A 43,838-nucleotide genomic window follows, 5' to 3' on the forward strand; every position below is an offset into this window, starting at 1 on the left:
CCTCCACAAGGAAGTGAATCACAAACCTTACATCAGCGGAATCCTTCGCGATTCAATCTGATGGTCCGACGCTCTAGCGCGGTTATGCGACGGGAGTACGACAGTTTGCGGGGGCATGCGGGCCGCCGCTCAGCCATGCGAGCGAATCCGGTGCCTCTTGTGTGAAATGCTTCACATTCGGGACCCGAGAAACCTGCCTAGAGAGATTTCGCTACCTGATGGCTACGGTCGCCCTCGGTTCCGGTGAAAACCGGCCCCGCCGGCGGCTCGGGCCGAAGGCTTCTGTCACAGACTTCCAACGGCCCGCTGGACCACCGGCGGGCATTTTTTTGCCGGCGATCAAGCTCGTTCGATGCGGCACTGGTAGCAATTGTTCCGTGCCGAGCGGACGTGAATGTAGGCTATGTCGTCGCGCTCGAACAAAGTCTCGGCGCGGGCCGCGATATCGCCCGTCGGGACGACGGCGCCGCTGCCGTAGACGATGCGGTCGTCCTTGCCATAACCGCGCACTATGTAGTCGCTGCTTTGGAGCATCTCGGGCAGTGCATCCGCCTCCGCGGGACGTTGGCATTCGTCCGCATGCAGGAAGATCGGTCCGGTCTCCGCGTAAGGCTGGAGCTCCGGGAACGGCCGGTAGGCGAGGATGAGATAGCTATCGCCGGTTGCGACGTTCTTCATGCAATGCCGGCACGGCACGCCATCGCCGTCCGAAATCCTTCGCTCTGGCGTGTGGCCGTAAGCGTCGGGCCCTCCCCGCTGTAAGGCGCGCACGACTTCGGTCGGCAGGGCTTTGAACTGGATGCTCATGGCAAAATTCTCCGGTGTCCTTGGCCGAAAATTATGCCGAGCCGACAGCGTCTCCCACCCGATTCCTGCCAAGCGCTTCGTGCGTCGCTCGAAGCGCAGTATCGAATTACGAACCCGAAATCACGATGCTAGACTTATCGGACTCGCCATGGACTGCGCTCCGCGCCATGATGATCGCAGAAGAAGGGTGCGGCGCGCGGGCGGCTGAGGTCTGGCGATGATCCGAGCATGATACGGCCCGCAGCGACGATCCGGACGATCAAGGCGCCCCGATGGGCTTGCATCGACACGTCGCTGCCGACCTTCGCGGGCCAGCCGCCGCCGGTTGCGTAGGCGGCATCGAGGCAGCCGACTGCGCCGCGCTTCCCCTTAGCTACGGCCGCATGACGCTTGCGGAGCGCTCGGCGAAGGTCAGCGGATGCACGACCTCTTTCTTCTGCGCAACCGGCGTAAAACCTAGCTTCTGGTAAAGCGGCAGCGCCGCCGGGTGGTCAAGCGTGCAGGTCTGCACCGTGATGCGCTTCGGCCCATACGACCACGCGGCCGAGATGGCCGCTCCCAGGAACCAGCGACCGATACCCTGGCCGTGCGCATGTTCCATCATACCGAAATAGGCGAGTTCCACTTCCTCGGGCAGATGTGGCTTGAGGTCGAAGAAGCCGGCGGGAGAGCCGTCGAGGTAGAGCACGCTGATGTCACGGTCTTCACGATGCAGGCCGGCGGCCAGTTCCTCGTCGCTTAGTCTAAGCACATTGACCCAGTGCCATTTGCGCCCGACGCGATCCATCAGGTAGCGGTAGAAATGCAGCGGAATGTCCTTGGTCCTCAGCAAGGCGATCTGCCGGTTGTAGGGCAGCGGGGGAGATGAGGCCGGCGGTGCGTGCATTTCGAGGAATGTGACCGTGACATCGATATCCTTCGGTCCACCGTTTTCCATCGCCGTCATTCCTTGCCCGTCACCACGGGCGTGTCGCTCAGCCCACCCCATTCGGTCCATGAGCCGTCGTACAGCCTGTTGTCGGTATGGCCAAGCGTCTCCAGCGCCAACGTGATCGCCGCCGCAGTGATGCCAGATCCGCACGAGGTGACGACCGGCTTTGTAAGATCGATACCGGCTTCCTCAATGACCTTGCGCAAGCGGTCCTTGGGCAGCAGTTCGCCATTCTCGGCAAGCGCGGCAATCGGAACATTGCGAGCGCCCGGCATATGGCCGGAACGGATGCCGGGACGCGGTTCCGGATCGATACCGGCGAAACGCCCGGGTGAGCGCGCATCGGCGATCTGGCTTTCTCCGCTTCCAACGATCCGACGCATTTCGTCGAGGCTGACGACCCGGCTTGCATCGAAATCGGCATAAAAGACGCAAGGCGCGATCCGGGTCTGCTCCGCCGTCACCGGCCGCCCTTCCGCCTTCCAGCGGTCGAAGCCGCCATTCAGGATATAGACCTGGAAGACGCCCATGACGCGGAACATCCACCAGGCGCGCGGCGCCGAGAAATAGCCTGGACCGTCATAGATGACGATCGTGTCGTCGGCCGAAACACCCATCGAGCCGACATATTGCGCGAAATATTGGGGCGACGCCAATGTGTGCGGCAGCTTGGAATCCGGGTCCGAAACGGCGTCCTGATCGAGGAAGCGAGCACCGGGGATATGGGCGTCGTCATACTCGGCGCGGGCGTCGCGTTTCTGCGCCGGCAGGTACCAGGACGCGTCAATGATGGTCAGTCCTGGCGTTCCCAACCGCTTCTCGAGCCAATCCGCGTCGACGATGAATGGGCTGTCTCCGGCCATTTTTCCTCTCCTGCCCGCTCCTGGCGACTTTGGTAGGTGTTGCTTGTCAATTCGCCGGCATCGGCCCGAAGCGGATGCGGAAGCGCCGATTCTCGCGGCCCTTCTTTTCGATCTTGCCGATATGGATCTCGCCGATTTCGCCGGTGCTCTTCACATGGGTGCCGCCGCAAGGCTGACTGTCGATTGAGGCATTCTCGCCGATACAGACCAGGCGAATCCTGCCGGTGCCGACGGGCGGCCGCACGTTCTTCGATTTGACAAGCCCGGGATTGGCCGAAAGTTCCTCGTCGGTGATCAGCCGCGTGAAGACGGGATAGTCGGCCCGCACAAGCTCCATCAATCGCGCTGTCACGTCCTCCTTGCTGAAGCCGGCATCGGGAATGTCGAAATCGACTCGGCTGTCGTCCTCGGCGACCGCTGCCCCGGTGATCGGAAACGGGCAGACGACGGTGAGCAGATGACAGGCGGAGTGCATACGCATCAGAAGATGCCGCCGCCGCCAGTCGATGGCGAGCTTCAGCTTTTCACCGACGGCCGGCAGGGCCTGTTCAGGCGCCGGCACATGGATGATCTCGTCCTTGGTCTCGCCGGTGATGGTGGCGGCGATCGCGATGCGGCCGTCGGCGCGCTCCAACATGCCCGTATCGCCTGGCTGCCCGCCCGACGTGGCATAGAAGATCGTGCGGTCGAGAAGGATGCCGCCGCGGTCATTGATGGCGACGACTTGCGCCTCCGCCGTGCTCAGATAGGCGTCGTCGCGAAACAGCGCTTCGGTCCTCTGCGCCATCAGGCCACCTTTTCGAACGGCACCGGGATGCTGGTTTTTTCGTCCATCCAGCCTGGGACCGGCAGGTTCTTGCTTCGCAGGAACTCGGGATTGAACAGCTTCGACTGGTAGCGCGTGCCGTAGTCGGCGAGGATCGTCACGATGGTATGACCGGGGCCAAGCTCGCGCGCCAGCCGAATGGCGCCGGCGATGTTGATGCCCGTCGAGCCGCCGACGCACAGTCCCTCTTCCTGGACCAGATCGAAGATGATCGGCAATGCCTCCTCGTCCGGTATCTGGTAGGAGAAGTCCGGCGTGAAGCCGTCGAGATTGGCGGTGATGCGACCCTGGCCGATGCCTTCGGTAATCGAGCTGCCGTCGGCTTTCAGCTCACCGCTGGTATAGAAGCTGTAGAGCGCAGCACCCAACGGATCGGCAAGTGCGATCTTGACGTGCCTGCTCTTGGCCTTGAGCCCGAGCGCAACGCCGGCGAGCGTGCCGCCGGAGCCGACGGCGGACACGAAGCCGTCGACCTTGCCGCCGGTTTGGGTCCAGATCTCCTCGGCAGTCGTGCGGATGTGGCCGTCGCGGTTCGCGACATTGTCGAACTGGTTCGCCCAGATCGCGCCGTTCGGCTCCGACCGTGCCATCTGCTCGGCGAGCCGCCCCGAAAGCTTCACATAGTTGTTCGGGTTCTTGTACGGCACGGCCGGCACTTCGATCAGCTCGGCTCCCAGGATCTTGATCGTGTCCTTCTTCTCCTGGCTTTGCGTGTCGGGGATGACAATGACTGTCCGGTAGCCGAGCGCCTTGGCGACCAGGGTGAGGCCAATGCCGGTGTTGCCGGCGGTCCCTTCGACGATGACACCACCGGGCCTCAGCAATCCGCGCTGTTCGGCGTCCCTGATGATGAAGAGGCCTGCACGGTCCTTGACCGATTGCCCCGGGTTCATGAATTCGGCCTTGCCCAGGATCTCGCAGCCGGTTGCGTCCGAAGCCTTGTTGAGCCGGATCAGGGGGGTGTTGCCGATCGCTTCGATCACATTACGGGGCATGGGGATTCCTTTATGCGTGCGGCGAGACCCTAAAAACCGGAAGCCGCGGTTTCAAGGCAAGATTTTGCCTGGTCCAGTCGCATTCGGGACGCTGCAATGCTCCCGAGCATTTCAACGATGCATCCAAAAGCGCTCTTTTCATCCCATTTCTTGGCCGCTAGAGCATTAGCCCAGATAATTCGCAGGACTTTCAATGACACTCTACCGGGCCAACCCGAAAGACGGTGTCGCCTGGATCACGGGCGGCAGCAGCGGCCTCGGCCGGGCGCTGGCCAAGGATCTGGCGAGGCAGGGCTATGCCGTCGCGGTGACGGCGCTGGCCAGCGACCCAGCCGACACGCTGCTGGTCGAGACCGCGCAGATGGCGGGCCACGTGAAATCCTTTCCCTGCGATGTGACCGACGAAGAAGGGATGGCACGCACTGTCGCGGCGATCGAGAAAGACATGGGGCCGATCGTGCTCGCCGTCTTCAACGCCGGCAACTACATCGCCACCCCCGGTGAGCATCTCGTGGTGCGCGATTTTCATCGTTCCTTCGCCGTCAATTATTTCGGCATCGTCAACGGACTGGTGCCTGCGGTCGACTATATGCGCACGCGAGGACGCGGGCATGTCGTCCTGGTCGGGTCGGTCACGGCCTATTCCGGCTGGCCGACCACCGCCGCCTATGGCGGCACCAAAGCGGCAATCAACATCCTGGCGGAATCGCTGAAATACGACTTCGACAAGATGAACATCCGCATCCAGGTGATGAATCCGGGCTTCGTCGACACGCCGCTGACCGAGAAGAACATGCTGCCGATGCCAGGCCTGATGCCTGTTCACCGGGCATCGCGCCGCATGGCGCGCGGCATCCGGAGGGGAGGCTTCGAAGTCACCTTCCCCTATCACATAAGCTGGCCGCTGAAGCTGCTGGGCCTGTTGCCGCGACCCGTAGGCCGACTGGTGATCGGGCTGACCACCAGCTGGCGGGGACGGCCGTTGTATTTCGACCGCAAGACGCCGGGCGAAAAAAGTCCAACGGACAAAGCGGCGTAAAGCACCTCGCGCTGAAACGCATTCAGGCAACGCGCTTTATGCCTCTATGCAAGTCGTTTCGCAAAACCGTCGCAGGCTTTTGCACGACATCCGCTGATCCGGGAGAGATTGCCTCTCGGTGGGCACCGCCATAGGTTGAGAATTGTTGCTTGGAGTCGGTCATGGGGCGACGGATCTTGCTTGCGGTAATGGGTCTCGTCGTTATCCTCCTCTCAGGCTTTTACCTCGGCCCACGCGTGGCGGTCGATACGACGATCCGTTTCGATCCTTCGGCGATCGGCGACGACCCGCAGGCCTATCTGGCGCGCGAAGAAGCGGCCGTGCCCAATATCCGTGACGGATTGGACAAGGAGATCATCTGGGCGAACCCGTTGGTTCACGCCAAGACCAAGCTTGCGATCGTCTACATCCACGGGTTTTCGGCATCCAAGGGCGAGATCCGGCCGCTGCCGGACGATGTCGCCGGGGAGCTCGAGGCCAATCTCTTCTACACCCGCCTGACCGGCCACGGGCAGGACGGCGCGGCCATGGCCGAAGGCAGCGTGAATGCCTGGATCAACGACTATGAGGAGGCGCTGGCGATCGGCCGCGCGATCGGCGACAAGGTGATCGTTATCGCCACCTCGACCGGCGCCTCACTGGCGACATGGGCTGCAACCCAGCCTAGTGCTTCCGATGGCGTCGCGGCAATCGCATTCATCTCGCCTAATTTCGGCGTCAAGGCGTCCGGCGCCGAGGTACTTACCCTGCCTTGGGGCAGAGAGATTGCCGAGCTCGTCGGCGGCAGGGAGCGCAGTTTTCCGGCGCGGAACGCGCTGCACGAAAAATTCTGGACCACCAAATATCCGATGGCGGCGGCCTTGCCGATGGCTGCGCTCACCGAGCTCGCCTATCGCGCGCCGGTCGAGAAGGCGACCATCCCTGCCCTGTTCATCTTCTCGGATGCGGACAAGGTGGTGCGGCCGGACCGCACGCGCGAGGTCGCCGGCCGCTGGGGCGGTCCGCACGAACTGGTGCCGGTCGACGATACGGGCGATCCGGACAACCACGTCATTGCAGGCGATGCGCTATCGCCGCAGACCACGGGCTTTCTGACAGAGCGGATCGTGGTGTGGGTGAAGGCGCTGATGCAGCAGCAATCAAGTCCGTGAGACGACCAACGGCCGGAGCGTTGCTTCCGGCCGTTATGCGATTTCAATCAAACCTCGGTGGGACTTTAAGCGGCCCGGTTCGCCGGCCGCTTGCCGCCGAAGCGGCGCTTGTTGTTGCCCTTGAAGCGCTTGAAGCCGTCAGGCTTGTGCTCGCCATTCGGCTTGGCGCCCGCAGGACGTTCGCCTTGCGGCTTGGGCGCGAATTGGCGCTCGCCACCGGGCTTGCCGCCGAAGCGCTTCTTGCCGTTGTTGCCGCTGCCGGGACGGCGGCCATCACGACGGCCGCCATGGTGCTCGCGGTCATTGGCCGGCTCGAAATGACGCTCGGTCCTTTCCTTCGGATCGCGCTGCGGGTCGGGACTGCCGAGATGATCGGCAATGACCGGAAGCTTCATGCGGATGATGCGCTCGACCTGCCGCAGCTTGCCGTTCTCCGATGGATCGCAAAGCGTGATCGCGATGCCGTCCCTGCCGTTGCGGCCGGTACGGCCGATACGGTGGACATAGCTCTCCGCTTCGTCCGGCAGGTCGAAATTCACGACATGGCTGATGCCTGGGACGTCGATGCCGCGCGCGGCGATATCGGTCGCCACCAAAATACGCACCGAGCCGTCGCGGAAATCGTTGAGCGCCTTCTGACGCGCGTTCTGCGACTTGTTGCCGTGGATCACTGCGGCGTCGAAGCCGTCGCGGGCAAGGTCCTTGGTGACGCGGTCGGCGCCATGCTTGGTGCGCGAGAACACGATGACCGAGCGCATCGCCTCGTCGGCCAGCATCTTGGACAGCACTTGGCGCTTCTGCTTGGTGCGGGCAAGCACCACGCTTTGCACGATCTCAGCCGCCGTCGTGCTCTGCGGGGAGACTTCGATGCGGACGGCGTCCTTCAGCAAGCCCGTGGCGAGTTCCGCGATCTCGTTCGGCATGGTGGCCGAGAACAGCGCGGTCTGGCGGTTCGGCGCGGTCGCCTTGGCGATGCGCTTGACGTCGTTGATGAAGCCCATGTCGAGCATGCGGTCGCCCTCGTCGAGCACCAGCCATTTGGTATCGGCAAGGATGAGGTCGCCTTCCCGCACCAGGTCGGTCAGCCGGCCGGGCGTGGCGATCAGGATATCGACGCCGGGTGCGATCTTCTTCACCTGGCTGTAGCGGGAGACGCCGCCGAGCACGAGCGCGGTCGAGATGTGCGCGCCCTTGGCGAGCAGCTTGATGGTGTCCTCGATCTGTACCGCTAGCTCGCGTGTCGGCGCCAGGATCAGCGCGCGCGCCGTCTTTGGCCGGCGCTTCGTGCCGAGCCCGATGATCTTCGACAGGATCGGCAGCGCGAAAGCCGCCGTCTTGCCCGAACCGGTCTGAGCAATGCCGAATATGTCGCGGCCTTCGATCTGCGGCGGGATCGCCTGCACCTGGATCGGCTTCGGATCCGTGAAGCCGGCGGCATTGGCGGCCTTGAGCAGCGCGCCGGTGATTCCAAGGGTAGCGAAACCGTTCTGGTCCGCCTGATTTTCATTGGTCAAAATAGTCTTCTTTCACGCGGCCCTGTGGCCGCAAACATCATGGCGGCAGGGCGCAACCTGCCGTCGAAAAATTGTCAGGAAACGACAAGGCGGCGGACGGGGAGCGTCCGCGCGGCTGCGCTGTCGTGCCCGCAGGCGTCATGCCCCGGGGCTCTTTCGCCAGCTTGCCGATCGACGGGAGGGCCCACCGGAAAGAGGGAAAACAGACGCAACCAGTCTCAATTAGTGGAGAAAGCCGAAGTTCGGCCCAAGCGCCTATGGGGCCGCATATGGCCGAGTCCGCCGCAAAATGCAAGGGGTGGATGTTGCAGCGCAACAAAACGGCGAGCGACAAGCGACACTTGCGCTGCGCCGCCCTCACGATTACCACAAACCACCTTTCTATTGTGAGGGCAGCGATGAAGGACGTGCTGAAGGAACTCGAGCGCCGCCGCGAGATCGCCCGGATGGGCGGCGGCAAGCAACGGATCGAGGCCCAGCACAAGAAGGGCAAGCTCACCGCCCGCGAGCGCATCGATGTCTTCCTCGACGAGAGTTCGTTCGAGGAATTCGACATGTATGTCGAGCACCGCTCAACCGACTTCGGCATGGAGAAAACCAAGATCGCGGGCGACGGCGTCGTCACAGGCTGGGGCACCGTCAACGGCCGTCCAGTCTACCTTTTTGCCAAGGATTTCACCGTCTTCGGCGGCTCGCTGTCTGAGGCGCATGCCGAGAAGGTGGTCAAGGTGCAGGAGATGGCGCTGCGCAATCGCGCGCCGATCATCGGCCTCTACGACGCGGGCGGCGCACGCATCCAGGAAGGCGTGGCCGCGCTCGGCGGCTATGCCGAGATTTTTCAGCGCAACGTGCTCGCCTCCGGCGTCATCCCGCAGATTTCGCTGATCATGGGCCCGTGTGCCGGCGGCGATGTCTATTCGCCGGCCATGACCGACTTCATCTTCATGGTGCGCGACACCTCCTACATGTTCGTCACCGGGCCGGACGTGGTGAAGACGGTGACCAATGAAACGGTGACGGCCGAAAGCCTCGGCGGCGCCACGGTGCACACGACCCGATCCTCCATCGCCGACGGCGCCTATGACAACGACGTCGAGGCGCTGCTGCAGATGCGCCGGCTGATTGACCTGTTGCCGGCGTCCAATACGGCAGAGATTCCCGAGATCGAATGCTACCAGTCGGTGACGGACCATGACATGTCGCTCGACCGGCTGATTCCGGACAACGCCAACAAGCCCTACGACATCAAGGAACTGATCCTGAAGGTTGCCGACGAAGGCGACTTCTTCGAAATCCAGGCGAGCTTCGCCAAGAACATCGTCACCGGCTTCGGCCGTGTGGAGGGGCGAACCGTCGGCTTCGTCGCCAACCAGCCGATGGTTCTGGCCGGCGTGCTCGACTCCGACGCCAGCCGCAAGGCGGCGCGCTTCGTGCGCTTCTGCGACTGCTTCTCGATCCCGATCGTTACCTTCGTCGACGTTCCAGGCTTTCTGCCCGGCACCGCGCAGGAATATGGCGGGCTGATCAAGCATGGCGCAAAACTGCTGTTCGCCTATGCCGAAGCCACCGTGCCGAAGATCACCGTGATCACCCGCAAGGCCTATGGCGGCGCCTATGACGTGATGGCGTCGAAGCACCTGCGCGGCGACATGAACTATGCCTGGCCGACGGCGCAGATCGCGGTTATGGGCGCAAGGGGCGCGGTCGAGATCATCTACCGCAAGGACATCGGCAACGCGGAGAAGATCGCCGCCCACACCAAAGCATACGAGGATCGGTTCCTGTCGCCCTTCGTGGCGGCCGAACGCGGCTATGTGGACGAGGTGATCATGCCGCATTCGACGCGCCGCCGGATCGCGCGGGCGCTGCGCATGCTGCGCAACAAGGATATGCAGAACCCCTGGAAGAAGCACGACAACATTCCGCTGTGAGGCGGTGGTGTCGCGACTGGTCCTTGTAGCTGGCAAGCATTTCGGCAGGTTCGCCGTTATTCTCGTTGCTTAGCCCCTCTCCTTCCGCTTGGCCTCGCGACGGGGAGTCGCCGACCATCTCAATCGGTGGAACCTCGAAAGCCGGCCGGCGGCTGGAACTCTGGCTTACGCAATCCGTCGTCGGAGGTTGACAACTGGCAACCTCTAATCACATTGAAATCACATCAATGTGATGGCGGTGCTGAATGCTAATAACCCTTGCAACAAAGGGCGTCGTTCCGTGCAAAGGCTACGGCGGGATAGAACGTCAGGTCGACTGGCTGGCCACTGAACTGGTCAGGCAGGGCCACCATGTCGTCCTCGTGGCGGGCCCTGGATCGTCACATCCACTGTGCGAAGTCCGGCATGCTGTGAGCGATGCGCAGTGCCGCGCGGCGATCCCCGAGGACACCCAAATCGTCCACCTTCATGCGTGGAAGGTCGAGGTTGACTTCCCGACCCTCAACACCGAGCGGGGCCATTTACCGGATTATCCGCGGCCGCAACCGAACTGGAGCTTCATCAGCGCACGGCACGCCCAGCTGCACGGCCGCAAGACCTTCGTCTACAACGGCTTTCCGGTGGATGACTATCGGCTGGCCGAATCGAAGAGCGATCGCCTCCTCTTCATGGCGGCCATCGCACGCGCCGGAAAGGGCTTGAACCGGGCAGTCGAGCTCGCCAGGAAATTCGACTTTCCCCTCGATATCGCCGGCGGCTCGCGGTGGAAATTGCTCGGCCGAAGTCGGACCCGCCGCGAGGGGGTCTTTTTCAAGAGTCTTTCCCGCCGCTATCGCTTCAACGGCGTCGTCGACGGCGACGACAAGCTGCGACTGCTGGGCGCATCGAAGGCCTTCCTCAATCCGATCGCCTGGGAAGAGCCTTTCGGCAATGCGCCGGTCGAGGCGATGCTGTGCGGCACGCCCGTTTTGACCACAGTGCGCGGCGCCCTGCCGGAGACGGTGGACACGGATACGGGCCGATTCTTCGAGAGCGACGAGGAGTTCGCCGAAGGTCTTGCCGAGGTCGCAGACCTGTGCATGCGCAAATGCCGTGAATCTGCCGCCGACAGATTTCCGATCGCGAAAACCGCGAAGGCCTATCTGGAACTCTATGCCCGCATCCTTGATGGCGAAGCGCTTCCGTGACAAGGAACCGGCATGCTCGCCGTTCGCGGCGACTGCGTCGGATCGAAAAGGTATCGCGCGTTGCGCCCCATTCTCGTGTTCTGCTTGCCGGCAATCGGCGACTTCATCCGCTGCCATTCGGCGATTCAAATCATAGCAGCGACGTTTCCTGGACAGCCGATCGACGTCATCACGTCGCCGCTCGCCGCGCCCCTGGCGCGCTTGATGCCGCATGTCCGGAAGGCCTGGACCGTCGAGAGGCATTGGAACCCCGGTCTCAAGGAGCGGGCGCGGCTGGCGCGCGAACTCCGCCAGGAGAATTATCAGGCAGCCTATCTGCTCACCAGCAGCACCAAGGCGGCCCTGGTGCCGTGGCTGGCGGGCATTCCCGAGCGCGTCGGATATCCGCGCGAGCTCCAGTTCGGCATCGTCAACCGGCTGCCCGCGGGATGGCTGAAAACCTTCGTCGCCTTCGGCCCGCGCAAGACAAGGCTCGTCGAACAGGTCTGTGCGATCGCGCTCCTCGGCAAGCAGCCCGCCGAGGAAAAACAGCTGCCGGCCCCGCGGCTGGCGATTTCGTCCGAAGACGTTGCCAAGTGGCGCCGGCGCAACGGCATCGATCCGGCAAGGCCGGTGCTTTCCCTCTATACTTCCGATTTCGAGAACATGCGCTCCTGGCCGCCCGAGCGCTTCGTCTCGGTCGCGCGAAAGCACATGGAACGGGGCTGGTCCGTCTGGCTTGTCGGCGGTCCGCGCGAACGCCAGGCTGCCGCCCAGATTCGCGCCTTGTTGCCTGAGGCGATCGACTTCACCTCGACGCCCGACATTGCAGAGGCCATGCACCAGATCGCGGCCTCCACCGTCTTTCTCGGTGTCGATGGCGGTGTGTCCCATGCAGCCGGCGCCTTAGGCATTCCAAGCGTGCTCATCTTCGGCTCGAACCGATCCTACGTGCATGGACCCTTGAACGAGCAGGTAACCTTCATCGAGCCTCCGATCTCGATACCGAGCTGGGTCCTGAACACGCGCGGTATCAGTGAGCAGCGTGTGCTCGAAGCGCTGGCGACAAGCGTCGAAAAATACGCACCGCAGCAGGCATGACCTTATTCCTCGGTGGCGGCGCCAAAGCCCGCGCTCATGCTCGCGCGGCCGGTGTTCGTCCACGGCGTCGCATGGTTGTCGATGCGCATCTGGAACAGGAAATAGGTCGGCGAGCAGAAGCCGATGCCCTTGACCCTGGCGGCACCGGGCGTGTCGGACGGCAGCGACTGGCACATATAGTCTTCGCGGCAGAAACGATCGGCCGAGCAGGCCGGACGGTTACCGCGATTGACGGCGCCGCCGAGGCATTGGTCGAAATTGTTGGTCGCCACGCAAATATCGAACTTCTTGCCGCCGACCAGGCCGCAGATTTCGCTCGGCATCGGCTTGCCAGCCTTGAAAGCGGAGAAGGCCAGATCCTTCGCGTCGCAGCCGCGATAGGCGAAGCCGCCTGGCACACCGATCTTGGGCGGCCGGCAGGTATAGGCGGTGCGTGAAATGGCGGGCGCGAAGGCCGCGAACTGGCCGGTGACCTTGTAACGGTCGTTGAAGGGTTCCCCGGTGTCGCTGGCAATCGTTCCGGTCAGGCAGGGATGGCCGGAAAAGATGTTCCGGCTCTCCTTCGGCAGCAGGCATTGCGCCAGTTTCGTCCTAACCCCTGTAGCGGTCGCGATCGGTGTGCAGACCGTGCCGGCTCCGCATTGCCAGCTGCTGCCGAAGCGTGCGGCGTCTTCCGGCACCAGGCACGGCATGGTCGTCTCGGCCGGCGTATAGGCGATCTCGCCGGTGTCTTTCCACGCAGCCGGTGGTGCGAAGGACAACGGGCGAAACCCGTTCGCTTCTCTGCCTTCCGCGGTCGCCTGCAGCCACGCCTCGCGGCGCGGAATCTCGGCATGGAGATGGGGCGAGATGCCGACCTCGATGCGGTTGAGCGGCGAGGTCGTGCTATCGTCGAGGCCGATGAAATGGAATCCGGCGGTCGAGCCCGCCTGATGGCAGCCTTGGCAGGCGCCATTGTCGAGCCGCTCGATCAAGGCTTCGGCCGTGCGCGCCAATGTCAGTTTCGAATAGTCGACCCCGGCAAACGCCTCCGGTTCTAACAGTGGCGTGAATGGATGATTGGCCTGCCTGGCACTGCCGAAGGTCGACCAGGAGATGACCTTCTTCGCCAGGAATTCATCCGGGATTTCGTAAACGCCGAGATCGATTGCACCGGCATTGGCGCGGACATAGTCCGTAAGCCTCGCCTTCAACCGCGCGTCTTGCGCAAGGCGGATGGTGTCCGGCGTATTTTCGAGCGGTTTCTGGCTGATTGTGGTGCCGTCGATACCGAAGATGCGCATGAGATAGGCGGCCTGACCGCCAAATTCGGTCTCCTGGCCGGAAGGAAAGCGCACCACCTGAGCGTTGAGTTCGAGCTGCTTGAAGGAGAGGCTCGCTTTATCCAGCGGTCCGCCGGACAGCCACCCGGCATCCGCCGCTTCGTCGATCTGCGGCGTCCAGCGCCCGGCGACGCCGGTACAGCCGCCGTCGGCGTCGGGAGCTGCGCGGTAAACGGCATTGAAATTGAACGGCAGCCTCGAGGCCAACACCTTGCCGTTCTTCCTGAAACTATAGGCAAGGCGGTAGATGAAGCGCACCTCGCCGCAGCTCGCTTCCCCACCGAGCTTTGCGAAGTCACGCCGGTCAAGCCGGTTGACGACGCCGACCAGCCGGAAACGCGCCGCGTCGGTCTTCAGCCAGCGCATGTCCATGATGCGGCCGACATTGCCGTCGGTCGCCTCATAGAGCGGCCGGCCGCCTGCTTTCATGTCGGCGCGCAGTGCTGCGACATCGGCCGCTACGGTTTCGACGATGGCGTGGTAGGCCAGCGCCGCGTCATAGAGCGTTTTCAGATCGTCCTTGCCGCTGATGCCAAAAATACCGGCGAATCCGAAGCCATCGGCGTCGAGCTTGGCGAGCACCTGCGGATCGTCCACGACCGTGACCGGACGACCGGCAGCATCAGCCGCCCGCACGCCAAGAACAGCGATGGCAGCGACCGCGACAAGGATCGCCAGCCTCATCATCGAGCAGCCATCCCATTTTCGACCAACGCGTGCAGCACAGGCACCATGGCCAAAGGCAAATCCTCGGCGATCAGGCCGGGTCCGAACCGGCTGCCGGCTTCGGCGTGTATCCAGACAGCCGCGCAGGCCGCTTCAAACGCCGGCATGCCTTGTGCCAGGAGCCCGGCGATGATGCCCGCCAGCACGTCGCCCGAACCCGCGGTGGCAAGCCATGGCGCGCCATTGCCGTTGATCGCGGCGCGGCCGTCAGGTGCTGCGATCACCGTGTCGGCGCCTTTGTAGACGATGACGGCGTTGGCTCGCGCCGCCGCCGCGCGGGCCTTGCCGAGTTTGGAAAGCACCTTGTCGCCCGCTGCCTCAGGGAACAGCCTGCCGAACTCGCCTTCATGCGGCGTCATCACCAGCGCCGGGGCGCCGGACTTTCGGGCAGCCTGGAAAAGCGTCTCAGGCTCCTCGCGAAACGAGGTGATGCCGTCGGCGTCGAGCACCAGCCCTTCAACGCCGGTGCCCTGCGCGTGCCCGGCGCCGAGCAGCGCCAGGGCAAAATCGCGCGCCTTTTCGCCGACGCCAAACCCCGGGCCGAGCACAAAGGACGAGGGGCGGCGGTCGGCAAGGAACGCACCGAGATCGGCAACCGCGTCGACCTTGCGCAGCATGATCGATGTCAGATGCGCGGCATTGACCTGCATGGCGTTCGCCGGCGACAGCACCGTCACCGCCCCTGCCCCGCTTCTTGCGGCTGCGAGCGCCGACAGGCGCGCGGCACCGGTGGCCGCAGGACCGCCCGAAAAGACACTGACATGACCGCGCTTGTATTTGTGCGCATCGACGGCCGGAACCGGAAAGACAGGCAGCCAGGGCGCCGGCGCATTCTCGAAACTGCGCGGCGCGACTCGAGCGATGATGTCGTCACCGATGCCGATGTCGGCGAGCACGATCTCGCCGCTCATTTCCCGCCCCGGCAGCAGCAGATGCCCCGGTTTCTTTCGCGCGAACGTCACGGTAACCGCCGCCCGAAATGCGCTGCCGAGGATGGCGCCGCTTTCGCCGGAAACGCCCGAGGGCAGGTCCACGGCGACGACCGGCAAGCCGAGATCCGTAACGACCTGGACGGCTCGGGCGGCATCGCCCGACAGTGCCTTCGAGAGCCCCGCTCCGTACAGCGCGTCGATCACCAGCGATCCCGGTTCGGCCGCGAAGGCAGATAGCGGTCGTGGCTCCAACGGGCAATCGGCTGCAGCCAGCGCGGCATCGCTGCCCGCGCGCGGTTCGCCCGATCTCCACAAAGCAACGTTGACACCGCTCTTCCGGAGCAGGCTCGCCACGACATAGCCGTCGCCGCCGTTGTTGCCGGGTCCGCAAAGCACGTGCACCCGTGCCGCCGCCGGATAGCGCGCCATGAGCATGGCCGCCACGGCCTCGCCGGCCCGGCGCATCAATCCGTAGCCGTCGAGCGGGCCTTGTGTGATCGCCAGCCGGTCGGCTTCGGCCATTTCGGACGGCGAAAGAAGTTCATTGCGCATGGGATTGCCGATCTCCATCCGATCAAGCATTGTCCGATTTGCGGCTCGAAGCAAACAGCGGCGGCCGAATGCATCCCAAAGCGGGGGCGCCCGGAGGGGAATCTGCCTGCAAATTGCGCTATCTGCTCAAGTTTTGCGCAGACGGATGGAGGAGCGATGTATAGGCTTTGGGCGTCGATGACGCATCCGATGCAGCGGATGACGCGGATTTGCATTCGGATGCGGCAAGGCATGGAAATCGCCCGATACCGCCCTCAACCTCTGGTAATTGGCACGCTTCGTGCTTGATGAAGGCGCAAGCGGGGCGCGCAACCCGTCTCTTTGGCAGTGGAGGCCACTTTCTACATGAAAAAGATCGAAGCGATCATCAAGCCATTCAAGCTGGACGAAGTGAAGGAAGCGCTTCAGGAGGCCGGGCTGCAAGGCATCACCGTCACCGAGGCCAAGGGTTTCGGTCGGCAGAAGGGCCATACCGAGCTTTATCGGGGCGCCGAATATGTCGTCGACTTCCTGCCCAAGGTGAAGATCGAGGTCGTGCTCGGCGACGACGCCGTCGAAGGCGCCATCGAAGCCATACGCAAGGCGGCGCAGACCGGCCGCATCGGCGACGGCAAGATCTTCGTCTCCAACATCGAGGAAGTCGTTCGCATCCGCACCGGCGAGACCGGCATGGACGCGGTCTGACTCCGCCCGTCTTCCTGAACCGTCATCATCAAAAAAACGTCAGCGCACAGGGATACATGACATGACGACAGCCAAAGACATCATGAAGCAGATCAAGGACAACGATGTAAAATTCGTCGACCTGCGCTTCACCGATCCGAGGGGCAAGCTGCAGCATGTGACGATGGACGTCGTGGAGGTCGAGGAAGACATGTTCGCCGACGGCGTCATGTTCGACGGCTCCTCGATCGCGGGCTGGAAGGCGATCAATGAGTCCGACATGGTGCTGATGCCGGACACGGATACGGTCCACATGGATCCGTTCTTCGCCCAGTCGACCATGGTCATCCTGTGCGACATCCTCGATCCGATCTCGGGCGAGGCCTACAATCGCGACCCGCGCGGCACCGCCAAGAAGGCCGAAGCCTACATGAAGTCGGAAGGCATCGGCGACACCATCTATGTCGGCCCCGAAGCCGAGTTCTTCGTGTTCGATGACGTCAAGTACAAGGCCGACCCCTACAACACCGGGTTCCGCCTGGACTCGACCGAGCTGCCGTCCAACGACGACACCGACTATGAGACCGGCAATCTCGGCCATCGGCCGCGCATCAAGGGCGGCTACTTCCCTGTGCCGCCGATCGACTCCTGCCAGGACATGCGTTCCGAGATGCTGACAGTGCTCGCCGAAATGGGCGTGCGCGTCGAAAAGCATCACCACGAGGTCGCGGCCGCCCAGCACGAACTCGGCATCAAGTTCGACACGCTGGTGCGCAACGCCGACAAGATGCTGATCTATAAGTATGTCGTGCACCAGGTCGCCAATGCCTATGGCAAGACGGCCACTTTCATGCCGAAGCCGGTGTTCGGCGACAACGGCTCGGGCATGCACGTGCACCAGTCGATCTGGAAGGGCGGCAAGCCGACCTTCGCCGGCAACGAATACGCCGGCTTGTCGGAAACCTGCCTCTTCTACATCGGCGGCATCATCAGGCACGCCAAGGCGATCAATGCCTTCACCAACCCGCTCACCAACTCCTATAAGCGTCTGGTGCCGGGTTACGAAGCGCCGGTGCTGCTCGCCTATTCGGCGCGCAACCGTTCGGCCTCCTGCCGCATTCCGTTCGGCTCCTCGCCGAAGTCGAAGCGCGTCGAGGTCCGCTTCCCCGATCCGGGCGCGAACCCCTATCTCGGCTTTGCCGCCATGCTGATGGCGGGTCTCGACGGCATCAAGAACAAGATTCATCCCGGACAGCCGATGGACAAGGATCTCTACGACCTGCCGCCGAAGGAATTGAAGAAGATCCCGACGGTCTGCGGCTCCCTGCGCGAAGCGTTGCAGAACCTCGACAAGGACCGCGGCTTCCTGAAGGCAGGCGGCGTGTTCGACGACGACCAGATCGACTCTTACATCGAGCTCAAGATGGCCGAGGTGATGCGCTTCGAAATGACCCCGCACCCGGTCGAGTACGACATGTACTATTCGGTGTAAGCGACTGCATTCCCGACAGAAAACAACCCCGGCGAAAGCCGGGGTTTTTTCGTGAACAGCTCGCCAGAGGGCGGAAAGGCCGCAGGACGGGCCTCGTCAGAACAGCAGGCCAGCACTGTCGCGAGAGCACGGATCTCATCGCCGCCAAGCAAGCCAGGCCTAAAAAAAGCCCCGGCATTTTCGCCAGGGCTTTTTAATCTTCGATGGTCTGGCGGGGAATGCCGCCGACGCATTTAAGGCGTCACGCCGCAGCCGAGACCTTCGCGTCGGTCGCGACCTCCGAGATCGTCTTCAAGACCTGCGAGGCGATCTGGTAGGGGTCGCCCTGGGAGTTCGGGCGGCGGTCTTCCAGATAGCCCTTGTAGTCGTTCTTGATGAAGGAGTGCGGCACGCGGATCGAGGCACCGCGGTCGGCAACGCCATAGGAGAACTTGTTCCAAGGCGCGGTCTCATGCTTGCCGGTCAGGCGCTTGTCGTTGTCCGGACCATAGACGGCGATGTGATCCATCAGGTTCTTTTCGAACTGGGCCATCAGCGCCTCGAAATAGGCCTTGCCGCCGACTTCGCGCATGTACTTGGTCGAGAAGTTGCAGTGCATGCCCGAGCCGTTCCAATCGGTATCGCCAAGCGGCTTGCAGTGGAACTCGATGTCGATGCCGTACTTTTCGGTAAGGCGCAGCAGCAGGTAGCGCGCCATCCAGATCTGGTCGGCGGCTTTCTTGGAACCCTTGCCGAAGATCTGGAACTCCCACTGGCCCTTGGCCACTTCGGCGTTGATGCCTTCATGATTGATGCCGGCGGCGAGACAGAGGTCGAGATGCTCCTCGACGATCTGGCGCGCGACATCGCCGACATTCTTGTAGCCGACGCCGGTGTAATAAGGTCCCTGCGGCGCCGGATAGCCGCTCTCGGGGAAGCCGAGCGGGCGGCCATCCTTGTAGAAGAAATATTCCTGCTCGAAGCCGAACCAGGCGTCCTCGTCGTCGAGGATGGTCGCGCGGCTGTTCGATGCATGCGGGGTGACGCCATCGGGCATCATGACTTCGCACATGACGAGAACGCCGTTGGTGCGCGCCGGATCCGGATAGAGCGCGACCGGCTTCAGCACGCAGTCGGAGCTGCGGCCTTCGGCCTGGTTCGTGGAAGAGCCGTCGAAGCCCCACAGTGGCAGCTGCTCAAGCGTCGGGAACTCGGCAAACTCCTTGATCTGGGTCTTGCCGCGCAGATTGGGGGTCGGGGTGTAGCCGTCGAGCCAAATATACTCGAGTTTGTATTTGGTCATTCCAGTGCCTCTCGTTGCTTGGACGCCGGGGCGGCATCAACGCATGGCCGGACCGAGCCGGCCTGCCGTGCGCTAAAATGCAATTCGTATGCCACTCTGCCCGTCCAGGGTGCGGCAAAATGGTCATCGCAAAGCGTTGATTTTGCTGAGCGCGCAGCAATGCGCGGCGATCGTTCAGGCGCGCTTTCTGCATAAATATTGTGCAACGACTGATCTTTTTGTGAGCATATTGCCTAAATGAATCGCAGAACCTATCTTGGGAACAGATTTGAATCGACTTGCTCCTGAAGAGGTAGGAGGCCGCCAATGGAAGTCACCACGTCCCGTCCGTCGGCAAAGATCCTGATGTTCCCGCTTGCAGGCCGGGCGTCTGCCTCAAATTTAGGCGCGAAGGCGAAATTCGCGGCAGAGCTTGCCTCGTTGCGCAATACGCACGCAGATTTCGACGGCTGGTACCATCAGGCGGCAATCGAGGAAGAACACAAGCAGCGCAAGAGCTGACCAATTCTTTCCAGCTCGAGACGAGAAAAAGCCCGGCGCGATCGCTCGCGCCGGGCTCTTCATTTGCCGAGGATCGGCTACTGCTTGGCGTCCAGATCGGTGCCCAGCGTATCCCTGACGAAGATCATGCCGATGATCAGCGACATCGCGGCGATCACCACCGGGTACCAGAGGCCGTAATAGATGTCGCCCTTGTAGGCGCTGAGTGCGAACACCGTTGCCGGCAGCAGGCCGCCGAACCAGCCATTGCCGATATGGTAAGGCAGCGACATGCCGGTATAGCGGATGCGGGTCGGGAACATCTCGACCAGGATCGCGGCGATCGGCCCGTAGACCATGGTCACGAACACGACCAGGATGAACAGGATGCCGATCGTCACCGGCCAATTCACCGCCTCCGGATCGGCGACCATGGCAAAGGCACCACCGCCCGGGATGTTGTAGACAGTGACCTCGGGGGCGCCGGCCGCTTCCTCCTTGGTCAGCAGCTTGTCGGCGACCGCCTTGTCGGTCGGAACGGTCGTCTTCTCGCCGCCGCGGATCGCCGCCGCATCGAGCTTCAATTCCGGATTGGCTGCGACGAAGGCGTCGAGCTTCTGGTCCGGCACCTTAGCCGCGGCCCGCTTCAGCGGATAGCCGCCATCCTGCAGTGACATGTTGACGGCCTTTTGGAAGGCGGCCTCCTTGGCCTTGGCCTGATCGCCGGCGGCGACGGCGTCATAGGACTGCACCGTCTCGTTGCCGATCTTGACCGTGGCGGCGGTGCCGGGTGCCGCCGTCGAAACGACGTCGTAAGGCACCGAGTTCTTGGTCAGGAACGAGGTCGCGATATCGCAGGATGTCGTGAACTTCGCCGTGCCGACCGGATTGAACTGGAACCTGCAGTCGCCGGGGGCCGCGGTCACCGTTGCGCGCGTGTTCTGCTGTGCGGTGGCCAGCGCCGGATTGGCGGCCCAGGTCAGCGCCTTGAACAGCGGGAAGGTGCAGACGATTCCCAAAGCAAGGCCGGCCATGATGATCGGCTTGCGGCCGATCTTGTCGGACAGCCAGCCGAAGACGACGAAGAAGATCGAGCCGACGGCAAGCGCGATCGCGATCATGACGTTGACCGACCACGCGTCGACCTTCAGCACGTTCTGCAGGAAGAACAGCGCGTAGAACTGGCCGTTGTACCAGATCACGGCCTGGCCTGCGGTGAGGCCGAGCAGCGCCAAAAGCGCGATCTTGGCATTCTTCCACTGGCCGAAGGCTTCTGACAGCGGCGCCTTGGAGCCCTTGCCCTCCTCCTTCATGCGCTGGAAGGTCGGCGACTCCGAAAGCGACAGCCGGATCCAGATCGAAATGGCAAGCAGCAGGAAGGAGACGATGAAGGGAATGCGCCAGCCCCAGGCAGCGTAGGTTTCCTTGCTGAGCGAACCCTGGACGATGAGGATGACGATCAGCGACAGGAATAGGCCGAGCGTTGCCGTCGTCTGGATCCAGGAGGTGTAGAAGCCGCGGCGATCGTCCGGCGCGTGCTCTGCGACATAGGTTGCGGCACCGCCATATTCGCCGCCAAGCGCCAGCCCCTGCAGCATGCGCAGCCCGATCAGTATCACCGGCGCCGCGATGCCCCAGCTGGCATAGCCGGGCAGCAGGCCGACCAGGAAGGTCGACAGGCCCATGATCGTCATGGTGACGAGGAAGGTGTATTTGCGGCCGACGAGGTCGCCGATGCGGCCGAACACAAGCGCGCCGAAGGGACGGACGAGGAAGCCGGCGGCGAAAGCCAGCAGCGCGAAGATGTTGCGCGTCGCCTCGGGGATGGTCGGGCTGAAGAAAGTCGCGCCGATGAAGGCGGCCAGCGAACCGTAAAGATAGAAATCGTACCATTCAAAAACGGTGCCGAGCGAGGAGGCGAAGATGACCTTCTTTTCCTCCCGCGTCATGCCGCGGCTTTTTCCGCCGGCGGTCGATGCCATTGCCATTGATATATCCTCCCGTGGATCCCGTCTGTCCTCGATGGCTGCGCGCCACCGTCCGCAATTCCTCCGAACGCGGACTCAAAAAACGCGGCCAACGAGGGAAAAAATGGCAGAAAGCGCCCCCAAAAGGCACCGCGACGATGGGATTATGACTTTGGTATTAGATGCAATGCGAAGCGGAGCTCAGGCTTTAAGCGCCTCAAGCAGGCTGACTGCCGCCATCATGTCGCGCTTGCGGGCGGAGCGGCGCACGACGGCTTCGGCATCCTGGCCCCAGTGCTCGATCTGCCAGTCTTCGTCGACATGGCCGGCGGCCCAGGCCTCCTGGCCGTCGAGCTCGCCGAAGTCGACGGCAAGCGCCAGCAGCGCTGAGCCGGTCAGCGAGGTCATGACGTGGATCGCGGCCAGACGCAGTGGCTCGGCGCGCTGGGCAAGATGAGCGCCAAGGACGGCGATCGTCTCGCGCGGCTGCTCGACATGGATGACACCTTCGGCGAGGTTGAAGCGCACGCCGAGGTTGCTTCTTGCCCAATCGAGAACCGTATCCCAGAGCCTGTTCTGACGGTCTACCAGCCCCTGCGGGCCATCGGCTCGGTAGCAAAGCAGGTCCGACGAAGCGAAGCGCAGGACATCCTCCAGCACCGCTTGCGGGTCGCTGGCCACACCGTCGAGTGCCGTGTTGGCAAGGCGCATCACCGGCATGGTCACAGGGTCGATGATCTCGCGCTGGGCGGAAAATTCATCAGCGACCAAAGCCGCCGCTCTTTCGGTCGGCAACACCAGCAGCGCCTTTCCCGGCGTGCGGACCGGCTTGCCGTCCAGATGGACGGCAAAACCGCCTTCGACCGGCACGACCGAAACCGCCTTGTAGAAACGCTTCGGCAGCGGCGTCTTCATCTGGATCTGGGCGCGGCGCACCGGATCGGGATCTGAAAGCTGCTTTCCCTCTTCGAGGTCGTTGAGGATGTCGCGCATCTCGAACTCCTTACGCTGGAACCTGCTTGCGCGACGGCCGATTGACGATGATCAGCCCGGCCGCAATCAGGCCGAGCGCCAGGAAGATCCTGATCGTCAGCGGCTCGCCCAAAAGCACGGCGCCGCACAGAACACCGAACACCGGCGACAGGAAGGCGAAGCTGGACAGGCCTGCCGCCGGATAACGCGTGAGCAGCCAGAACCACAAAACATAGGTGAAAGCGACGATATAGAAAGACTGGAACATCAATGCCAGTGTCGGCAATGCAGCGATTTCGCGGATCGGCGGGCCGGCGAACGGCATCACAAGGGCACCGACGACGGCGGCGCCCGCGAGTTGATAGAGCAGAAGCTTCTCGGCGCTGGTCTCGACCAGCTTCGATCGCTTGATGACGATGCTGGTCAACGCCCACAGGATGCCCGAGCCAAGACTGAGCAGATCGCCCGTCAGCGTCGCGTCATTGCCGCCGAAGATGCCGTCTGAGAACACGGCCAGAAGGCCGCAGAAAGCAAGCACGAGGCCCCCAAGCTTGCGCACGTTGATGCGCTCGCCGAGCAAAAAATGGCCTCCGATCAGGACCCAGAACGGCATGGTGTTGACCAGGAGCGTGTTGCGAGCGACGGTCGTGTATTCCAGCCCGATATAGAGAAACAGGAACTCGACGCCGAAGAGCACGCCGACGACAATGCCGGCGCTGAGCGTCCCATCCGCTTCAAACAGCTTGATGCCGCGCAACCGGCACCAGCCGAGAACGCAGAGCCCGCCGGTGATCGAGCGTGCGATCGAGACGAAGACCGGATCGTAGCCGGCGTAGGAGACCTTGGCGGCGACGTAGTTCAGGCCCCAGGACAATGTCAGCCCGACCATCATGGCGGCCGCGGTCATGTCGACCGCGTCACGCCGGCCGAATGTGTCGGCAGCACCGCTCAATTGTCGTCCTCCGCGCTCTGCTCATCGAAGCCGAGCAGGTTCCAGCTTTGGCGCATATGCGGCGGCATCGGTGCGGTAACATCGATGACGCCCTGGTCTGGATGAGGGATAACGATGCGGCGCGCGTGAAGATGAAGGCGGTTCTGGATGCCGCCGGGAAACTCCCAATTGGTGTCGGCCTCGAAATATTTGGGATCTCCGATGATCGGGCAGCCGATATGGGCGGCATGGACGCGAAGCTGGTGGGTGCGGCCGGTATAGGGTTCCATTTCCAGCCAGGACAGCGACTGCGCCGCCTGCTCGACCACGCGGTAATAGGAAACGGCATGGTCGGCGCCCTTCTCGCCATGCTTGGCGATGCGCACGCGGTCGCCGTCCGGCGTCGCCTCCTTGACCAGCCAGGTCGAGATCTTGTCCTCGCGCTTCGGCGGCACGCCCTTGACCAAGGCCCAATAGGTTTTCTTCGTCTCGCGCGCCCGGAACGCTTCCGACAGCTTCATCGCGGCAAGGCGGGTGCGGGCAACGACCAGCACACCGGAAGTGTCACGGTCGAGGCGATGGACGAGGCGCGGCTTCTCGCCCTTCTGGTTGCGCCAGGCCTCCAGCATGTCGTCGACATTGCGCGTGACGCCGGAGCCGCCCTGCACGGCAAGCCCGGCAGGCTTGTTGAAGACGAAGACCTTCGGGTCCTCGTGCAGCAGCATCTTGGCCAGCACATCGGCATCGCCCTGGTTGCGGATCGAATAGCCGGTGAGCGCGGCGTCGCCCTTCTTGTCGACTTCGAGCGGCGGAATGCGCACGGTCTGCCCGGGCTCGACGCGCGTGTCGGCCTTCACGCGGCCGCCATCGACGCGGACCTGGCCCGAGCGCAAGAGCTTTTGCAGGTGACCGAAGCCGAGGCCCGGATAATGGACCTTGAACCAGCGGTCGAGCCGCATGCCCGCTTCGCCGGCCTCCACAGTGATTTGTTCGACACCTGCCATGGTTACGCTTTTCCGGTTGAAGGCGGCGCCATAGCACTAAGGCAGAGAGGTTGCGAGCCAAAGACCCAACAACGGACAAAGATCGCGCCAAAGAGCGTTGCGGAGCCGCAGGCGCGGACGCTTCAGTTTGCGGCGGCCTTCTTGGCCTTGGACGAGCCGATCATCTTCCAGTTCTTGTAGAACATGGAATTGATGCGCTCGACGCTGACCGAGACGATGGCGAGAAGGTTGGCGATCAGGCCGGGGAATGGCGATGGACGGATGATATCCATGAACACGCAGTAGCGGCGTCCGTCATATTCGTTCACCGAACGGTGCAGCAGCGTGTCGTCGAAAATGTAAAGCGGGTTGTCGTGCCAGTAGTTCCTGGCGCCGTTGCACTCGACGAAAATCTCAGCCTTGACCGGCAACAGGTTGTAGAGGATGCGCAGGCTGAGCCGCAGCGGCCCGAAATGCCAGGAAGTCGATTCCTTGCCTCTGAAGACTGAGACCGCGATGGTCTTGATGTATTTGAAGTCCTTGTTGAATTCCGCGACGTTGTCGATCTTGTGCTTGCCATACCACTGATAGACGTACATGCCGCGCCGACCGGTGCCGAAATTGGCGTCGATATCGGCGATAATCTCGTCCTTGCGAGTCTTGAAGACGTCGAGAACCTCGTTGACCTCGCGCTGATAGTCTGCGGGGAACTGCTCCAGCTTCCATACGCCCGGGTTCCGATAGCAAAGCAGGTCGACCAAAAGGTTGAACGGCGACAGCAGCCAGGTGAAGATGCCGTTGCCGAGGAAATAGCCGCGGAACAACGACAGATCCTTGTTTGCATTGCGCATCACGTCGATCAGACCGCAGACGATCCAGATCGTGGTCAGGATCGGGATAAAATAAAAGCCAAGCGCGAGAAGCGGGACTGCGATAGCAGCCTGACGAAGAGTCTTACGGGTTTGCTTTGTCATTGTCTTTCGCTTGGGAGCGCGATCCTGTTCGCATGAGCCAAATCACGGCGACCCCCCGCCAGCCGTGCGCCTTCATAGGATTTTTCATGACGCGGCACAATCTGGAACAGGTTTGCCCGCTCACGAGAGCGCCAGCATCTCGACTTTGCTGTCATGCCGACGAAGCTTCGCCGCGAAGCACCCGGGCTCGCCGAGCCGCGGAAGCGGCTATTCCCGCTCTTTGCGCAGCTTTGCCCAGTATTCCAACCGCTTCTTGACCTCGCGCTCGAAGCCGCGCTCGGGCGGATCGTAGAAAGTGCGGCGGCCCATCTTTTCCGGGAAATAGTCCTGGCCGGAAAAGGCATCCGGCTCGTCGTGGTCGTAGCGGTAGCCGGCGCCGTAGTCCTCTTCCTTCATCAGCTTGGTCGGCGCGTTGAGGATGTGCTTGGGCGGCAGCAGCGAGCCGAATTCCTTGGCCGCTTGTGTCGCCGCCTTGAAGGCGGTGTAGACGGCGTTCGACTTGGGCGCGGTGGCGAGATAGACGGTGGCCTCGGCGAAGGCGAGTTCACCCTCGGGCGAGCCGAGATAGTCGTAGGCGTCCTTTGCGGCATTGGCGACGACCAGCGCCTGCGGATCGGCAAGCCCGATATCTTCCACCGCCATGCGCACCAGCCGGCGGCCGAGATAGAGCGGATCCTCACCGGCATCGAACATGCGGGCGAGGTAATACAGCGCGGCGTCCGGATCCGAGCCGCGTACTGATTTATGCAGCGCCGAGATCAGGTTGTAGTGGCCGTCCTGGCCCTTGTCGTAGATCGGCGCGCGACGCTGGATGACGCGCTGCAGGCCTTCGGGCCCAAACACCTCGCCCGGCTTGGCGGCGCGCCAGACCTCCTCGGCGAGCGTCAGCGAGGCACGACCGTCGCCATCGCTCATGCGGATCAGCATGGCCCTCGCCTCGTCGTCGAGCGGCAGCGCCCTGCCCTCGGTCGCCTCGGCCCGCTCCAGCAGCTTGGCGATGCTCTCCTCGTCCAGCGAGCGGAAGACGAGCACCCGCGCTCGGGACAGAAGCGCCGCGTTCAGCTCGAAGGATGGGTTCTCCGTCGTGGCGCCGACCAGCACCACCGTGCCGTCTTCCATGACCGGCAAAAAACCGTCCTGCTGGGCGCGGTTGAAGCGATGGATCTCATCGACGAAGAGCAGCGTCTGGCGGCCGTTGGTCCGGCGCAGTTTCGCCGCCTCGAACACTTTCTTCAGGTCGGCGACGCCGGAAAACACCGCCGATATCTGCTCGAAGGCAAGGTGGGTTTCGCCGGCGAGCAGCCGCGCCACCGTCGTCTTGCCGGTGCCGGGCGGGCCCCAGAAGATCATCGAGCCGAGCGTGCCGGAATTGATCAGCCGCGTCAGCGCGCCATCCGGGCCGGTCAAGTGCTCCTGGCCAACGACCTCGCCAAGGGTCTTCGGGCGCAACCGGTCAGCCAGCGGCCGGCCGGGCGGCGCCTTCTCCGGTTCATCGACGCTGAACAGATCGGCCATGCACTTTTATTTGGTTGGAACGCGGCCCCTTTTCCAGAGCCTGCTCAGTAACGCAACACCTGGCGCAGTATCTGCCCACCGCGCTCGACGGTAAAGCGCCACCACCGCGTGTCCTGCTGCGCAATCTGTGCCAGCGTCGCCGCCTTATCGATGCTCGTGCCGTTCACTTCGCGCACGATGTCGCCCGGTTGGAAGCCGAAATCGGCGGCCGGTGAATCGCGGTTGATGTCGACCACGGTAACCCCCTTCATGTCGGTCCGCAGCCCGAGACGCTGGGCAAGGCGCGGCGAAAGCTCTGCCACCTTGGCGCCGGCGAAGGGGCTGCGGCCATGCAGCGTGACCTCGCTCGGCTTCGCGCCTTCGGGCGCGCGCTCCAGCGCAATCTCAAGCGTTGCCTGCTGGCCCTTGCTCAGCACTGCGAAGGTCGCCTTGGTACCGATCGACAGCGTCGCCATGCGGTAATCCAGCGCCTCGATGCTTTCGACCGGGGTGTTGTTGAGCGACAGCACGACGTCGCCGGGCTTGAGCCCCGCCTTGCCGGCCGGTCCGACCCCATCGACCGACGAGACCAGCGCGCCGGTCGGCTTTTCCATCCCGAGCGATTCCGCGATCTGCGGTGTCACGGCTTCAAACTCGGCGCCGATATAGGGCCGCTCGAAGAAGTCGAGGCCGGCCTTGGCGGCGTCGGCGAAAGCCCTGACCATGTTCGATGGAATGGCGAAACCGATACCGATCGAGCCGCCGCTGCGGCTATAGATAGCCGTGTTGATGCCGACCAGCTGGCCGCCCATGTTGATCAGCGCGCCGCCGGAATTGCCGGGATTGATGGCGGCATCGGTCTGGATGAAATAGCCGGAGTCGGAAACGCCGATATGGCTGCGGGCAAGCGCCGAAACGATCCCGCTGGTGGTCGTCTGGCCGACGCCGAAGGGATTGCCGATGGCGAGCACCAGGTCGCCGACCTCGAGCGCGTCGGAATCGCCGATGGCGATCACCGGGAACGGCTTGTCGGCGGAGATTTTGAGCACGGCAAGATCCAGTGTCTCGTCCTTCAGCATCACCTTGGATGTGAACTCGCGCCCGTCGGCCGTCGCGACCTTCACCTCGTCGGCATCCTTGATGACATGGTAGTTGGTGACGATCACGCCGCTCGGATCGACCAGCACGCCGGAACCGAGCGAAGACTGCGCGCGCGGCTGCGCGCGGCCGAAGAACTCCTCGAAGAAGGGATCGCCCTCGAACGGCGAGGTCACCTTTGCGGTCTGCGAGGCATAGACGTTGACCACGGCCGGCGCCGTCTGCTTGACCAGCGGCGCAAACGAAAGCTGCACCTCCTCGCGGCCGAACGGCACGCGCTTGTCGGGCCCGGAAGTGGAGTTCTCGCCCTCGACGCCATGCAAGAGATCGGTCAGCACGTCGGAAAGGCCAGGGTCGGCCGGCTTGGCGGCATCTTCTGCGAATGCCTGTCTGACGCTAGGAGCCGCGGCGAAAGCGGCAAGCGTGCAAACCGCAATAAGAAACAGCCGTTTGAGGTGCATTCCGAATCCTCCAGATCAGGCGCCATTGTCCCGACGATTGTGCAGAATGAAAGGCTAATGCACGGAAATACGATGCTTGTCGCGCAAAAGCGTGAGAACGAGAACGAAAATCCGCTCGCCCTGCTCGCTGGTTTCAGAACGAAAAAGGGGCCCCGAAGGCCCCTTGAATTCATTCGCTGAAAACCTGGCCTTATGCGGCCGCGGCTTCCTGTTCGCCGCCTTCGGCCTCGAGACGCGCGCGGTCGGCGGCGCCCTTGGCCGAGGTGTCGCGGTCGACGAACTCGATGACCGCCATGGCGGCATTGTCGCCGTGGCGGAAGCCCGCCTTCATGATGCGCAGGTAGCCGCCGTTGCGGCTGGCGTAGCGCGGTGCGATGGTTTCGAACAGGCGCTTGACGACGCCTTCATTGCCGATCTGCGCGATCACCTGGCGGCGGGCGTGCAGGTCGCCGCGCTTGCCGAGCGTCACCAGCTTCTCGACGATCGGACGCAGGTCCTTCGCCTTCGGCAGGGTGGTGACGATCTGCTCGTGCTCGATCAGAGACACGGCGAGGTTGGCGAACATCGACTTGCGGTGGCTTACGCTGCGGGCGAAGCGACGGCCTTTGAAACCGTGGCGCATGGCTCTTTTCCTTCTTTAGTTGTTCAAGAGGCCACGGCCTCTGATGGTTTTCCGCATGACCGTCGGATCGAGCGGCTCGCGCCGCCGATCCTTGGAATTCATGCTCAATATTGATCTTCGTAACGCTTGGCGAGGTCTTCGATGTTTTCCGGGGGCCAATCCGGCACTTCCATGCCGAGGTGCAGACCCATCGCCGCCAGCACTTCCTTGATCTCGTTCAGCGACTTGCGGCCGAAATTCGGAGTGCGCAGCATCTCGGCTTCCGTCTTCTGGATCAGGTCGCCGATATAGACGATGTTGTCGTTCTTCAGGCAGTTGGCCGAACGCACCGAAAGCTCGAGCTCGTCGACCTTCTTGAGCAGCGCCGGGTTGAAGGCCAGCTCGGTGACGGCCTCGGTGGCGACTTCCTTCTGCGGCTCGTCGAAGTTGACGAACAGGCTGAGCTGGTCCTGCAGGATGCGGGCCGCGAAAGCCACGGCGTCCTCGCCCGAGATCGAACCGTCGGTCTCGATGGTCATGGTCAGCTTGTCATAGTCGAGAACCTGGCCCTCGCGGGTGTTCTCGACCTTGTAGGAGACCTTCTTGACCGGCGAGTAGAGGCTGTCGACCGGGATTAAACCGATCGGCGCGTCCTCGGCGCGGTTGCGCTCAGCCGGCACATAGCCCTTGCCGGTGTCGACGGTGAATTCCATGCGGATCTCCGCGCCCTCGTCCAGCGTGCAGATCACGTGGTCGGGGTTGAGGATCTCGACGTCGCCGACGGTCTGGATGTCACCGGCAAGCACGGCGCCCGGGCCCTGCTTGCGCACGACCATGCGCTTGGGACCATCGCCTTCCATGCGGATGGCGATTTCTTTGATGTTGAGCACGATGTCGGTCACGTCCTCGCGCACGCCGGCGATGGACGAGAACTCATGCAGCACGCCGTCGATCTGCACGGCGGTGACGGCCGCACCGCGCAGCGAAGACAGAAGCACGCGCCGCAGCGCGTTGCCGAGCGTGAGGCCGAAGCCGCGCTCGAGCGGCTCGGCCACAAGCGTGGTCAGCGTCTTCTTCTTCGACGAGAACTCGATCTTGTTCGGCTTGATCAGTTCCTGCCAGTTTTTCTGGATCATGGTGTCTTCCTTCCTTTGACCCGCCACCATCCAATCGTGGCGGGCAGCCTGGAATTGCCGCGGAGGAGCGCCTTGGCGCTCACGCGGCGTTCAAAATATTAGACGCGGCGCTTCTTGCGCGGACGGCAGCCATTGTGCGGGATCGGCGTCACATCGCGAATCGAGGTGATGGTGAAGCCGGCCGCCTGCAGGGCGCGCAGCGCCGATTCACGGCCGGAGCCGGGTCCGCAGACCTCGACCTCGAGCATGCGCATGCCGTGTTCCTGTGCCTTCTTGGCGACGTCCTCGGCGGCCATCTGGGCGGCGAACGGGGTCGACTTGCGCGAACCCTTGAAGCCCTGGGCGCCGGCCGACGACCAGGCGATCGAATTGCCCTGCGCGTCGGTGATGGTGATCATCGTGTTGTTGAAGGTCGAATTGACGTGGGCAACGCCCGACGAGATGTTCTTGCGTTCGCGACGGCGAACACGAGCGGCTTCCTTGGCCATGGTAGTCCTTTCAGTTGATCTCTACACCGCCGTAACGCCAGCGGCTCCACCTTTGCAGTGAATGGTGAATAGTGAAATGGTGAATGGTCAAAGCGCCATTCACCATTCACCACCAACCATTCACCAATTACTTCTTCTTGCCGGCGATCGCCTTGGCCGGGCCCTTGCGGGTGCGCGCATTGGTATGCGTGCGCTGGCCGCGGACCGGCAGCGAGCGGCGGTGACGCAGGCCGCGGTAGCAGCCGAGGTCCATCAGCCGCTTGATGTTCATCGAGACCTCGCGGCGCAGGTCGCCTTCGACCTGGTAGTCGCGGTCGATCGTCTCGCGGATCTGCAGCACTTCCGCGTCGGTCAGCTGGTTGACGCGGCGGTCTGCCGGGATGCCGACCTTGTCGACGATCTCCTGGGCAAACTTCTTGCCGATGCCGTGAATGTACTGAAGCGCAATGACGACGCGCTTGTTGGTCGGAATGTTGACGCCGGCTATACGAGCCATGTTCTTTCATCTCCATTTGGGCCGGCCATCCTTCAAAAAGGCAGGCCCGGCGCTATCTAAGTTGCCCCGCGTCCGGTGGAGGCCGGCCCTTGCGGGAGTTTCCTGGTTCAAAACGGATGCCCTGCCCGCGCGGGCAAGCAAAGTCCATGCCTGATAGGAAGACGGGCCGCCATACCCCAATGGCTTCTTCCAGTCAAGCGCAATCTTTGCTTGTCGGAGCGGCCTAGCTCACCGCCGCCGTGAGCACCTTCTCGATCTCCGCGGTCACCGCGTCGATGCTGGCCATGCCGTCAACGCTCTTCAGCCTGCCTTTGGCATAGTAGTAGCCGGTCAGCGGCGCCGTCTTCTTGTAATATTCTCGCAGGCGCTCCTCGAACACCGCCGGGTTGTCGTCCTTGCGCACCGGCTGGCCGGCCGCCTTGGCATCCTCGGCCCGCTTGACGATGCGCCCGACCAGCGCCTTGTCGTCGACGACGAGCTCGATGACGCTGTCGAGCGCGATGTTGCGCTCGGCGAGCATGGCTTCGACGGCATCGGCCTGCACCAGCGTGCGCGGATAACCGTCGAGGATGAAGCCCCTGGCGCAGTCGGGCTGGTCGATCCGCTCGGCAACGATCGCATTGACGATCGCGTCCGATACCAGCTCGCCGGCATCCATCACCGCCTTGGCCCGCTTGCCGACTTCGGTTCCGGCCTGGACGGCGGCACGCAGCATGTCTCCCGTCGAAAGCTGGGGTATGCCGTGTTTTTCTACCAGTCTCTGTGCTTGCGTCCCCTTGCCCGCTCCTGGCGGCCCAAGCAATATCAGCCTCATCTGCTCCTCTTACCCCCGCGCAACTTCGACTTCTTGATCAGGCCCTCATACTGGTGCGCGATCAGGTGACCCTGAATCTGCGCCACCGTGTCGAGCGTGACACTGACCACGATCAGAAGCGATGTGCCACCGAGATAGAAAGGTACGCCAGTCGCTGAAATCAGGAACTCAGGCAGCAGACACACCAGCACCAGATAGATGGCGCCGATGACGGTGATACGCGTCAGAACATAGTCGATATATTCGGCGGTGCGCTCGCCCGGACGATAGCCCGGGATGAAGCCGGAATGCTTCTTGAGCTGGTCGGCCGTGTCCTTCGGGTTGAAGACGATTGCCGTATAGAAGAAGGCGAAGAAAATGATCATCGCCGCATAGAACGCCATATAGAGCGGCTGGCCGTGGCCCAGCGCCGCCAGGACCGTGCTCGCCCAGGCAGGCAGGTTGGTGGTCTGCGAGAAGCCGGCAACCGTTGCCGGCAGCAACAGCAGCGAGGAGGCGAAGATCGGCGGGATGACGCCCGAGGTGTTGAGCTTCAGCGGCAAATGCGAGGTATCGCCCTGGAACATGCGGTTGCCGACCTGCCGCTTCGGATACTGGATGAGCAGGCGGCGCTGAGCGCGCTCGAAGAAGACGATGACGCCGATGACGACGACGGCGAGCACGATGATCGCCAGAATCAGGCTCGTAGACAGCGCACCGGTGCGGCCGAGTTCCAGCGTGCCTGAAATGGCGTGCGGCAGACCGGCGACGATGCCCGAGAAGATGATCAGCGAAATGCCGTTGCCGATGCCGCGCGCGGTGATCTGCTCGCCGAGCCACATCAGGAACATGGTCCCGCCGACAAGCGTGACGACGGTCGAGATGCGGAAGAACATGCCGGGATCGGTGACGATACCGTTGCCGCCCTCCAGCCCGACCGAAATGCCGTAGGCCTGCACCAAGGCCAGCAGCACGGTGCCGTAGCGCGTGTACTGGTTGATGATCTTGCGGCCCTGCTCGCCTTCCTTCTTCAGCGCTTCCAGCGACGGGATGACCGAGGTCATCAGCTGCATGATGATGGAGGCGGAGATGTAGGGCATGATGCCGAGCGCGAAGATCGCCATGCGCTGCACGGCGCCGCCGGCAAACATGTTGAACATGCCGAGCACGCCCTTGCTCTGCGAGGAGAAGGCTTGCGCGAAAGCGTCGGGATTGATCCCGGGAAGCGGGATGTAGGTGCCGAGGCGGTAGACGAGCAGCGCGCCGACGGTGAACCAGATGCGCTTCTTCAGATCCTCGGCCTTGGCGAAGGCCGCAAAATTCAGATTGGAGGCTAGTTGTTCAGCAGCCGAAGCCATGCCTGATTTTCTCCGCTAGAGCATGATGCCGAAAAGTGTGAAGCGGTTTTCGGAAGACATCATGCTCTACTTCATTGATTTCTATGTCGCGCTCGATGCCCGCAGCTCAGGCGGCGCGTGTCACCGAAGCTCACGAGATAAGCTCCGGACCGTCAACATGCAAGCGGCCGCGTTGACGCGGCCGCCTAATTGATCAGATCAAAGCGCGGACGGGCGGCAAAAATGAAACCATACCCGCCGGCCGCGCTTCAAATCGCCGTTACTCGGCGGCGGCCGCTTGCGGCAGCTTCACCGAACCGCCCGCCTTCTCGATCTTCTCGATCGCAGCTTTGGAGGCGCCGGCGACGTCGAAGCTGAGCTTGGCCTTGAGCTCGCCGTCGGAGAGCACGCGCACGCCGTCCTTGGCGCGGCGGATGACGCCGGCAGCGATCAGGGTCTCAGCCGTCACGGTCTCCTTCGCGTCGAGCTTCTTGGCATCGACCGCAGCCTGGATGCGGGCAAGCGACACGACGGTGAAGCTCTTGGCGAACAGGTTGTTGAAGCCGCGCTTCGGCAGGCGCCGGTAAAGCGGCATCTGGCCGCCCTCGAAGCCGTTGATGGCAACGCCCGAGCGTGCCTTCTGGCCCTTGACGCCGCGACCGGCGGTCTTGCCAGAGCCGGAGCCGATGCCGCGACCGAGGCGCTTCCTGGAGTGCGTGGCGCCGTCCTTGTCACGCAGATCGTTGAGTTTCATGTTTCTGTCTCCTGCGCTTCCGTTCAGGCCTCGTCCACAACGCGGACGAGGTGCTGGACGGCGGCGATCATGCCGCGCACCGAAGGGGTGTCTTCCAGCGTGCGCCGCTTGTGCATCTTGTTGAGGCCGAGGCCGACCAGCGTCGCGCGCTGCTCCTTCGGCCGGCGGATCGGCGAACCGATCTGCTCGACGGTGATGGTCTTGGTAGCTTTCTTGGCCATGGTCGAAATCCCTGGTCAGCGTCGACTATTCTTCGGCCGCGACGGCGGTGCCGCGGCGGGCCTGAAGGGTCGAGTACTTGATGCCGCGCGCAGCAGCCACATCCTTCGGATGCATCTGGCTCTTCAGCGCGTCGAAGGTGGCGCGAACCATGTTGTAGGGGTTCGACGAACCCATCGACTTGGCGACCACGTCATGCATGCCGAGCGTCTCGAAGACGGCGCGCATCGGGCCGCCAGCGATGATGCCGGTACCCTGCTTGGCGGCGCGCAGCAGAACGCGTCCGGCGCCCCAGCGGCCCTCGACGTCGTGATGCAGCGTGCGGCCCGAACGCAGCGGCACGAAGATCATGTCGCGCTTGGCCGATTCGGTCGCCTTGCGGATCGCCTCCGGCACTTCGCGCGCCTTGCCGTGGCCGAAGCCGACGCGGCCCTTCTGGTCGCCGACGACGACGAGCGCGGCAAAGCCGAAGCGACGGCCGCCCTTCACCACCTTGGCGACGCGGTTGATGTGGACAAGCTTGTCCACCATGCCGTCGTCGCGCTCTTCGCGTTCACGCTCGCGGCCGCGGCCGCCTTCCCTACGTTCCTGTGCCATATCCTAGTCCTTGTTCTTTTCCGGAAGCACGGGTTGCTGTTTGCCGGCGCCTCTATCGACACCGGCGGTGAATTTCTCCTTTGCATGATCTTGTCCGAAAAGTCTGCAACTTTTCGGGATCATGCATTAGAAGCTCAGACCGCCTTCGCGGGCAGCCTCGGCCAGCGCCTTGACGCGGCCGTGATAGATGTACGGGCCACGATCGAAGACGACTTCCTTGACGCCGGCCTTCGACGCGCGCTCGGCGATCAGCTTGCCGACCGCGGCAGCAGCGGCGCTGTCGGCGCCGGTCTTGAGCGAGCCCTTCAGCTCCTTCTCCAGCGTCGAGGCGGCGGCCAGCGTGTGGCCCTTCGCGTCGTCGATGACCTGGACGTATATGTGCTTCGAGGTGCGATGCACCGAAAGCCGCGGCCGCTCGCCGGCGACCTTCTTGAGCTGGCGGCGCACGCGCTGCGCGCGGCGCTGGGTTGTTTCTTTGGGGCTAGCCATGATTCTGTTCCTTGCCTTCAGAAAACGGGGGCAACCGTGTGCGGTAGGCCAAGCCTCCCGCGGTCGCGCCCCGCGGCGATCAAAAGTCTTACTTCTTCTTGCCTTCCTTGCGGACAATCCGCTCGTCGGCATAGCGCACGCCCTTGCCCTTGTAGGGTTCGGGACCGCGATACTCGCGGATCTCGGCCGCGACCTGGCCGACCTGCTGCTTGTCGATGCCGGAGACCGTGATTTCGGTCGGCTTCGGCACGGAGATCGTGATGCCCTGCGGCGTCTCATAGACCACGTCGTGGCTGAAGCCGAGCGCCAGCTGCAGGTTCTTGCCCTGCATGGCGGCGCGATAGCCGACGCCGGTGATCTCGAGCTTCTTCTCGAAGCCGTCCTTGACGCCCTGCAGGATGTTGACGATCTGCGTGCGCGACATGCCCCACTTGGCGCGGGCGGTCTTGGTCTGGTCGCGCGGCTCGACCGAAATCTCGGCGCCTTCCATCTTGACCAGCACTTCGTCGTTGACCACGAACTTCAGCTCGCCCTTGGGGCCCTTGGCCGTCACGGTCTGGCCGTTGACGGTCGCGGAGACGCCCTGCGGCAGCGAAACGGGTTTCTTTCCGATACGAGACATTGTTGTCTCCTCTTCCTTTACTGCTGTGAATGGTGAATGGTGAAATGGCGAACGGCGCGGTCAAAAGTCCCGTGCAGTCTCACCATTCACTATTCACCATTGACCATTCACCCTTAGAAAATCTGGCAGAGGATCTCGCCGCCGACATTCTGCTCGCGCGCTTCGTGATCGGCCATGACGCCCTTCGGCGTCGAAAGGATGGCGATGCCGAGGCCGTTGGCGACATGCGGGATCGACTTGGCCGAGACATAGACGCGGCGGCCGGGCTTCGAGACGCGCTCGATTTCGCGCACGACCGGAGCGCCGTCGAAATACTTCAGCTCGATCTCGATTTCCGACTTGCCGTTCTCGAAGTCAGTCTGGCTGTAGTCGCGGATATAGCCTTCCGACTTCAGCACTTCGAGGACGCGGGCGCGCAGACGCGAGGCCGGAGTCGAGACGCTCGACTTCTTGCGGCCATAGGCGTTGCGGATGCGGGTCAGCATATCGCCGAGAGGATCGCTCAATGACATCTCAGTGTCTCCTTACCAGCTCGACTTGACCAGGCCCGGGATCTGGCCGTTGTTGCCCAGATCGCGAAGCGCGATACGCGAAAGCTTGAGCTTGCGATAGTAGGCGCGCGGACGCCCCGTCACTTCGCAGCGGTTGCGGATGCGGATCTTGGCCGAGTTGCGCGGCAGCGCCGAAAGCTTCAACTGGGCGCGGAAACGCTCTTCCATCGGCTTGGACTGGTCCATGACGATTTCCTTGAGCGCCTTGCGCTTGGCGGCGTACTGACCGGCAAGCTTGCGGCGCCGGTTGTTCTTCTCGACTGAGCTGGTCTTTGCCATTTCAGATTTTTCCTTTTTCGCTGCCGTTACTGGCGGAAGGGGAAGTTGAAGGCCTTGAGCAGCGCCCTGGCCTCGTCATCCGTCTTCGCCGTCGTACAAACGATGACGTCCATGCCCCAGACCTGATCAACCTTGTCGTAGTTGATCTCCGGGAACACGATGTGCTCCTTGATGCCCATGGCGTAGTTGCCACGGCCGTCAAAGCTCTTCGGGTTGAGTCCGCGGAAGTCGCGAACGCGCGGCAGCGCGATGTTCACGAGGCGGTCGAGGAACTCGTACATCCGTTCCTTGCGCAGCGTGACCTTGGCGCCGATCGGCATGTTCTCGCGCACCTTGAAGCCCGCGATCGAGTTGCGGGCGCGGGTGACGACAGCCTTCTGGCCGGCGATCAGCGCGAGGTCGTCGGCCGCGACCGAGGGCTTCTTGGAATCGCCGGTCGCTTCACCGACGCCCATGTTCAGCACGATCTTGTCGATGCGCGGAACCTGCATCTCGTTGTCGTAGCCGAACTGCTCCTGCAGCGCCTTGCGGATGGTCTCCTGATAGACCTTCTTGAGGCGCGGCTCGTTCTTGGCAGCTGCCTGCTTGGTTTCAGCTTTAGCCATTGATGACTTCTCCCGAACGCTTGGCGACGCGCACCTTCTTGCCGTCCTTCTGGATGGCGAAGCCGACGCGGGTCGGCTTGCCGTCCTTGGGGTCGGCCAGCGCGATGTTCGACAGGTGGATCGGCGCTTCCTTGGTGATGATCCCGCCCTCTTGGGACTGGGTCTGCTTCTGGTGACGGCGAATGAGGTTCACGCCGCGGACCAGCGCGGTGTCTTCCTTCGGCTGCACCGACAGGACTTCGCCCGAACGGCCCTTGTCCTTGCCGGCAAGCACGACGACTTTGTCGCCTTTTCTGATCTTTTGCATGGGTCCGGCTCCTTACAGCACTTCAGGCGCGAGCGAGATGATCTTCATGTGGTTCTTGGCGCGAAGCTCGCGCGGAACCGGCCCGAAGATACGCGTGCCGATCGGCTCTTTCTTGTTGTCGACGAGAACGGCCGCGTTCTTGTCGAAACGGATCACGCTGCCGTCCGGACGGCGGATGTCCTTGGCCGTGCGAACCACGACCGCCTTCATCACATCGCCCTTCTTAACGCGGCCGCGCGGGATGGCTTCCTTGATCGACACCACGATGATGTCGCCGACGGAGGCATACTTCCGCTTCGAACCGCCCAGCACCTTGATGCACATGACACGACGGGCGCCGGAATTGTCCGCGACGTCGAGGTTTGTTTGCATCTGAATCATGACTGGCCGCCTTCTTCTTTTCTAACGGGACGGGCTTTCACCCCTCCCCGGTCTGTCCAAAATTCGTTTCGTTCGCCCGGATCAAGCCTGATCCGCGGTGATGACGACCCAGCGCTTGTCCTTGGAGATCGGCTTCGATTCCTGGATGAACACCTGGTCGCCGACCTTATGGGCGTTGTTCTCGTCATGCGCCTTGTACTTCTTGGTCAGGCGCACGGTCTTCTTCATCACGGGATGCGTGAAGCGCCGCTCGACCTTGACGACGACCGTCTTCTCGTTCTTGTCGCTGACGACGGTGCCCTGCAGGATGCGCTTTGGCATGGTTCTCGTCCTTAAGCCTTCTTGGCCGCGGCTTTTTCCGCGGCGATGGTCTTGATGCGCGCGATGTCCCTGCGGACCTGCTTCACGCGTGCGGTCTTCTCGAGCTGGCCGGTGGCCTTCTGGAAGCGCAGGTTGAACTGCTCCTTCTTGAGGGCGGCCAGGTCGTCGGCCAGCTGATCCTGGGTCTTGGTCCGGATGTCTTCGGCTTTCATGATCGCCTGTCCTTATTCTGCGATGCGCTGCACGAAGCGCGTCTTGACCGAGAGCTTGGCGGCGCCGAGACGCAGCGCCTCACGCGCGGTTTCTTCGCTGACGCCGTCGATCTCGAACATGATGCGGCCAGGCTTGACGCGCGCCGCCCAGTAGTCGACGGCGCCCTTGCCCTTACCCATGCGCACTTCGGTCGGCTTCGAGGTGACCGGCAGATCCGGGAACACCCGGATCCAGACGCGGCCGGCGCGCTTCATCTCGCGGGTGATCGCGCGGCGGGCCGCCTCGATCTCGCGCGCGGTGACGCGGTTCGGCTCAAGCGCCTTCAGCCCGAAACCGCCGAAATCCAGATTGGTGCCGCCCTTGGCGGTGCCGTGGATACGGCCCTTGAACTGCTTGCGGAACTTTGTGCGCTTTGGCTGCAGCATCGTTCTAACTCCAAATTCTCAAATTTCTCAGGCGTTCTCGCGACGGCGACCGCGCTCACGTTCGCCGGTCTGACCGCCGTGATCGCCTTCCGTGGCGCGACGCTCCGACGCCATCGGGTCGTGCTCGAGGATCTCGCCCTTGAACACCCACACCTTGACGCCGCAGATGCCATACGCCGTGTTCGCCTCGGCCGTGCCGTAGTCGACATCGGCGCGCAGCGTATGCAGCGGCACGCGGCCTTCGCGGTACCACTCCATGCGCGCGATTTCGGCGCCGCCGAGACGGCCGGAGCAGTTGATGCGGATGCCTTCGGCACCAAGACGCATGGCCGACTGAACGGCGCGCTTCATGGCGCGACGGAACGCGATGCGGCGTTCGAGCTGCTGGGCGATCGACTGGGCGATCAGCGTGGCGTCGATTTCCGGCTTGCGCACTTCAACGATGTTGAGGTGCGTCTCGGACTTCGTCATCTCCATCAGCTTCTTGCGGAGCTTCTCGATGTCGGCGCCCTTCTTGCCGATGATCAGGCCCGGACGCGCGGCATGGATGGTGACGCGGCACTTCTTGTGCGGACGCTCGATCACGACCTTGGAGATCGCGGCCTGCTTGAGTTCCTTCTCGAGATACTTACGGATCTTGATGTCTTCATGCAGCAGCTGACCGTATTCGCCGGTGTTCGCGAACCAGCGCGAATCCCAGGTGCGGTTGATGCCGAGACGCAGCCCGATCGGATTGACTTTCTGGCCCATTATGCGGCCTCCCCTTTTTCCTCGACTTCACGAACGACGATCGTGAGGTGCGAGAACGGCTTTTCGATACGGCTGGCGCGACCACGGCCACGCGCGTGGAAACGCTTCATGACGATCGACTTGCCGACATAGGCTTCCGATACGATCAGTGCGTCGACATCGAGGTCGTGGTTGTTTTCCGCGTTGGCGATCGCCGACTCCAGGGTCTTCTTGACCGTGCCGGAAATCCGCTTGGCCGAGAATTCGAGGTCGGAAAGCGCTGTCGCGACCTTCTTGCCGCGGATCAGCGCGGCAACCAGGTTCAGCTTCTGCGGGCTGATACGGATGGTGCGCAGAACGGCGCGCGCCTCGTTGTCAGCAAGCCTGCGCGGAGCTTTGGCCTTGCCCATGATTATTTCCTCTTCGCCTTCTTATCCGCGCCGTGACCGTAATAGGTCCGGGTCGGAGCGAATTCACCGAACTTGTGGCCGACCATGTCCTCGTTCACGGAGACGGGAACGTGCTTCTGGCCGTTGTAGACACCGAAGGTGAAGCCGACGAACTGCGGCAGGATGGTGGAGCGACGGCTCCACATCTTGATCACCTCATTGCGACCGCCTTCACGAACCTTGTCCACCTTCTTGAGAAGGTAGCCGTCGATGAAGGGGCCTTTCCAAATCGAACGAGTCACTTGGCGTTACCTCTTCTTAGCTCTTGCGCTGATGGCGCGAGCGCACGATGAACTTGTCGGTCGCCTTGTTGGACCGCGTCTTCTTGCCCTTGGTCGGCTTGCCCCAGGGCGAAACCGGGTGACGGCCACCCGAGGTGCGGCCTTCGCCACCACCGTGCGGATGATCGACCGGGTTCATGGCCACGCCGCGATTGTGCGGGCGCTTGCCGCGCCACACCGTGCGGCCGGCCTTGCCGTCGTTGATGTTGCCGTGATCGGGGTTCGACACGGCGCCGACGGTGGCCATGCAGGAACCGTGCACGACGCGCTGCTCGCCCGAGTTGAGGCGCAGGATCGCCATGCCCTGGTCGCGGCCGACGAGCTGGGCGTAACCGCCGGCCGAGCGGGCGACCTGGCCGCCCTTGCCCGGCTTCAGCTCGATATTGTGGACGATCGTGCCGACCGGCATCGAAGCCAGCGGCATCGCGTTGCCCGGCTTCACGTCGACCGCTTCGCCGGCCACGATCTTGTCGCCGGCAGCCAGACGCTGCGGCGCCAGAATGTAGGACAGCTCGCCGTCGTCATACTTGATCAGCGCGATGAAGGCGGTGCGGTTCGGATCGTATTCGATGCGCTCGACCGTGCCGACGACGTCGTACTTCTTACGCTTGAAGTCGATGATGCGGTACGAACGCTTGTGACCGCCGCCGATGAAGCGGGCCGTGATGCGGCCGTAATTGTTGCGGCCGCCCGACTTGGTCAGGCCTTCGGTCAGACCCTTGACGGGCTTGCCCTTGTAGAGGCCCGAGCGGTCGACGATGACCAGCTGACGGGTGCTCGGCGTTACCGGGTTGAATTTCTTGAGTGCCATTGTCCTGTCCTCGCGGCCTTGCTCAGAGACCCGTCGCGACGTCGATCGACTGGCCGTCGGCCAGCGTCACAACCGCCTTCTTGACGTCGCCCTGGCGGCCAACCGTGCCGCGGAAGCGCTTGATCTTGCCCTTACGGACGAGCGTGTTCACGGCCGTAACCTTGACCCCGAAGAGAGCTTCCACGGCGGCCTTGATTTCCGGCTTCGACGCCTTCTTGGCGACATTGAAGACGACCTGGTTCTGCTCGGAAGCCATGGTCGACTTTTCGGTGATCGCCGGCGAGACGATCACGTCGTAGTGACGGAGGTCGGTCATTTGAAGCGCTCCTCGAGAGCCTCGACGGCGGCCTTCGAAAGGACCAGCGTGCCGCGGCGCAGAATGTCGTAGACGTTGATGCCCTGGATCGGCAGCACGTCGATGTTGGGAATGTTGGTCGCCGCCAGCTTGAAGTTCTGGTCAAGCTCGGCGCCGCCGATCACCAGGGCATTGGTGAGCCCGAGCGTCTCGAGGCTCGCCACCAGCGCCTTGGTCTTGGCTTCGGCGAGCTTCAGCTCGTCGACGATGATCAGCGAAGCGCTCTTGGCCTTGGCCGAGAGAGCGTGCTTCAAGCCCAGCGCGCGCACCTTCTTCGGCAGCTCGTGCTCATGGCTGCGCACGACCGGGCCGTGCGCCTTGCCACCGCCGCGGAACTGCGGAGCGCGAGCCGAATGGTGACGGGCGCGGCCCGTACCCTTCTGCTTGTACATCTTGGCGCCGGTGCGCGCGATCTCGGCGCGGCCCTTGGCCTTGTGCGTGCCCTGCTGCTTCTTGGCCAGCTGCCAGCGCACGACGCGCTGCAGGATGTCCTCACGCGGGTCAAGGCCGAAGATCTCCTCGGAGAGCTTTACCTTGCCAGCGTCCTTGCCGCCGAGGGTTGTGATCTTGAGGTCCATTATTCCGCTCCCTCATTGGCCGGGGCATCGTTCTTGGCGGCAGCGGCACGGATCGCGGCTGGCTTCGGCGCGTTGGCCGGCAGCGCAACCTTGGCCGCGTCACGGACCAGGATCCAGGCGCCCTTCACTCCCGGGACGGCGCCGCGGATCAGGATCAGGCCGCGGTCGGCATCGGTCGAGACGACCTCGACATTCTGGGTGGTGACGCGGACGTCGCCCATGTGGCCGGCCATCTTCTTGCCCTTGAACACCTTACCGGGGTCCTGGCGCTGACCGGTCGAGCCGTGCGTGCGGTGCGAGACCGAGTTACCGTGCGTGGCGCGGCCGCCACCCATGTTGTGCCGCTTGATCACGCCCTGGAAACCCTTGCCGGTCGAGGTGCCCGTCACGTCGACCTTCTGGCCAGCGACGAAGTGCTCGACGGTGAGCTCGGCGCCGACGTCGATCATGTTGTCGGCGGAGACGCGGAACTCGGCGAGCTTCGCTTTCGGCTCGACGGAGGCGGCAGCGAAATGGCCGCGCATCGCCTTCGACGTGTTCTTCACCTTGGCAAGGCCAACGCCGAGCTGGACGGCGGTGTAGCCGTTCTTCTCCTGCGTGCGCTGCGCCACGACCTGGCAGTTCTCCATCTGGAGAACGGTGACGGGAACGTGTTCCCCGGCATCGTTATAGATGCGGGTCATTCCCACCTTCTTTGCAATCACACCTGAACGCATCGGTTCAATTCCTTTAGAGTTCCCTGTCGGGGCTGACGCCCCTCCACGCCTCTTGGTTCCTTCAGAGTTCCGGGTCGCCCCGCCCTCTTGTTCCTTAGAGCTTGATCTCGACGTCGACACCGGCGGCCAGATCGAGCTTCATCAGAGCATCGACCGTCTGCGGGGTCGGATCGACGATGTCGAGCAGCCGCTTGTGGGTGCGCATCTCGAACTGCTCGCGGCTCTTCTTGTCGACGTGAGGCGACCGGTTGACCGTGAACTTTTCGATCCGCGTCGGCAGCGGAATGGGGCCGCGGACGTTGGCGCCGGTGCGCTTGGCGGTCGACACGATTTCGCGCGTCGAGGCGTCGAGCACCCGGTGGTCAAACGCCTTAAGGCGGATGCGGATATTCTGTCCGTTCATGCGTCAATTCCTTGTTCTGGCGCGGCGCGGGCAGCCCCGCGCCCGCGACAGATCCGTTTCGTCCAATTATTCTTTAATGGTGACGACGATGCCGGCACCGACGGTGCGGCCGCCTTCACGGATGGCGAAGCGCAGCTTCTCTTCCATGGCGATCGGCACGATCAGCTCGACGTCGACGGTGATGTTGTCGCCGGGCATCACCATCTCGGTGCCGGCCGGCAGCGTCACGATGCCGGTCACGTCGGTGGT

The 43,838-nt window shown here is 63.1% G+C and carries 51 protein-coding genes and 1 pseudogene; 8 read left to right on the top strand and 44 right to left on the bottom strand.

What is annotated here, in order from left to right:
* Positions 1–339: 339 nt before the first annotated feature.
* From CK218_RS29210 to CK218_RS29230, 5 genes are all read right to left on the bottom strand, one after another.
* The gene (locus tag CK218_RS29210) at positions 340–807 is read right to left on the bottom strand and encodes a DUF1203 domain-containing protein (protein ID WP_095829714.1); all 468 of its coding nucleotides are present in this window, start codon (positions 805–807) and stop codon (positions 340–342) included.
* Positions 808–1,180: 373 nt separating this feature from the next.
* Entirely contained in the window at positions 1,181–1,744 is a 564-nt protein-coding gene (locus CK218_RS29215) for a GNAT family N-acetyltransferase (RefSeq protein ID WP_067321624.1), read from the bottom strand.
* A gap of 5 nt (positions 1,745–1,749) precedes the next feature.
* A complete protein-coding gene (gene sseA / locus CK218_RS29220; protein ID WP_095829715.1) occupies positions 1,750–2,601 on the bottom strand; it encodes a 3-mercaptopyruvate sulfurtransferase in 852 nt (283 codons plus the stop codon).
* A gap of 46 nt (positions 2,602–2,647) precedes the next feature.
* A complete protein-coding gene (locus CK218_RS29225; RefSeq protein ID WP_066989647.1) occupies positions 2,648–3,388 on the bottom strand; it encodes an alanyl-tRNA editing protein in 741 nt (246 codons plus the stop codon).
* Complete coding sequence (locus CK218_RS29230; RefSeq protein ID WP_066989645.1) at positions 3,388–4,422, bottom strand: cysteine synthase A; 1,035 nt, start codon at positions 4,420–4,422, stop codon at positions 3,388–3,390. The genes CK218_RS29225 and CK218_RS29230 overlap by 1 nt, the downstream gene beginning before the upstream one ends.
* A gap of 193 nt (positions 4,423–4,615) precedes the next feature.
* On the opposite strand from CK218_RS29230, the gene CK218_RS29235 reads away from it, so the two are divergent.
* Both CK218_RS29235 and CK218_RS29240 read left to right on the top strand, forming a co-directional pair.
* A complete protein-coding gene (locus tag CK218_RS29235) occupies positions 4,616–5,461 on the top strand; it encodes an SDR family oxidoreductase (protein WP_066989643.1) in 846 nt (281 codons plus the stop codon).
* Positions 5,462–5,622: 161 nt separating this feature from the next.
* Positions 5,623–6,612 (top strand): alpha/beta hydrolase, encoded by a 990-nt coding sequence (locus CK218_RS29240; RefSeq protein WP_095829716.1) that lies wholly within the window; start codon positions 5,623–5,625, stop codon positions 6,610–6,612.
* Between the two features lie 65 nt (positions 6,613–6,677).
* Here the strand turns inward: CK218_RS29240 and CK218_RS29245 are convergent, their stop codons facing one another.
* Positions 6,678–8,126, bottom strand: a complete 1,449-nt coding sequence (locus CK218_RS29245; RefSeq protein WP_095829717.1) for a DEAD/DEAH box helicase — start codon at positions 8,124–8,126, stop codon at positions 6,678–6,680.
* 398 nt (positions 8,127–8,524) lie between these two features.
* Here CK218_RS29245 and CK218_RS29250 point away from each other — a divergent pair, with 398 nt between their 5' ends.
* The 3 genes from CK218_RS29250 (at position 8,525) to waaF (ending at position 12,324) form a co-directional block, all read left to right on the top strand.
* Positions 8,525–10,057 carry an acyl-CoA carboxylase subunit beta gene (locus CK218_RS29250; protein WP_095829718.1) on the top strand — a complete coding sequence of 511 codons (1,533 nt, stop codon included), beginning with the start codon at positions 8,525–8,527 and terminating at the stop codon, positions 10,055–10,057.
* Positions 10,058–10,467: 410 nt separating this feature from the next.
* Positions 10,468–11,244 (top strand): glycosyltransferase, encoded by a 777-nt coding sequence (locus CK218_RS29255; protein WP_245435235.1) that lies wholly within the window; start codon positions 10,468–10,470, stop codon positions 11,242–11,244.
* 12 nt (positions 11,245–11,256) lie between these two features.
* Entirely contained in the window at positions 11,257–12,324 is a 1,068-nt protein-coding gene (gene waaF, locus CK218_RS29260; RefSeq protein ID WP_245435236.1) for a lipopolysaccharide heptosyltransferase II, read from the top strand.
* A gap of 2 nt (positions 12,325–12,326) precedes the next feature.
* Here the strand turns inward: waaF and CK218_RS29265 are convergent, their stop codons facing one another.
* Positions 12,327–14,333 carry a hypothetical protein gene (locus tag CK218_RS29265; RefSeq protein WP_095829720.1) on the bottom strand — a complete coding sequence of 669 codons (2,007 nt, stop codon included), beginning with the start codon at positions 14,331–14,333 and terminating at the stop codon, positions 12,327–12,329.
* Positions 14,330–15,856, bottom strand: a complete 1,527-nt coding sequence (locus CK218_RS29270) for an NAD(P)H-hydrate dehydratase (RefSeq protein WP_095829730.1) — start codon at positions 15,854–15,856, stop codon at positions 14,330–14,332. The genes CK218_RS29265 and CK218_RS29270 overlap by 4 nt, the downstream gene beginning before the upstream one ends.
* A 345-nt stretch (positions 15,857–16,201) precedes the next feature.
* Between CK218_RS29270 and CK218_RS29275 the strand changes: the two genes are divergently transcribed.
* The gene (locus tag CK218_RS29275) at positions 16,202–16,540 is read left to right on the top strand and encodes a P-II family nitrogen regulator (RefSeq protein WP_006205430.1); all 339 of its coding nucleotides are present in this window, start codon (positions 16,202–16,204) and stop codon (positions 16,538–16,540) included.
* A gap of 61 nt (positions 16,541–16,601) precedes the next feature.
* Positions 16,602–18,011, top strand: a complete 1,410-nt coding sequence (gene glnA, locus CK218_RS29280; RefSeq protein ID WP_066989632.1) for a type I glutamate--ammonia ligase — start codon at positions 16,602–16,604, stop codon at positions 18,009–18,011.
* A 241-nt stretch (positions 18,012–18,252) separates the two neighbouring features.
* On the opposite strand, the gene CK218_RS29285 is transcribed toward glnA, so the two are convergent.
* Positions 18,253–19,293, bottom strand: coding sequence for a glutamine synthetase beta-grasp domain-containing protein (locus CK218_RS29285; RefSeq protein ID WP_066989630.1), 1,041 nt, complete (start codon positions 19,291–19,293; stop codon positions 18,253–18,255).
* Between the two features lie 306 nt (positions 19,294–19,599).
* Between CK218_RS29285 and CK218_RS29290 the strand changes: the two genes are divergently transcribed.
* Positions 19,600–19,794, top strand: a complete 195-nt coding sequence (locus CK218_RS29290; protein WP_066989627.1) for a DUF2735 domain-containing protein — start codon at positions 19,600–19,602, stop codon at positions 19,792–19,794.
* A 77-nt stretch (positions 19,795–19,871) separates the two neighbouring features.
* On the opposite strand, the gene CK218_RS29295 is transcribed toward CK218_RS29290, so the two are convergent.
* The 35 genes and pseudogenes from CK218_RS29295 to tuf form a co-directional block, all read right to left on the bottom strand.
* On the bottom strand, positions 19,872–21,761 hold the full coding sequence (locus CK218_RS29295; RefSeq protein ID WP_067321442.1) for an MFS transporter: 1,890 nt from the start codon (positions 21,759–21,761) through the stop codon (positions 19,872–19,874).
* Positions 21,762–21,941: 180 nt separating this feature from the next.
* Positions 21,942–22,733: an ATP12 family chaperone protein gene (locus CK218_RS29300; RefSeq protein ID WP_095829721.1), complete on the bottom strand. Its 792-nt coding sequence runs from the start codon at positions 22,731–22,733 to the stop codon at positions 21,942–21,944.
* 10 nt (positions 22,734–22,743) lie between these two features.
* A complete protein-coding gene (locus tag CK218_RS29305; RefSeq protein WP_179294637.1) occupies positions 22,744–23,619 on the bottom strand; it encodes a DMT family transporter in 876 nt (291 codons plus the stop codon).
* Positions 23,620–23,660: 41 nt separating this feature from the next.
* Positions 23,661–24,647 (bottom strand): RluA family pseudouridine synthase, encoded by a 987-nt coding sequence (locus CK218_RS29310; protein ID WP_095829723.1) that lies wholly within the window; start codon positions 24,645–24,647, stop codon positions 23,661–23,663.
* Positions 24,648–24,769: 122 nt separating this feature from the next.
* The gene (locus CK218_RS29315) at positions 24,770–25,600 is read right to left on the bottom strand and encodes an aspartyl/asparaginyl beta-hydroxylase domain-containing protein (RefSeq protein WP_095829724.1); all 831 of its coding nucleotides are present in this window, start codon (positions 25,598–25,600) and stop codon (positions 24,770–24,772) included.
* A 207-nt stretch (positions 25,601–25,807) separates the two neighbouring features.
* A complete protein-coding gene (locus CK218_RS29320; protein WP_066989617.1) occupies positions 25,808–27,115 on the bottom strand; it encodes a replication-associated recombination protein A in 1,308 nt (435 codons plus the stop codon).
* A gap of 44 nt (positions 27,116–27,159) precedes the next feature.
* Positions 27,160–28,653 carry a DegQ family serine endoprotease gene (locus tag CK218_RS29325; RefSeq protein WP_095829725.1) on the bottom strand — a complete coding sequence of 498 codons (1,494 nt, stop codon included), beginning with the start codon at positions 28,651–28,653 and terminating at the stop codon, positions 27,160–27,162.
* A 190-nt stretch (positions 28,654–28,843) separates the two neighbouring features.
* Complete coding sequence (gene rplQ / locus CK218_RS29330) at positions 28,844–29,275, bottom strand: 50S ribosomal protein L17 (RefSeq protein WP_095829726.1); 432 nt, start codon at positions 29,273–29,275, stop codon at positions 28,844–28,846.
* Between the two features lie 104 nt (positions 29,276–29,379).
* The gene (locus CK218_RS29335) at positions 29,380–30,390 is read right to left on the bottom strand and encodes a DNA-directed RNA polymerase subunit alpha (RefSeq protein WP_059188661.1); all 1,011 of its coding nucleotides are present in this window, start codon (positions 30,388–30,390) and stop codon (positions 29,380–29,382) included.
* 98 nt (positions 30,391–30,488) lie between these two features.
* A complete protein-coding gene (gene rpsK / locus CK218_RS29340) occupies positions 30,489–30,878 on the bottom strand; it encodes a 30S ribosomal protein S11 (RefSeq protein WP_006205444.1) in 390 nt (129 codons plus the stop codon).
* Positions 30,879–31,005: 127 nt separating this feature from the next.
* Entirely contained in the window at positions 31,006–31,374 is a 369-nt protein-coding gene (gene rpsM, locus CK218_RS29345) for a 30S ribosomal protein S13 (RefSeq protein WP_027170351.1), read from the bottom strand.
* A gap of 223 nt (positions 31,375–31,597) precedes the next feature.
* Positions 31,598–32,188 carry an adenylate kinase gene (locus CK218_RS29350; RefSeq protein WP_095780445.1) on the bottom strand — a complete coding sequence of 197 codons (591 nt, stop codon included), beginning with the start codon at positions 32,186–32,188 and terminating at the stop codon, positions 31,598–31,600.
* A complete protein-coding gene (secY, locus tag CK218_RS29355) occupies positions 32,185–33,525 on the bottom strand; it encodes a preprotein translocase subunit SecY (protein WP_066989608.1) in 1,341 nt (446 codons plus the stop codon). Before secY ends, CK218_RS29350 begins: the two co-directional genes overlap by 4 nt.
* A 259-nt stretch (positions 33,526–33,784) precedes the next feature.
* Positions 33,785–34,258 (bottom strand): 50S ribosomal protein L15, encoded by a 474-nt coding sequence (gene rplO / locus CK218_RS29360; RefSeq protein WP_095829727.1) that lies wholly within the window; start codon positions 34,256–34,258, stop codon positions 33,785–33,787.
* A gap of 23 nt (positions 34,259–34,281) precedes the next feature.
* Positions 34,282–34,479, bottom strand: a complete 198-nt coding sequence (gene rpmD / locus CK218_RS29365) for a 50S ribosomal protein L30 (RefSeq protein WP_027170355.1) — start codon at positions 34,477–34,479, stop codon at positions 34,282–34,284.
* A 25-nt stretch (positions 34,480–34,504) separates the two neighbouring features.
* Positions 34,505–35,074 (bottom strand): 30S ribosomal protein S5, encoded by a 570-nt coding sequence (rpsE, locus tag CK218_RS29370; protein WP_027046810.1) that lies wholly within the window; start codon positions 35,072–35,074, stop codon positions 34,505–34,507.
* A 126-nt stretch (positions 35,075–35,200) separates the two neighbouring features.
* On the bottom strand, positions 35,201–35,563 hold the full coding sequence (gene rplR, locus CK218_RS29375) for a 50S ribosomal protein L18 (protein WP_066989604.1): 363 nt from the start codon (positions 35,561–35,563) through the stop codon (positions 35,201–35,203).
* An 88-nt stretch (positions 35,564–35,651) separates the two neighbouring features.
* Entirely contained in the window at positions 35,652–36,185 is a 534-nt protein-coding gene (rplF, locus tag CK218_RS29380; RefSeq protein ID WP_067321468.1) for a 50S ribosomal protein L6, read from the bottom strand.
* Positions 36,186–36,298: 113 nt separating this feature from the next.
* Positions 36,299–36,697 carry a 30S ribosomal protein S8 gene (gene rpsH, locus CK218_RS29385; RefSeq protein WP_066989600.1) on the bottom strand — a complete coding sequence of 133 codons (399 nt, stop codon included), beginning with the start codon at positions 36,695–36,697 and terminating at the stop codon, positions 36,299–36,301.
* Positions 36,698–36,709: 12 nt separating this feature from the next.
* A complete protein-coding gene (rpsN, locus tag CK218_RS29390) occupies positions 36,710–37,015 on the bottom strand; it encodes a 30S ribosomal protein S14 (RefSeq protein WP_095777623.1) in 306 nt (101 codons plus the stop codon).
* Positions 37,016–37,041: 26 nt separating this feature from the next.
* Positions 37,042–37,620: a 50S ribosomal protein L5 gene (gene rplE, locus CK218_RS29395; protein ID WP_066989598.1), complete on the bottom strand. Its 579-nt coding sequence runs from the start codon at positions 37,618–37,620 to the stop codon at positions 37,042–37,044.
* Entirely contained in the window at positions 37,613–37,927 is a 315-nt protein-coding gene (gene rplX, locus CK218_RS29400) for a 50S ribosomal protein L24 (protein WP_059188493.1), read from the bottom strand. The genes rplE and rplX overlap by 8 nt, the downstream gene beginning before the upstream one ends.
* Before the next feature lie 12 nt (positions 37,928–37,939).
* The gene (rplN, locus tag CK218_RS29405; RefSeq protein ID WP_006205457.1) at positions 37,940–38,308 is read right to left on the bottom strand and encodes a 50S ribosomal protein L14; all 369 of its coding nucleotides are present in this window, start codon (positions 38,306–38,308) and stop codon (positions 37,940–37,942) included.
* Between the two features lie 81 nt (positions 38,309–38,389).
* Entirely contained in the window at positions 38,390–38,629 is a 240-nt protein-coding gene (gene rpsQ, locus CK218_RS29410) for a 30S ribosomal protein S17 (protein ID WP_040970380.1), read from the bottom strand.
* 11 nt (positions 38,630–38,640) lie between these two features.
* Positions 38,641–38,841, bottom strand: coding sequence for a 50S ribosomal protein L29 (rpmC, locus tag CK218_RS29415; protein ID WP_040970379.1), 201 nt, complete (start codon positions 38,839–38,841; stop codon positions 38,641–38,643).
* A gap of 12 nt (positions 38,842–38,853) precedes the next feature.
* Positions 38,854–39,267 carry a 50S ribosomal protein L16 gene (gene rplP / locus CK218_RS29420; protein ID WP_027170364.1) on the bottom strand — a complete coding sequence of 138 codons (414 nt, stop codon included), beginning with the start codon at positions 39,265–39,267 and terminating at the stop codon, positions 38,854–38,856.
* A 27-nt stretch (positions 39,268–39,294) separates the two neighbouring features.
* Positions 39,295–40,017: a 30S ribosomal protein S3 gene (gene rpsC / locus CK218_RS29425; RefSeq protein ID WP_095829728.1), complete on the bottom strand. Its 723-nt coding sequence runs from the start codon at positions 40,015–40,017 to the stop codon at positions 39,295–39,297.
* Entirely contained in the window at positions 40,017–40,406 is a 390-nt protein-coding gene (gene rplV / locus CK218_RS29430; RefSeq protein ID WP_066989594.1) for a 50S ribosomal protein L22, read from the bottom strand. Before rplV ends, rpsC begins: the two co-directional genes overlap by 1 nt.
* 2 nt (positions 40,407–40,408) lie before the next feature.
* On the bottom strand, positions 40,409–40,687 hold the full coding sequence (gene rpsS / locus CK218_RS29435; RefSeq protein WP_006205463.1) for a 30S ribosomal protein S19: 279 nt from the start codon (positions 40,685–40,687) through the stop codon (positions 40,409–40,411).
* Positions 40,688–40,703: 16 nt separating this feature from the next.
* The gene (gene rplB, locus CK218_RS29440; protein ID WP_040970375.1) at positions 40,704–41,537 is read right to left on the bottom strand and encodes a 50S ribosomal protein L2; all 834 of its coding nucleotides are present in this window, start codon (positions 41,535–41,537) and stop codon (positions 40,704–40,706) included.
* Positions 41,538–41,559: 22 nt separating this feature from the next.
* Positions 41,560–41,853 (bottom strand): 50S ribosomal protein L23, encoded by a 294-nt coding sequence (locus tag CK218_RS29445; RefSeq protein ID WP_040983033.1) that lies wholly within the window; start codon positions 41,851–41,853, stop codon positions 41,560–41,562.
* Positions 41,850–42,470: a 50S ribosomal protein L4 gene (gene rplD, locus CK218_RS29450; protein ID WP_066989592.1), complete on the bottom strand. Its 621-nt coding sequence runs from the start codon at positions 42,468–42,470 to the stop codon at positions 41,850–41,852. The genes CK218_RS29445 and rplD overlap by 4 nt, the downstream gene beginning before the upstream one ends.
* Entirely contained in the window at positions 42,470–43,186 is a 717-nt protein-coding gene (gene rplC, locus CK218_RS29455) for a 50S ribosomal protein L3 (RefSeq protein ID WP_067321479.1), read from the bottom strand. The genes rplD and rplC overlap by 1 nt, the downstream gene beginning before the upstream one ends.
* A gap of 94 nt (positions 43,187–43,280) precedes the next feature.
* Positions 43,281–43,589: a 30S ribosomal protein S10 gene (gene rpsJ / locus CK218_RS29460; RefSeq protein ID WP_006205468.1), complete on the bottom strand. Its 309-nt coding sequence runs from the start codon at positions 43,587–43,589 to the stop codon at positions 43,281–43,283.
* 66 nt (positions 43,590–43,655) lie between these two features.
* A pseudogene (gene tuf / locus CK218_RS29465) lies at positions 43,656–43,838 on the bottom strand (elongation factor Tu); the annotation flags it as partial.

This window comes from Mesorhizobium sp. WSM3879, assembly GCF_002294915.1.
Taxonomy (GTDB): domain Bacteria; phylum Pseudomonadota; class Alphaproteobacteria; order Rhizobiales; family Rhizobiaceae; genus Mesorhizobium.

Excerpts from the sequence above, each read along its gene's own strand:
- CK218_RS29225 (WP_066989647.1), bottom strand. The coding sequence starts at position 3,388 with ATGGCGCAGAGGACCGAAGCGCTGTTTCGCGACGACGCCTATCTGAGC.
- sseA (WP_095829715.1), bottom strand. The coding sequence starts at position 2,601 with ATGGCCGGAGACAGCCCATTCATCGTCGACGCGGATTGGCTCGAGAAG.
- CK218_RS29235 (WP_066989643.1), top strand. The coding sequence starts at position 4,616 with ATGACACTCTACCGGGCCAACCCGAAAGACGGTGTCGCCTGGATCACG.
- rplX (WP_059188493.1), bottom strand. The coding sequence starts at position 37,927 with ATGCAAAAGATCAGAAAAGGCGACAAAGTCGTCGTGCTTGCCGGCAAG.
- rpsJ (WP_006205468.1), bottom strand. The coding sequence starts at position 43,589 with ATGAACGGACAGAATATCCGCATCCGCCTTAAGGCGTTTGACCACCGG.
- CK218_RS29295 (WP_067321442.1), bottom strand. The coding sequence starts at position 21,761 with ATGGCAATGGCATCGACCGCCGGCGGAAAAAGCCGCGGCATGACGCGG.
- glnA (WP_066989632.1), top strand. The coding sequence starts at position 16,602 with ATGACGACAGCCAAAGACATCATGAAGCAGATCAAGGACAACGATGTA.
- CK218_RS29210 (WP_095829714.1), bottom strand. The coding sequence starts at position 807 with ATGAGCATCCAGTTCAAAGCCCTGCCGACCGAAGTCGTGCGCGCCTTA.
- rplE (WP_066989598.1), bottom strand. The coding sequence starts at position 37,620 with ATGGCTAAAGCTGAAACCAAGCAGGCAGCTGCCAAGAACGAGCCGCGC.
- CK218_RS29335 (WP_059188661.1), bottom strand. The coding sequence starts at position 30,390 with ATGATCCAGAAAAACTGGCAGGAACTGATCAAGCCGAACAAGATCGAG.
- waaF (WP_245435236.1), top strand. The coding sequence starts at position 11,257 with ATGCTCGCCGTTCGCGGCGACTGCGTCGGATCGAAAAGGTATCGCGCG.
- rplQ (WP_095829726.1), bottom strand. The coding sequence starts at position 29,275 with ATGCGCCACGGTTTCAAAGGCCGTCGCTTCGCCCGCAGCGTAAGCCAC.
- CK218_RS29320 (WP_066989617.1), bottom strand. The coding sequence starts at position 27,115 with ATGGCCGATCTGTTCAGCGTCGATGAACCGGAGAAGGCGCCGCCCGGC.
- CK218_RS29290 (WP_066989627.1), top strand. The coding sequence starts at position 19,600 with ATGGAAGTCACCACGTCCCGTCCGTCGGCAAAGATCCTGATGTTCCCG.
- CK218_RS29265 (WP_095829720.1), bottom strand. The coding sequence starts at position 14,333 with ATGATGAGGCTGGCGATCCTTGTCGCGGTCGCTGCCATCGCTGTTCTT.
- CK218_RS29325 (WP_095829725.1), bottom strand. The coding sequence starts at position 28,653 with ATGCACCTCAAACGGCTGTTTCTTATTGCGGTTTGCACGCTTGCCGCT.
- rpsQ (WP_040970380.1), bottom strand. The coding sequence starts at position 38,629 with ATGCCAAAGCGCATCCTGCAGGGCACCGTCGTCAGCGACAAGAACGAG.
- CK218_RS29215 (WP_067321624.1), bottom strand. The coding sequence starts at position 1,744 with ATGGAAAACGGTGGACCGAAGGATATCGATGTCACGGTCACATTCCTC.
- rpmD (WP_027170355.1), bottom strand. The coding sequence starts at position 34,479 with ATGGCCAAGAAAGCTACCAAGACCATCACCGTCGAGCAGATCGGTTCG.
- rpsC (WP_095829728.1), bottom strand. The coding sequence starts at position 40,017 with ATGGGCCAGAAAGTCAATCCGATCGGGCTGCGTCTCGGCATCAACCGC.
- rplP (WP_027170364.1), bottom strand. The coding sequence starts at position 39,267 with ATGCTGCAGCCAAAGCGCACAAAGTTCCGCAAGCAGTTCAAGGGCCGT.
- rpsE (WP_027046810.1), bottom strand. The coding sequence starts at position 35,074 with ATGGCACAGGAACGTAGGGAAGGCGGCCGCGGCCGCGAGCGTGAACGC.
- CK218_RS29285 (WP_066989630.1), bottom strand. The coding sequence starts at position 19,293 with ATGACCAAATACAAACTCGAGTATATTTGGCTCGACGGCTACACCCCG.
- rpmC (WP_040970379.1), bottom strand. The coding sequence starts at position 38,841 with ATGAAAGCCGAAGACATCCGGACCAAGACCCAGGATCAGCTGGCCGAC.
- rpsK (WP_006205444.1), bottom strand. The coding sequence starts at position 30,878 with ATGGCCAAGGAAGCCGCTCGTGTTCGCCGTCGCGAACGCAAGAACATC.
- rplR (WP_066989604.1), bottom strand. The coding sequence starts at position 35,563 with ATGGCTAGCCCCAAAGAAACAACCCAGCGCCGCGCGCAGCGCGTGCGC.
- CK218_RS29350 (WP_095780445.1), bottom strand. The coding sequence starts at position 32,188 with ATGAGGCTGATATTGCTTGGGCCGCCAGGAGCGGGCAAGGGGACGCAA.
- CK218_RS29300 (WP_095829721.1), bottom strand. The coding sequence starts at position 22,733 with ATGCGCGACATCCTCAACGACCTCGAAGAGGGAAAGCAGCTTTCAGAT.
- CK218_RS29230 (WP_066989645.1), bottom strand. The coding sequence starts at position 4,422 with ATGCCCCGTAATGTGATCGAAGCGATCGGCAACACCCCCCTGATCCGG.
- CK218_RS29310 (WP_095829723.1), bottom strand. The coding sequence starts at position 24,647 with ATGGCAGGTGTCGAACAAATCACTGTGGAGGCCGGCGAAGCGGGCATG.
- rplB (WP_040970375.1), bottom strand. The coding sequence starts at position 41,537 with ATGGCACTCAAGAAATTCAACCCGGTAACGCCGAGCACCCGTCAGCTG.
- rplC (WP_067321479.1), bottom strand. The coding sequence starts at position 43,186 with ATGCGTTCAGGTGTGATTGCAAAGAAGGTGGGAATGACCCGCATCTAT.
- rplO (WP_095829727.1), bottom strand. The coding sequence starts at position 34,258 with ATGAAACTCAACGATCTGCGTGACAAGGACGGCGCCACGCACTCCAGG.
- rplF (WP_067321468.1), bottom strand. The coding sequence starts at position 36,185 with ATGTCTCGTATCGGAAAGAAACCCGTTTCGCTGCCGCAGGGCGTCTCC.
- CK218_RS29275 (WP_006205430.1), top strand. The coding sequence starts at position 16,202 with ATGAAAAAGATCGAAGCGATCATCAAGCCATTCAAGCTGGACGAAGTG.
- rplN (WP_006205457.1), bottom strand. The coding sequence starts at position 38,308 with ATGATTCAGATGCAAACAAACCTCGACGTCGCGGACAATTCCGGCGCC.
- CK218_RS29315 (WP_095829724.1), bottom strand. The coding sequence starts at position 25,600 with ATGACAAAGCAAACCCGTAAGACTCTTCGTCAGGCTGCTATCGCAGTC.
- rpsN (WP_095777623.1), bottom strand. The coding sequence starts at position 37,015 with ATGGCAAAGACCAGCTCAGTCGAGAAGAACAACCGGCGCCGCAAGCTT.
- CK218_RS29305 (WP_179294637.1), bottom strand. The coding sequence starts at position 23,619 with ATGACCGCGGCCGCCATGATGGTCGGGCTGACATTGTCCTGGGGCCTG.
- CK218_RS29240 (WP_095829716.1), top strand. The coding sequence starts at position 5,623 with ATGGGGCGACGGATCTTGCTTGCGGTAATGGGTCTCGTCGTTATCCTC.
- CK218_RS29250 (WP_095829718.1), top strand. The coding sequence starts at position 8,525 with ATGAAGGACGTGCTGAAGGAACTCGAGCGCCGCCGCGAGATCGCCCGG.
- CK218_RS29445 (WP_040983033.1), bottom strand. The coding sequence starts at position 41,853 with ATGACCGACCTCCGTCACTACGACGTGATCGTCTCGCCGGCGATCACC.
- rplD (WP_066989592.1), bottom strand. The coding sequence starts at position 42,470 with ATGGACCTCAAGATCACAACCCTCGGCGGCAAGGACGCTGGCAAGGTA.
- rplV (WP_066989594.1), bottom strand. The coding sequence starts at position 40,406 with ATGGGCAAGGCCAAAGCTCCGCGCAGGCTTGCTGACAACGAGGCGCGC.
- secY (WP_066989608.1), bottom strand. The coding sequence starts at position 33,525 with ATGGCTTCGGCTGCTGAACAACTAGCCTCCAATCTGAATTTTGCGGCC.
- rpsH (WP_066989600.1), bottom strand. The coding sequence starts at position 36,697 with ATGTCATTGAGCGATCCTCTCGGCGATATGCTGACCCGCATCCGCAAC.
- rpsM (WP_027170351.1), bottom strand. The coding sequence starts at position 31,374 with ATGGCTCGTATAGCCGGCGTCAACATTCCGACCAACAAGCGCGTCGTC.
- CK218_RS29270 (WP_095829730.1), bottom strand. The coding sequence starts at position 15,856 with ATGCGCAATGAACTTCTTTCGCCGTCCGAAATGGCCGAAGCCGACCGG.